Origin of the sequence: Pseudomonas sp. PS1(2021) (genome assembly GCF_020405165.1) — a bacterium.
GTDB classification, from domain to species: Bacteria; Pseudomonadota; Gammaproteobacteria; order Pseudomonadales; family Pseudomonadaceae; genus Pseudomonas; species Pseudomonas aeruginosa.
In genome coordinates this window covers 1065910-1119214 of record NZ_CP084484.1, presented here as the reverse complement: position 1 = coordinate 1119214, position 53305 = coordinate 1065910, and the positions used below count along the sequence as shown (strand labels likewise).

At 61.8% G+C, this 53305-nt stretch carries 64 protein-coding genes, 1 tRNA gene and 1 pseudogene (2 of these 66 running past the window's edge); 26 read left to right on the top strand and 40 right to left on the bottom strand.

From position 1 onward, the window contains the following. The 13 genes from LE197_RS05565 to LE197_RS05505 form a co-directional block, all read right to left on the bottom strand. On the bottom strand, nt 1-266 hold the start of the coding sequence (locus LE197_RS05565; protein WP_023083414.1) for a TerD family protein. Its footprint begins 328 nt before the window's first position; the window shows 266 of its 594 coding nt (coding positions 1-266); the start codon lies at nt 264-266; the stop codon falls past the left edge of the window. 2 nt (nt 267-268) lie between these two features. Then, nucleotides 269-997 carry an HAD family hydrolase gene (locus LE197_RS05560; RefSeq protein ID WP_023083413.1) on the bottom strand — a complete coding sequence of 243 codons (729 nt, stop codon included), beginning with the start codon at nt 995-997 and terminating at the stop codon, nt 269-271. Then, on the bottom strand, nt 997-1944 hold the full coding sequence (locus tag LE197_RS05555) for an HpcH/HpaI aldolase/citrate lyase family protein (RefSeq protein WP_023083412.1): 948 nt from the start codon (nt 1942-1944) through the stop codon (nt 997-999). Before LE197_RS05555 ends, LE197_RS05560 begins: the two co-directional genes overlap by 1 nt. Beyond that, the gene (locus LE197_RS05550) at nt 1944-3038 is read right to left on the bottom strand and encodes a cysteine protease StiP family protein (RefSeq protein WP_003090784.1); all 1095 of its coding nucleotides are present in this window, start codon (nt 3036-3038) and stop codon (nt 1944-1946) included. Before LE197_RS05550 ends, LE197_RS05555 begins: the two co-directional genes overlap by 1 nt. Further along, the gene (locus LE197_RS05545; protein WP_003090785.1) at nt 3031-3789 is read right to left on the bottom strand and encodes a hypothetical protein; all 759 of its coding nucleotides are present in this window, start codon (nt 3787-3789) and stop codon (nt 3031-3033) included. Before LE197_RS05545 ends, LE197_RS05550 begins: the two co-directional genes overlap by 8 nt. Beyond that, nucleotides 3779-4906, bottom strand: coding sequence for a phosphoribosyltransferase domain-containing protein (locus LE197_RS05540; RefSeq protein ID WP_023083411.1), 1128 nt, complete (start codon nt 4904-4906; stop codon nt 3779-3781). The genes LE197_RS05545 and LE197_RS05540 overlap by 11 nt, the downstream gene beginning before the upstream one ends. A 68-nt stretch (nt 4907-4974) precedes the next feature. Continuing rightward, entirely contained in the window at nt 4975-6114 is a 1140-nt protein-coding gene (locus LE197_RS05535) for a trypsin-like peptidase domain-containing protein (RefSeq protein WP_023083410.1), read from the bottom strand. Between the two features lie 75 nt (nt 6115-6189). After that, complete coding sequence (locus LE197_RS05530) at nt 6190-7188, bottom strand: ATP-grasp domain-containing protein (protein ID WP_031634352.1); 999 nt, start codon at nt 7186-7188, stop codon at nt 6190-6192. 477 nt (nt 7189-7665) lie between these two features. After that, entirely contained in the window at nt 7666-8772 is a 1107-nt protein-coding gene (locus tag LE197_RS05525) for an endonuclease/exonuclease/phosphatase family protein (RefSeq protein ID WP_023083408.1), read from the bottom strand. Between the two features lie 386 nt (nt 8773-9158). Beyond that, on the bottom strand, nt 9159-9566 hold the full coding sequence (locus tag LE197_RS05520) for a hypothetical protein (RefSeq protein ID WP_034082648.1): 408 nt from the start codon (nt 9564-9566) through the stop codon (nt 9159-9161). Continuing rightward, nucleotides 9559-11181 (bottom strand): tyrosine-type recombinase/integrase, encoded by a 1623-nt coding sequence (locus LE197_RS05515; protein ID WP_170869668.1) that lies wholly within the window; start codon nt 11179-11181, stop codon nt 9559-9561. The genes LE197_RS05520 and LE197_RS05515 overlap by 8 nt, the downstream gene beginning before the upstream one ends. 251 nt (nt 11182-11432) lie before the next feature. Then, complete coding sequence (locus tag LE197_RS05510; RefSeq protein WP_071534604.1) at nt 11433-13094, bottom strand: hypothetical protein; 1662 nt, start codon at nt 13092-13094, stop codon at nt 11433-11435. 2 nt (nt 13095-13096) lie between these two features. After that, nucleotides 13097-14236, bottom strand: coding sequence for a tyrosine-type recombinase/integrase (locus LE197_RS05505; protein WP_023083406.1), 1140 nt, complete (start codon nt 14234-14236; stop codon nt 13097-13099). Nucleotides 14237-14329: 93 nt separating this feature from the next. On the opposite strand from LE197_RS05505, the pseudogene LE197_RS05500 reads away from it, so the two are divergent. After that, nucleotides 14330-14812, top strand: a pseudogene (locus LE197_RS05500) (endonuclease); the annotation flags it as partial. Nucleotides 14813-14830: 18 nt separating this feature from the next. Continuing rightward, on the top strand, nt 14831-15349 hold the full coding sequence (locus LE197_RS05495) for a thermonuclease family protein (RefSeq protein ID WP_003114413.1): 519 nt from the start codon (nt 14831-14833) through the stop codon (nt 15347-15349). On the opposite strand, the gene LE197_RS05490 is transcribed toward LE197_RS05495, so the two are convergent. Both LE197_RS05490 and LE197_RS05485 read right to left on the bottom strand, forming a co-directional pair. After that, a complete protein-coding gene (locus tag LE197_RS05490; RefSeq protein ID WP_003090795.1) occupies nt 15324-15554 on the bottom strand; it encodes a hypothetical protein in 231 nt (76 codons plus the stop codon). The genes LE197_RS05495 and LE197_RS05490 overlap by 26 nt on opposite strands. Before the next feature lie 65 nt (nt 15555-15619). Continuing rightward, nucleotides 15620-15853 (bottom strand): DUF3509 domain-containing protein, encoded by a 234-nt coding sequence (locus LE197_RS05485; RefSeq protein WP_003090796.1) that lies wholly within the window; start codon nt 15851-15853, stop codon nt 15620-15622. A 222-nt stretch (nt 15854-16075) separates the two neighbouring features. Here LE197_RS05485 and LE197_RS05480 point away from each other — a divergent pair, with 222 nt between their 5' ends. Further along, complete coding sequence (locus LE197_RS05480; RefSeq protein ID WP_003090797.1) at nt 16076-16975, top strand: YihY/virulence factor BrkB family protein; 900 nt, start codon at nt 16076-16078, stop codon at nt 16973-16975. On the opposite strand, the gene LE197_RS05475 is transcribed toward LE197_RS05480, so the two are convergent. After that, nucleotides 16965-17282, bottom strand: a complete 318-nt coding sequence (locus LE197_RS05475; protein ID WP_003108875.1) for a hypothetical protein — start codon at nt 17280-17282, stop codon at nt 16965-16967. The two genes, LE197_RS05480 and LE197_RS05475, sit on opposite strands and share 11 nt — an antisense overlap. 155 nt (nt 17283-17437) lie before the next feature. Further along, nucleotides 17438-17881 (bottom strand): YqaA family protein, encoded by a 444-nt coding sequence (locus LE197_RS05470; RefSeq protein ID WP_003099113.1) that lies wholly within the window; start codon nt 17879-17881, stop codon nt 17438-17440. Nucleotides 17882-18016: 135 nt separating this feature from the next. Here LE197_RS05470 and LE197_RS05465 point away from each other — a divergent pair, with 135 nt between their 5' ends. Both LE197_RS05465 and LE197_RS05460 read left to right on the top strand, forming a co-directional pair. Continuing rightward, the gene (locus tag LE197_RS05465) at nt 18017-18391 is read left to right on the top strand and encodes a DUF5064 family protein (protein WP_023089254.1); all 375 of its coding nucleotides are present in this window, start codon (nt 18017-18019) and stop codon (nt 18389-18391) included. Nucleotides 18392-18501: 110 nt separating this feature from the next. Next, nucleotides 18502-18831, top strand: a complete 330-nt coding sequence (locus LE197_RS05460; protein ID WP_003090802.1) for a DUF883 family protein — start codon at nt 18502-18504, stop codon at nt 18829-18831. Nucleotides 18832-18896: 65 nt separating this feature from the next. Here LE197_RS05460 and LE197_RS05455 read toward each other — a convergent pair whose 3' ends face one another. Next, nucleotides 18897-19094: a hypothetical protein gene (locus LE197_RS05455; RefSeq protein ID WP_003090804.1), complete on the bottom strand. Its 198-nt coding sequence runs from the start codon at nt 19092-19094 to the stop codon at nt 18897-18899. A gap of 178 nt (nt 19095-19272) precedes the next feature. On the opposite strand from LE197_RS05455, the gene LE197_RS05450 reads away from it, so the two are divergent. Continuing rightward, a complete protein-coding gene (locus LE197_RS05450; RefSeq protein WP_003090806.1) occupies nt 19273-19503 on the top strand; it encodes a DUF2789 domain-containing protein in 231 nt (76 codons plus the stop codon). A 347-nt stretch (nt 19504-19850) separates the two neighbouring features. Then, entirely contained in the window at nt 19851-20321 is a 471-nt protein-coding gene (gene eco / locus LE197_RS05445) for a serine protease inhibitor ecotin (protein WP_003090808.1), read from the top strand. Between the two features lie 52 nt (nt 20322-20373). Here eco and LE197_RS05440 read toward each other — a convergent pair whose 3' ends face one another. Both LE197_RS05440 and LE197_RS05435 read right to left on the bottom strand, forming a co-directional pair. Beyond that, nucleotides 20374-20760 (bottom strand): hypothetical protein, encoded by a 387-nt coding sequence (locus LE197_RS05440; protein ID WP_003160516.1) that lies wholly within the window; start codon nt 20758-20760, stop codon nt 20374-20376. Between the two features lie 186 nt (nt 20761-20946). Then, nucleotides 20947-21390, bottom strand: a complete 444-nt coding sequence (locus tag LE197_RS05435; RefSeq protein WP_003090812.1) for a PACE efflux transporter — start codon at nt 21388-21390, stop codon at nt 20947-20949. Nucleotides 21391-21492: 102 nt separating this feature from the next. Here LE197_RS05435 and LE197_RS05430 point away from each other — a divergent pair, with 102 nt between their 5' ends. Further along, on the top strand, nt 21493-22380 hold the full coding sequence (locus LE197_RS05430; RefSeq protein WP_023089255.1) for a LysR family transcriptional regulator: 888 nt from the start codon (nt 21493-21495) through the stop codon (nt 22378-22380). 209 nt (nt 22381-22589) lie between these two features. On the opposite strand, the gene LE197_RS05425 is transcribed toward LE197_RS05430, so the two are convergent. After that, nucleotides 22590-22904, bottom strand: a complete 315-nt coding sequence (locus tag LE197_RS05425) for a hypothetical protein (protein WP_003090814.1) — start codon at nt 22902-22904, stop codon at nt 22590-22592. A 364-nt stretch (nt 22905-23268) separates the two neighbouring features. Here LE197_RS05425 and LE197_RS05420 point away from each other — a divergent pair, with 364 nt between their 5' ends. Further along, nucleotides 23269-24546: an OprD family porin gene (locus tag LE197_RS05420; protein WP_003099122.1), complete on the top strand. Its 1278-nt coding sequence runs from the start codon at nt 23269-23271 to the stop codon at nt 24544-24546. Between the two features lie 156 nt (nt 24547-24702). Continuing rightward, on the top strand, nt 24703-25074 hold the full coding sequence (locus LE197_RS05415; protein WP_003160518.1) for a hypothetical protein: 372 nt from the start codon (nt 24703-24705) through the stop codon (nt 25072-25074). A gap of 42 nt (nt 25075-25116) precedes the next feature. On the opposite strand, the gene LE197_RS05410 is transcribed toward LE197_RS05415, so the two are convergent. Together LE197_RS05410 and LE197_RS05405 are read right to left on the bottom strand one after the other, a co-directional pair. Further along, nucleotides 25117-25461: a cupin domain-containing protein gene (locus tag LE197_RS05410; protein WP_003090818.1), complete on the bottom strand. Its 345-nt coding sequence runs from the start codon at nt 25459-25461 to the stop codon at nt 25117-25119. 111 nt (nt 25462-25572) lie between these two features. Further along, nucleotides 25573-25782, bottom strand: a complete 210-nt coding sequence (locus tag LE197_RS05405; protein WP_003090820.1) for a hypothetical protein — start codon at nt 25780-25782, stop codon at nt 25573-25575. 269 nt (nt 25783-26051) lie between these two features. On the opposite strand from LE197_RS05405, the gene LE197_RS05400 reads away from it, so the two are divergent. Continuing rightward, the gene (locus LE197_RS05400) at nt 26052-26240 is read left to right on the top strand and encodes a hypothetical protein (RefSeq protein WP_009313943.1); all 189 of its coding nucleotides are present in this window, start codon (nt 26052-26054) and stop codon (nt 26238-26240) included. Between the two features lie 14 nt (nt 26241-26254). On the opposite strand, the gene LE197_RS05395 is transcribed toward LE197_RS05400, so the two are convergent. Next, complete coding sequence (locus tag LE197_RS05395) at nt 26255-26446, bottom strand: hypothetical protein (RefSeq protein WP_003099127.1); 192 nt, start codon at nt 26444-26446, stop codon at nt 26255-26257. Nucleotides 26447-26794: 348 nt separating this feature from the next. Here LE197_RS05395 and LE197_RS05390 point away from each other — a divergent pair, with 348 nt between their 5' ends. Next, nucleotides 26795-27490: an alpha/beta hydrolase gene (locus LE197_RS05390; RefSeq protein ID WP_003090823.1), complete on the top strand. Its 696-nt coding sequence runs from the start codon at nt 26795-26797 to the stop codon at nt 27488-27490. 47 nt (nt 27491-27537) lie between these two features. On the opposite strand, the gene LE197_RS05385 is transcribed toward LE197_RS05390, so the two are convergent. Both LE197_RS05385 and LE197_RS05380 read right to left on the bottom strand, forming a co-directional pair. Beyond that, nucleotides 27538-28437, bottom strand: coding sequence for a Dyp-type peroxidase (locus tag LE197_RS05385; protein WP_019371673.1), 900 nt, complete (start codon nt 28435-28437; stop codon nt 27538-27540). Between the two features lie 341 nt (nt 28438-28778). Beyond that, nucleotides 28779-29360 (bottom strand): TetR/AcrR family transcriptional regulator, encoded by a 582-nt coding sequence (locus LE197_RS05380; RefSeq protein WP_003090825.1) that lies wholly within the window; start codon nt 29358-29360, stop codon nt 28779-28781. Nucleotides 29361-29447: 87 nt separating this feature from the next. Here LE197_RS05380 and LE197_RS05375 point away from each other — a divergent pair, with 87 nt between their 5' ends. Both LE197_RS05375 and LE197_RS05370 read left to right on the top strand, forming a co-directional pair. Next, on the top strand, nt 29448-30416 hold the full coding sequence (locus tag LE197_RS05375; RefSeq protein WP_003099134.1) for an enoyl-CoA hydratase/isomerase family protein: 969 nt from the start codon (nt 29448-29450) through the stop codon (nt 30414-30416). Between the two features lie 5 nt (nt 30417-30421). Beyond that, entirely contained in the window at nt 30422-30904 is a 483-nt protein-coding gene (locus LE197_RS05370; protein ID WP_014602755.1) for a DUF6632 domain-containing protein, read from the top strand. 149 nt (nt 30905-31053) lie between these two features. Here LE197_RS05370 and LE197_RS05365 read toward each other — a convergent pair whose 3' ends face one another. From LE197_RS05365 to LE197_RS05355, 3 genes are all read right to left on the bottom strand, one after another. Continuing rightward, a complete protein-coding gene (locus LE197_RS05365) occupies nt 31054-31464 on the bottom strand; it encodes a nucleotide triphosphate diphosphatase NUDT15 (protein WP_003099138.1) in 411 nt (136 codons plus the stop codon). A 21-nt stretch (nt 31465-31485) separates the two neighbouring features. Next, a complete protein-coding gene (locus tag LE197_RS05360) occupies nt 31486-32265 on the bottom strand; it encodes a PhzF family phenazine biosynthesis protein (protein WP_003114424.1) in 780 nt (259 codons plus the stop codon). 86 nt (nt 32266-32351) lie between these two features. Continuing rightward, nucleotides 32352-32591 (bottom strand): hypothetical protein, encoded by a 240-nt coding sequence (locus LE197_RS05355; RefSeq protein ID WP_003114425.1) that lies wholly within the window; start codon nt 32589-32591, stop codon nt 32352-32354. 331 nt (nt 32592-32922) lie between these two features. Between LE197_RS05355 and LE197_RS05350 the strand changes: the two genes are divergently transcribed. Next, nucleotides 32923-33948, top strand: a complete 1026-nt coding sequence (locus LE197_RS05350; protein ID WP_031633625.1) for a diguanylate cyclase — start codon at nt 32923-32925, stop codon at nt 33946-33948. Between the two features lie 6 nt (nt 33949-33954). Here LE197_RS05350 and LE197_RS05345 read toward each other — a convergent pair whose 3' ends face one another. Then, nucleotides 33955-34176: a hypothetical protein gene (locus tag LE197_RS05345; protein ID WP_003114427.1), complete on the bottom strand. Its 222-nt coding sequence runs from the start codon at nt 34174-34176 to the stop codon at nt 33955-33957. Between the two features lie 263 nt (nt 34177-34439). Between LE197_RS05345 and LE197_RS05340 the strand changes: the two genes are divergently transcribed. Next, complete coding sequence (locus LE197_RS05340) at nt 34440-34610, top strand: hypothetical protein (protein ID WP_003099153.1); 171 nt, start codon at nt 34440-34442, stop codon at nt 34608-34610. Between the two features lie 92 nt (nt 34611-34702). Here LE197_RS05340 and LE197_RS05335 read toward each other — a convergent pair whose 3' ends face one another. The 4 genes from LE197_RS05335 to LE197_RS05320 form a co-directional block, all read right to left on the bottom strand. Next, nucleotides 34703-35224, bottom strand: coding sequence for a hypothetical protein (locus tag LE197_RS05335; RefSeq protein ID WP_003122551.1), 522 nt, complete (start codon nt 35222-35224; stop codon nt 34703-34705). Nucleotides 35225-35422: 198 nt separating this feature from the next. Further along, nucleotides 35423-36010: a type IV secretion system toxin Tse4 gene (tse4, locus tag LE197_RS05330; RefSeq protein WP_003099160.1), complete on the bottom strand. Its 588-nt coding sequence runs from the start codon at nt 36008-36010 to the stop codon at nt 35423-35425. Nucleotides 36011-36014: 4 nt separating this feature from the next. After that, nucleotides 36015-36452: a type VI secretion system immunity protein Tsi4 gene (tsi4, locus tag LE197_RS05325; protein ID WP_003099162.1), complete on the bottom strand. Its 438-nt coding sequence runs from the start codon at nt 36450-36452 to the stop codon at nt 36015-36017. 191 nt (nt 36453-36643) lie between these two features. Beyond that, a tRNA-Val gene (locus LE197_RS05320) sits at nt 36644-36720 on the bottom strand. 183 nt (nt 36721-36903) lie between these two features. Between LE197_RS05320 and LE197_RS05315 the strand changes: the two genes are divergently transcribed. Then, nucleotides 36904-38187 (top strand): NAD(P)/FAD-dependent oxidoreductase, encoded by a 1284-nt coding sequence (locus tag LE197_RS05315; protein WP_003114430.1) that lies wholly within the window; start codon nt 36904-36906, stop codon nt 38185-38187. A 50-nt stretch (nt 38188-38237) separates the two neighbouring features. On the opposite strand, the gene LE197_RS05310 is transcribed toward LE197_RS05315, so the two are convergent. The 3 genes from LE197_RS05310 to LE197_RS05300 all read right to left on the bottom strand — a co-directional run bounded on the left by LE197_RS05310 (nt 38238) and on the right by LE197_RS05300 (nt 40636). Next, nucleotides 38238-39194 carry a formate/nitrite transporter family protein gene (locus tag LE197_RS05310; RefSeq protein WP_003107204.1) on the bottom strand — a complete coding sequence of 319 codons (957 nt, stop codon included), beginning with the start codon at nt 39192-39194 and terminating at the stop codon, nt 38238-38240. 81 nt (nt 39195-39275) lie between these two features. Beyond that, nucleotides 39276-40205 carry a PA2778 family cysteine peptidase gene (locus LE197_RS05305; protein ID WP_003107207.1) on the bottom strand — a complete coding sequence of 310 codons (930 nt, stop codon included), beginning with the start codon at nt 40203-40205 and terminating at the stop codon, nt 39276-39278. Between the two features lie 32 nt (nt 40206-40237). Continuing rightward, entirely contained in the window at nt 40238-40636 is a 399-nt protein-coding gene (locus LE197_RS05300; protein WP_003090843.1) for a PA2779 family protein, read from the bottom strand. 470 nt (nt 40637-41106) lie between these two features. Here LE197_RS05300 and LE197_RS05295 point away from each other — a divergent pair, with 470 nt between their 5' ends. After that, entirely contained in the window at nt 41107-41388 is a 282-nt protein-coding gene (locus LE197_RS05295) for a hypothetical protein (protein WP_003107213.1), read from the top strand. A 53-nt stretch (nt 41389-41441) separates the two neighbouring features. Here the strand turns inward: LE197_RS05295 and LE197_RS37045 are convergent, their stop codons facing one another. After that, nucleotides 41442-42050 carry an NAD(P)H-dependent oxidoreductase gene (locus LE197_RS37045; protein ID WP_071534012.1) on the bottom strand — a complete coding sequence of 203 codons (609 nt, stop codon included), beginning with the start codon at nt 42048-42050 and terminating at the stop codon, nt 41442-41444. Nucleotides 42051-42204: 154 nt separating this feature from the next. Between LE197_RS37045 and bamI the strand changes: the two genes are divergently transcribed. The 6 genes from bamI (at nt 42205) to LE197_RS05260 (ending at nt 47583) form a co-directional block, all read left to right on the top strand. Next, nucleotides 42205-42864 (top strand): biofilm-associated metzincin protease inhibitor BamI, encoded by a 660-nt coding sequence (gene bamI, locus LE197_RS05285; RefSeq protein WP_003124476.1) that lies wholly within the window; start codon nt 42205-42207, stop codon nt 42862-42864. A gap of 77 nt (nt 42865-42941) precedes the next feature. After that, the gene (mep72, locus tag LE197_RS05280; RefSeq protein WP_196752261.1) at nt 42942-44741 is read left to right on the top strand and encodes a metalloendopeptidase Mep72; all 1800 of its coding nucleotides are present in this window, start codon (nt 42942-42944) and stop codon (nt 44739-44741) included. A 170-nt stretch (nt 44742-44911) separates the two neighbouring features. Further along, nucleotides 44912-45469: a DUF2975 domain-containing protein gene (locus LE197_RS05275; protein WP_003090849.1), complete on the top strand. Its 558-nt coding sequence runs from the start codon at nt 44912-44914 to the stop codon at nt 45467-45469. Between the two features lie 8 nt (nt 45470-45477). Then, on the top strand, nt 45478-45696 hold the full coding sequence (locus LE197_RS05270; protein ID WP_003104033.1) for a helix-turn-helix domain-containing protein: 219 nt from the start codon (nt 45478-45480) through the stop codon (nt 45694-45696). Nucleotides 45697-45810: 114 nt separating this feature from the next. After that, nucleotides 45811-46278, top strand: a complete 468-nt coding sequence (locus LE197_RS05265; protein WP_012613938.1) for a GAF domain-containing protein — start codon at nt 45811-45813, stop codon at nt 46276-46278. Between the two features lie 66 nt (nt 46279-46344). Beyond that, nucleotides 46345-47583 carry a M20/M25/M40 family metallo-hydrolase gene (locus tag LE197_RS05260; protein ID WP_016253305.1) on the top strand — a complete coding sequence of 413 codons (1239 nt, stop codon included), beginning with the start codon at nt 46345-46347 and terminating at the stop codon, nt 47581-47583. 21 nt (nt 47584-47604) lie between these two features. Here the strand turns inward: LE197_RS05260 and mcpN are convergent, their stop codons facing one another. Continuing rightward, nucleotides 47605-49200: a nitrate chemoreceptor McpN gene (mcpN, locus tag LE197_RS05255; RefSeq protein ID WP_003116585.1), complete on the bottom strand. Its 1596-nt coding sequence runs from the start codon at nt 49198-49200 to the stop codon at nt 47605-47607. A 243-nt stretch (nt 49201-49443) separates the two neighbouring features. On the opposite strand from mcpN, the gene LE197_RS05250 reads away from it, so the two are divergent. Together LE197_RS05250 and LE197_RS05245 are read left to right on the top strand one after the other, a co-directional pair. Beyond that, nucleotides 49444-50523: a hypothetical protein gene (locus LE197_RS05250; RefSeq protein WP_003124474.1), complete on the top strand. Its 1080-nt coding sequence runs from the start codon at nt 49444-49446 to the stop codon at nt 50521-50523. 434 nt (nt 50524-50957) lie between these two features. Continuing rightward, nucleotides 50958-51443, top strand: a complete 486-nt coding sequence (locus LE197_RS05245) for a hypothetical protein (RefSeq protein WP_016852707.1) — start codon at nt 50958-50960, stop codon at nt 51441-51443. A 77-nt stretch (nt 51444-51520) separates the two neighbouring features. Here the strand turns inward: LE197_RS05245 and LE197_RS05240 are convergent, their stop codons facing one another. Next, nucleotides 51521-53305 carry the 3' portion of a right-handed parallel beta-helix repeat-containing protein gene (locus LE197_RS05240; protein WP_003143753.1) on the bottom strand. 147 nt of this gene lie beyond the right edge of the window, so the window shows 1785 of its 1932 coding nt (coding positions 148-1932); its start codon lies beyond the right edge, outside the window; the stop codon is at nt 51521-51523.

Genomic DNA, 53305 nt, shown 5'->3' with positions numbered 1-53305 from the left:
GTGAGATTGTCGCCGGAGTGCTTGATGGAGCCGTCCTTCGAGCTAAGCTGACGGAACCAAACCAGATCCACCGGCTTCATGTTCCCGTCCAGCAGAATGCAGGAGGCGTCGAGGTCGATCTCGTCGTTGCCACTGCCGAGGAGCTTGGAGAGGAAACCTCCAGACTTTACCGGATCCCAACCCAGTCCGAGGCTGACCGAGGTCAGGCCGCTGCCGGCAGTTTTTTCCAGCGAAATGCTCTGATTTTTGCTCAGGGTGATTGCCATGCTTACGCTCCTTGTTGATCTTCAGAGTTCGAGTGGGAGTCACGCGGAGAAACACTCACCGAGCTCCCGGCCTTGCTATACCGCGAGCGGGAACGCCGCCACGCGGGGTGAAAATGACGCCAATGCGCATCTTGCGCTGCATCCAATAATTCATGATCGCCATGGGTATCCCCCCAGGCCCTCAACCGATACTGTGTCAGAGGGCCATATATGGCTTCCAATCGGCGTACCTTGTTCTCGCAGCGACAGTTGTTTCCGCTGATCCTGCCGGTCAAGTGACCATCGACCACTTCCAGTTCTGTACCGATGAGCTTGATGCCGAGACGTTCGGCGAAGGGCCGCAGAACTAGCGCCGGAGAAGCCGAGCAGAGTGTAACCTCCGCTCCGGACGCAATTTCGGCCGCGACTGATCTTACCCCTGATGGGCGCATGAGCTTGGGCCAAACCAACTGGCAAAAATCTTCAGCTTTCTGACATACCCATTTGGCTTCCACGCCAGCGAGAAATGTGCCTATCAACTGGGCCTTAAGCTCATCCCGGGACATGCCCCTGGAGAGATACCTCAGGGTGGGCAGCGCCAACCTGAGAATGCGTTGGGTGAACTCGCGAGTGCCGAAGGCAAACCGAAGGAACGGCACGAAGCTGTCGTGCCGGGTGAGAGTGCCATCGAAGTCAAACACCGAGAGCACCTTCGCTCCTTTCGGCCCAGCCTCCAGCATTTCGATGCTCATTAGTAAGCCTCGGCCAGGCGGACACTGTGCTCGCCATTGCCCATGTCGGCGGTTTTCACACCATGCCACTTGGCGCGTTCAAGGATGTTCACTGCCCACTTGTAATGAGTAGCCGGTTCGCACATTGCATCGTTGTGCTTGAAGACGGCGGGGGCTACATCGTTGACGATCAGCTTGGCACAGTTGAGGTCCTCCAGGCTCACGCGGAGAGTGTCCTGAATGATGCGGATCTGACTTGGATGAATTGCCGTCTTGCCTACCAGGCCATGTGCGATGTCGAGCTTCAACTCCTCCTGAAGAAGATGAGGCGTGGCCAACTGCTCGAATACAGGGGCCGTCAGGGCAAATCCCTGTGCTCCCATCACGCCGGCGAGCATGGGAATCACGTAGCTCATCGGTGTGTTGTAGAGCGTGGTGGCAGGGTTGCGGCGCAGGCCGAGGCAACCCATGAGGTCGTTCCCGCCAATCCGGAGTGCGATGATGCGTTGGTTCAGGTTGGCCTTCAGAGCCTGGCCGAGCTCCACCATGGCACCCGGGTCGTAAACATCGCTCGTTTCCAGGGTTGGCATGAGATAGAGGTCAGGGTTGCTAACAGCGGCTTCCCAAAAAGGAAGAGACTTCAGCGTCAGCTTGGGAACGACGAACCCGTTGACGTGCTTCATCAGCGGCCATCCGTTCAGCACTGCTGCCATCTCTGCATCGCGAGGACGGAGGAAGAGCAACGGCCCTTGTTCCGGGCGGCCGCCACGGGCCTGAATGCCCATGAGTAGGGCCTGCAGATTTGCGAGTGCACTTTCGACGTCGATCGCCGCCACTGCATCTTCCAGGCACACAACGAGTGAGCGAAGCTCAGGGATCTTCATCCCGAACACCACATCCAGGATGTCATCGCGGGTTGCCGGCATGTACAGAGTCGCCCCGAGGGCGAATGGAGAAATCGCCTTCATCAGTTCGTACTCCGGATGATGGTTACCGCACGATAAGGTCCAAGAGCCTCGCCGGTCTCCTCCACCGTTACCCCTGCGCGCTCGGTGAGATGCAGTAGGAGTTGCACGTCGCCGTCATTACGATCTCGCACCAGCACGTGATCGGGCACTCGGCGCAGGACTGCTCGGGTAGCCTCGGCAATACCTGGTTTCACGCGATTCAGGTTGCTGATGCCAAAGCGGGTAGCCAGGGAGGTAACCACGTTTTCGGCCGCGGCCTGGAGCTTCAGGCTCTGCTCGTGCGTCCAGGGCGATGCGGTTTGGACGCTACTCAGCGCTTGGCGCTCAGCCTCGATCTTGTCGATGAATTCACGAGTAACGTCGTGTTCACTCAAGTGGTCGTAGACCACGCAACCATGAAGCCCACCTTGAGTCGGCCAGATGGAGCGAGACACCAAGCCGGAAACGGTTGCGCCCAAGATTCCGGACGGGATAACCCAGTCCTCTGCGGAGGCGGCGAGCCATGCGCGGCCGCAGGGGTCGGCTAGCACAACGAGTCGGGGCTCTTCCGGGAAACGCTTGTCGGCACCTAGCGTCCGCTTGAGCTCGCCAGAGATTGCTCCCTTGCCGGTCCAGCCATCCACGAAGACAATGTTCTCAGCACCGTGCAACTGGATGATCGCTTCGAGGGCCACTGTATCGATCCCACGATCACGGATAATGCTTACGCCATAGTGGTGGGCGTCACGGCCCATCTCGACCAGTGCCCGACGGAGCAGGACGCCAAGGGGAAGGCCGGCGCGCACGAAGGAAACCAGTGCGATGCTGGAGCCGGTGCAGACGGCACTCAACGCCAAAGCCAGAGATTGAACATCTTCAGCCATGCGAGCACCGTTCAGCACTAGCGCGCGAGCGTACAAGGACTTGTGAACGTCGGTAGGCGCGTGTTCTTGGCTGATCATCTCCGAATAGTGCTTCTGATTGGTCTGAATCAGGCGCTCCTTCTCCTCGACATCGGTGACATTCATTTGCACCGACCGCAGAAGGAAATGGACGTCTTCCGGCGCGTAGCTTCCGCTGCCGACGGTATTCAGGGTGGCAAGGAGATTACTCAATGATCATCTCCTCCACGGCCTTGGCCAATTGGCTGCGAGCGGGTGTAGCCCACATGTGGCAAAGGCCCATGAATCCTAGGTCAGTAATGCTGTCGCCGAAGCCAAGGACTGGGCGATCTCCATTGATCTTGGCGTCACGGCGCAGCCATTCTTGAACTGCCAATCGCTTGGCCAGCCCCTTGGGCAGGAAAGCGAGGTTGTTGCCGTTGGCGTGAATGTGCATGCCTTCCAGCATGCCTCGGGCTTGAACCTCGGCCAGAACCTTGGAGAGGACAGCGTCATCAGATTCGTTCTGTTTGGTCACCACGTAGTGGCGCAGACCTTCTTCTTCCACAACCCAACCGCGGAGCGAATAGCCCATGTCCTTCCCGATCCGCAAGGTTGCTTCGCTCAACGCTGGCAGTCGATCCTGGAAGGCCCAAAGGGATTCTGCCATCTGGCCATGCCAGTCCTGATCCAGTGAGCCGTCAGAGTGGAGCATCACACCACCATGCGAGCAGATAGCCCCCTCGGTGAAGGGGAGCTTGACGCGGCTGTAGGCCTCAACGTCACGCGCAGTGACAGGCACTACATCGGCAGAAGCCAGCAGCCAACTGATGAAGGAGTGCTGGATCGGGTTCATGTACCCATTGGGTTGGCCGTGTACGTCCAGCGTCGCGGTAGTACGCGGCGTACCTTCGACCATCTTGCGAGAGGTCTGGAACAGGGTGTCGTCGAGGTCGACGAATACCAGGGGACGATTAGTGCCCATCGAAAATCACCTCGGCATTCAGGGCAGCAACCAGCTCTGCAGGAGCAGCCTGCTCGGGAGTCTCGGAGCAGATCAGGACTCGGTCAAACTGCCCCGGCTTCACGTTGTAGAGGAAGTTCGGGATGCCAAGACCGTAGTTATCTGAGAACGACAGGGCGTGCTCGATGGCGTGGCCCAGGGCGATTGGAGAGCGGGTGGTAGAACTGAAGTGCACGTCCACACCAGCACGTTCCAGTCGCTCAGCCAGCAGGAAGGGACGCCAAACGAACTCACTTGTACCCACCACGATGACTTTCTCGTTAGGGTGAACCCGGATGTCGGGGGCAAGCGTGTCGTCCACACGACGAACGCCCAAACGCCCCCAGTCCTTGTCAGCCGAAAGAGGCCACTCGCCGATGGAAACTGCTCCCACGTCGGGCATTTCGGGTAGCGGGGCAGCTGGGTTTTCATGGAACTGGTAGGAACCCTGCATCAGCGAAACTGCAGTGGCTGATTCCCCGATGGTTTTGCGCACAGCGCCAGCAGACCAGTCCGTGAGGACGCACGTGACGATACGTTCGATCTTGCTCAGTCCGGCCTCTACCAAGGCGCGGTGCAGATTGACGAAGGTCTTCCCAGTAGAAGCCTCATCGTCCACCAGCACCAGCGACCGCGCCTGAAGCATCGCTTCCCTGATTTCGGGATCGACGGGCATGTGGATCAGGTGTGCACTCGCATGGCTATGCTCTTCCTCGAATCGAGCGAAGAGGTCAGTACCAAGGGGGTGGCGAGTGCTGATGAGGTACACACTGTCAGAGCGGGTGGCACTGAAGGCGCGGTGCACACCGGCACCGAGGCCAACCGCCGTTTCGGCCATGCCAATGACCAGCACCGGACCGGGGAGATCAGGCGGGATTTCGGCGGCTAGGCTCTCGAAGCTGGCAGCCATAACCGAGGGGCGCACGGGTATATGGCGGCCCAGCACTTTCGACACGAAAAGGAATGCTCGCTTGGGATTCCGGCGCTCTGCGAAACCGAACAGGTCAGCTGGAGGGAGAACGGTGTCTTCGACTTTGACCTCGAGGAGCCCTCGCTTGAGTTGGGCGCGTACGGACGTTGGTACTATGATATTTTCCATGAATGCTTCCTTGTTTGGCACGAGGGCTGACCCTAACGCCTAGTCCCGAGATTCAAGCAATTGTTTCCCTATGGATTACGCGCCTCGATTTTCCATAGCGATTGCTGAGCTTCACGGGCCATTTGAGATGTCGAGAAAGTCTTTCCTGTTGGTGTACGAGCTGGCTCGATACCACAGGCATCAAGAAACGCCAGGGCAAGCCCGGCCTTGACCGCGAAGTTCATGTTCTGTGCGTCAGGGATCGTGGAAGTCACCATCCCTACTACTGATCCAGCTGCGTCAAAGAGGGGGCTACCACTTGATCCCGGCTGAATTGGTGCAGTGAATTGGAGCAGGCTGGAGTCATTGTGCAGGCCAAAGAGTGCTGAAACGCCACCTTGGGTGACGTGCACTCCCCCTCCGGCCAGACCAGCAAGTGGGAACCCGAGGGCCACCACAGGCTCGCCAAGGTCACACCCAACTCCATCCCGGAAAGCCACCGGCTTAAAGGCTGGCGCTCCCTGCACTCTAAGGAGTGCCAAATCATTGCGTTGATCTACAACCACTGCCTCGGCACGATGGCGTCCTTCGAACGAAGCGATGTGGATCTCTTTCATGTCCTCAATGACATGCGCGCAGGTGAGAATATGGGTGGAAGTCACAGCAAAGCCGGTGCCTGTCGCTCCGGATGCTGGTCGGCTCTGTTCTGAGGAACTGGAGCGGCGGTGCGGGTGAGCATCGTCGATCTTCAGGCCGATGCGACGTCCAAGAGCTGCTAGGCCATAGGCCGACCCCTCGGCCAGAGCACGGAATTTCCACTGGTGATTGCGGCAATAGAACTCACCGACAATGATCGCTGATTCACCATTGTCGGACAGGTTCAAGTTGAACTCGATCTGAGAGTCGATCTGCAAGCGGAGTAATCGCAGGTCGCTTACTGGGCCCATTGCCGAGAAGGTGTACACGACCAAGAGCACCCTGTCGGCACCGGTCGGGAGTTGGCCGAGATTCAAGTTGCAGCAGATTTTCTCTTGCCCACCGCTCCACTGCATCCAGGCCTGGGAAACCTGGAAAAGTGCTGCTTCCCCTTTTGGGTGACGCTTATCGTCCAGCGGAAGCAGAGCGACAGCGGCATAGTCCCCGAATGCCGAGGGATTGCCGCACTCCAGCGTCCAGGAACATTGCGCCGCTCCCAAAGCGGTGTTTGCGCCAGGCGCCATCACCATCATCCCTGCTTTGCTCCTTGAGTCCCGAACCTTACTAAATGCGACGAAATGGTATCAAACTTGAAGTCTGACTACATATCAAGTTGCTACTGGCACCGCAACGGTTATGGCTTTCACCCTGATGTTCGGTATCCAATCACTCACCGGCTCAGCCAGACCAAGCCTTCTAGTGGCGAAGATACCTGGCAGGTTCACTCCCGTATGTCGGGTGTAGCCGATGCCACCGGAGTACCGCGGATTGATCTCGAGCAGATGTGGGACACCGTCTAAATCATCCCGCGTTTGGACATTGACCAGGCCATCGCACTGGAAGTGAGCGGCAGCCTTCAGAGCGAGCTCCACCGCCGGCGAGGCATTCTCGAAGGTCTGGTGCAGCCCTTCTTTCCGGCGACCAACAAATGCCACGGGGCGGCCGGATTCGCAAACCATGTCGATCGAGCACTCGCTTCCTGTCATGTACGGCATCACCAGCATGGCGGAACGATCCGCTCCAGCCCGGTAGGCATTAAGGTATGTCTCGAACTGGACTTCCCGAGAAGCGGGGTTGGCGAAGCAACGAAACGAATCCACTTCAGACTTGAAGCGCCAGAACCCCTGACCATATATACCTACCGCTGGTTTGACACAGACGTCGCCGTGAACACGAAGGGACTCGTAGGCATCGATGAGTTCCTTCGCATTACGTGCCGTGATCGCCGGGACACACGCAAGGCCAGCACGCTCTGCTTCCGCCGTGAATTTGCTCTTGTCATCTACCAACTCGAACGTACCCATGCTCGAGCCGCCGGTAACCAAAACCAGGCCAGCGACCTCGAATCGATGGCGCTGAGCCTCAAAGACACTCCCCACGCGGCCGGCTAGGATGACTTTAATCCCATGCCTTAGGGCGGTCTCGATCACCCAGTCGATTCGTTCCTGGTTGTCCTTCGGTTCAAGGAAGCTTACATCGGCGCTTCCGGTGATTTCGGGCCTGTCTTGGCGATGTGAAGCAAAAATCCTCACTTCCGGCGGGAGGGCTTCACGCGCTCCCAGAATGATGTCCCGCTGGCTGGACTGTCCCTCAAGAAACCAAATCAAGATATGCATCCTCAGGGTGGCTGCGGCCGGGCAAAAAAGGCGATCAGCCATGTTTATGGTGGAAGGGGCGATAACGGGGGCTCGGCGTGTATCAACCGGCATCCAGCATTCTACTGGAGTGTATCGCCAAGATCTAAATATCACTCTGGCCGCATCTTGAGCGTCTTTCAGAACCTCGTGCACGCAAGGTTTGGTGTTCAGTAGAGTGCTGAAGTTATCGGAGAAACAGAGCCTGATCGCAACTCTCAACGGACTCGTTCCTGGACCCAGTTGAAAGAGAAACGGTATTGGTTACTAAAGGGAACTTGAATGCACCCATCCGGTTGCTGGTGGTCACTACAAGGTGCTCGCACAGGCACGGCCCAACTCCTAATCGGATAATGGGCAGCCGAAGCTGCCCTAGGTCACATTGATGCGTGCGACTGCCTCACTGCGATGAGGCTGTGACACCAACCTTTGGTCGGTGCATTAGATCTATCAGCGACAATTGCCGGCCAACCGGTACCCTGCGGCTTCTGCCTCCTGGACACTGCTGAACTCCACTCGGTTCTTTGGTGATACTTTGTCGTAGCTCGGGCAGCCCGGCCAGTGGAAAATGCGGGAGTTAGCATTTCCGCGGATATGGTCGGCATCGTCTATGTTGGAGGCGATGGCTGCAGTGCTCTTCTGAGCTTGAGACGGGAAAATCTGCTTCATTCCGCCCCCCGCAACTCGACTCCTTTCTGCCTCCGGTCGGACCGTTACAACCCCCTGGCGCAGCTTCGCATTTCCCAGGGTGACGAATACGGGAGCGTGATCACTCACGTGCTTCCGGCTTTTCTCATGGCTCCAGCCGATCATCCGGGGGTAGTCCATGATGCCCGCGTTATCCAGCTTCAGACGATGCGTCCTGGATACCCAGATGTTGTCGTAAAGATTGGCGTAGAGCCCTTCGCGTGCGGAAAGCGTGGTTGCGCCCTTTGTAATGAGGGGCGTTGCGTGCTGTGAGAGGCCGGAAAATGCGGGGTGAGAGGGAGGCATATTGAAGTCACCTACCAGCATGACCGGGGTTTCTGGGTAGATGCTTTCCAGCCACGCCCAGTAGCTCTCCAATTCCCTGACCTCCGGCTCACGGTCTTGGGGACCTTTCCCGTACAACACGTGAATGCTGGCCACAGCAAATAACGTACCATCTCGTTTCGATTTAAATCGGGCCGATAAGGGCTCCCTAATAAAGCGATCGCCTCGATCCATGTACACGACTGCCCCGTCTTCGTATACGACAACGCTCTCACGCATGAGGAAAGCATAGAGTTCTTTGTAGGAGCGGGAGCCCACCGCATGGCTGACCAACGTCGACCATTGCTCCCCGGTCCGTTTCTCAAGCTCCGCCTCCAACTTTGTCAGTCCTTCCTCATTCATCACTTCCTGAATGGCTACCAGATCTGCTTTCCCTGCCACCTCGGCGAGTGCTGGAAAGCTCTTCTCCCCACCCTGTCCCAACCTCATGGCGTTCCAAGACATCAGAGTCAGATCCGCTGCCGAGCTCAGAGAACTGACCAGAACAGTGCCCAAAAGCAATGCGCCATTGAAAAACCCTTTCACCCGTTTACTCCTTTTGTTTGGGCATCAAACGTAACTGAATTTTCAGCTACCGGCCGATTCTGTTGAAAAAAACCGTCATGATTCTGCCCCATGAAAGAGCATGAGCGACGTTGAAATCTGGTTCGCTCAAAACTTATTTTTTCGTAGAGGCACCGAAATCTAATGTATTTTTTAACCGTCCAAAGCTGCCATCTCAAAAACCAACTTTTCCAACAGAATCGGCGGAAGAGGTTCTTCGCAAACAACTGCATCCATGCCAAACAAAATCTCTAACAGCTGCTTACGAAGGGGCACTTCATTATGATTTTGACTAGGGAATTTTGATGCTAGAACTCTGGCATAACCGGACTAAGCCACTGCCATAGCTCGCCCTGAAATAGTCACACTCAACCTCTGGACTTCAACGCTTTGACATTTTTTGAGTCGACAATAGCTCGAAGCATCCTCAGTTCTGCTTCGAGACTTTCGTTGATAGACACGAGTTTAACCTTCATAGCTTTCAATCCATTAATTTCTATACGGAGCGCCTTGATTATATCGCGCATCTCTCGCTGAGCCTCCAGTCCTTTGACAATCTTTTCTCGATGCCCCTGACCGAGAGCAGTACGAATTTCTTCGGCAACACGGGGATAGCGATTATGGATTGTTGCACGACTCATACCTGCCTCTTCGGCAACCGAGGCAATAGACAACTTTCTACTAGATTCTACTATCCTCGTACGTCCGTGCTGGATTCGCTTTAAAGCATCTAGCAACTTTTTTTCGGTTCCCGATATTCGATCTTCTTTATGCATGACGAAGCCCCCCTTCAAGTAAAACACCGAGCTTAAGCTCCTCAATATCAGCTCCAAGCTCTTGAAGGACGACTTCACACCGTCGAATATCGCTGTCAATTCGTGCACCCGCACCTGGACCACAGTCATTAGCGATAGCTTTAAGCTCCAACATTTGACCATATATGCCTACCCAATGTGGCAGCCGCGATTCATCGATAAGACTTTTCGAGCAATCACCGCATCGAGTTTTATCCAATACACTGCCACCGGAGCAGCCCGTACTATCTGCAGTACACCATGCAATACCAGTACTTCTCAGATGCACAACCTCCGATACAAACTGAACCATTTCACGGCGGCTTTTGTACGTCCGAATCGCCTCATCAGAGGATCGAAAAATACGAATGGTCTCTGCCAAACCACCAGAAACCAATGCATCTTCTTCAAAAACACTTTCAAGCACCAGCATCTTTTCGTGACGCATTGCAACATAGATTTCATCAAACAGCTCTTTATCTCTAACTTGATCCTCTGCATATATCGCAGTCATATCCAGCGTCCAATGTTTGAAATGATCACGAAGATAACGAACATCACCGAGTTGACTGCGAGCCACATATCGAGCGAACGTCCTTCTAAATTGGTGTGGTGCGACCTCCCAGTCAATATTATGAGCCAGCATAAACCGCTTTAATCTTGCCCTAATGGTTTGTGCAGCAAAAACTTGGAGTTTATGTGCATGCCCTCCCCACCCAAGGAACAAAGAATCGAGATGCGCTTCATAATCATGCATCTCTATCAGATTACTTGCCGACTTAGCCAAACTGTATCTATCATTTAGCTCGGCACGAATCTCTGCGGTGACCTTCCCCGCAACATCTAGCGCTTCATGGGTAAGCTTTGTGACTAGCCAATCTACCTTACCCTCTTTGGTCTTTGTGGATACTCCAGACATCCAGTAAAACTTAGTACCATCTTCCCCATCACGTACGTAGTGAGCGCCTACTTTTAAGCTCATGAGCTCTGAAACTCTTATACCGCTCGTTAGAAGAATGACGATACTGCAGGCATCTAGCAGGAGATTTTTCTCAAGTCTCAACCCTAAAATGCCACCCCGGTATCCCGTAGCCGCAAGTTTTGCGTTTACAGTGCCAGAATAGGAATATTGGGCTTGCCATTCGGAAACCATTTCCGCAAGCGCTAATGTCTCGTCTGCGCGCTCTAGACGTGATACAGCCGCACGAAAAATTTCCGCGAGCTTGTTATCTGGAATTGGCAAGGTCTTTGATTGGGCCCAGTGAGCACGATTTGCGCCTGACAACTCAGTCGCGCTACTTTCAGGCCAAGGGTGCACCATGGGAGTAGTAGTAACTTTACTGAGCAGATGCAGTGTGTGCACCGAGCTCAATCGCGTACAAAGATAGGACTTAGAAAACTTATCACCAGATCTACTGCTACTATTTTTTAAATAATTAACATACTGCATACACAGAAATTCTGAAATTTCAGACAAGCACTCGACATAAGCACCAGCAAACTTCAAAAATAATGATACGTTTTTGAAAAAAGAAATTAACGAAGATCCGACTGGTCGCACCCGGCCCTCTATGCCGTTTAAATAGTATTCAAGCATAACTATTTTCAGAACTGAGCGCCAACGCTCTGGAATCTTACCGAACCGAATGCATTTATCGTGGTCAGCAGTCCCAGGTGGAAAAATCGCGTTTGGGAATCGCCAAACGTCATCCGCGAGGTAACTTAAGACTTTGTATGTCCCGTCCCCTAGCCGTGTAGCGGTGACTGCTATAGGCAGGTGCGTGTGACCTTCACGAGCCTTTCTCAGTGCTTCTTGTTGATAATAGCTAACACCCTTAGCCAAAATCATTATGCCAACCCCAAAATTTCAGGATCTTTCCAAAATGGATGAGGATTCTGCCTAGCTTTTTCCCTAGCAGCCACAACAGTGGACTTATCAAATTTAGGCAAGATTTTTTCGTCAATAATTTTAATTATATGCCTATATAACCTCACCCAATTTTTTGCACCGATTCGCCCGCGCTCACGAACCAACAACCAATAGAAGCTTAATAATCTATGCAGGTCATCCGCAGTCACTACGAAAGAGCTGCAGCGAAAGCAGTTTAAGAACTCCACACAATGACTCCCATTCTTGGGAGCCCTGTGCCCGTTAACGGTATCCTTGCAACGGGCCACAGCAGTATTTACCTCTTTTACCGGAATAATACCAAGATCGGCATGATCATTTTCGAGAAGTTCTTTATTACGAACCTCCCCCATCAACGCCCAATTTTTCTCAGCATCAGCCGGCGCTTCCAAATAACTATCCAGGAGGACTTTTGGAGTATTTCCAGCCAACATTGCAGTTAAAAAAGGATCATTACCTGAGAGCTCCCATATTTTATTGGCAAAGGTCTTCCTTAATCTAGACACATTAACAACCAGTCTATCACCATTATCAGAAATCAACTCATGACGAACTACCAGCGCCTCCAAAGCTCGATTAATAGTATTAATAGTTATAGGTGCAGGAGTTCTTTCATCAGGATTCTTTAAGGGGCGCTCACGAACGAATAGCCTATCTTTCCACTCCCCCCTACTCCTTATAGAGTCATTCCTTTCTGCGACCATTTTTATAATAGCGGAAATATCGGGCAGCACCACACTCAGGGTATCTACTTCATCATCCAGCGTTGACACAGCGCCACTACTAACTGACTGATAGTTCACTTTATGAGCGCGGCGCTTATAAGTAATCAAAATACTACGATCACGCCTAAGCGGATGAGGAAGCAAACAACCCATGGAAAGTTCGATTAAAGGCGTAAGATTCAATCCAGTACGAGCTACTATTGCAACCGCACAAAAGGCCAAGCCCTCCGCCAAAATAGGACCAGACGCCTCCTTTACTGCAATCACCTCTCTTTTCAAAGCATTAATAACTTGTGTAAACTCTTTCTTTGAAAAAGCTTTTTCACTACTTTTCCTCCTATTGGAGTGCGGGTAAGGATTAGGAGGAAATATATCACTTGAAAGTAACCCACACCTTACCAACTCGCCAAGCACTGACTTACAACAGGTGTAAATATTTTTCTGAGTTGTATATCCAGCACCAGAGGCCTCGAGATATCTAATAAAAGATGCAACAAACCCCCTATCAATATGTCGCAAACCTATCTCACCCTTCATAGCCATTGACATAAATGAGCAATAGCATAAAAAGCTTCTCGAAACGCGCTTTGCATAAGTAATAATACTCGCCACGGACTTAGTCTTACCTTGCGAAGCTATAGCAGACCCGAGCAACACTTCGATGACTTTATGGCAATAATAGGTAACCTCATCACACCCTACACCATAATATCGCCCGAAATCCAATTTCCGCACTGTCAACGGACTTTCCGGAAAGTTAATAACATAACTCTCCGGAACAAAATTAATGGTCTTTGACAGATGATCCGCAATGATGTGGTTAGATGAGCCTTTATCTATCACCAGAGCAGCAGAAGAAAAATCTTTGCGCGCCATATTCATATTCTTCCAACGCAGACAGAATCAATAAATTCTTGATACTCTCCCATAACATCATCTTCGATCATAGAAATTAAGTGCAAGTACCTCTGCGTAGTAGCCACACTGGAGTGGCCGAGCCTATCCCGCACATATAGCAACGGATCTATAACACTCTTACGCCTGCGCATGTCATGGAGTGTATGCGTCGCATAGGTATGGCGGAGCATATGAGGAGTGACTGTGAAAGGAAGCCCCAGATCTTTCCACATATGGTTTAGACTCTGGCCTTTAGGACTGTAAGGCACACCATACCTAGATAGAAACAACGGAATTGACTCTACACATGAGGTCTGCATACTCCGATTACGCTCATGAATTTTGTACTGCCAGAGCGCGGCCATAAGCGAGCGAGGGATGTCAATCTCCCGCGCCTTATTCCCCTTGAGCTCCATATCCTTTGGACTACAGAAAACTCTAAAGTGAGAACTGCCTTTAGATATTTGAGCGGGATCAAATATATAGGAGCTTGGAAATGTAAGGAGCTCTTCCTTCCTCAACCCACTGCTTAGGGCTAGTCGTGCAATAAGCTTTTGAGTAGAACAACTTACGGAATTTAAAAAAATTCTAACCTGCTCTTTAGTTAAAACTTTTATTGCTGTTCTCTTCCCCTTCACTAGTATATCGGGAGAAGCGACATACCCTCCAGTTACATCCACATGAGCCAAAAATACAGAATGGACTGCGACCCTTACTGTTTCAACATCATATGGAACCCTCTCTATCCAACCTTGGCGCCTTGCATAGTTATAGAAAGAGCAAACAACTCGCAGTCTAAGATTTATGGTGTTTTCGCTAAGCCCGCAACTACGCATCGACCAGTCACGGTATGCAGCCAGTGGGCTCGAGCCCAGCTCAAAAAAACCAACATCTCTCCAGTCTCGATTGGCAGCATTTAGAAAACCTAAATAGTCGTAAAGGGCTTGCCCGTATGAGGCCCATGTATGTTTACTTTCAACTCGCCCCCTGTGAAGGCAGCGGTAAATCAAGAAGGCGCTTACCTCGGGAATTGACCGTAGTTCTGCTGTTAGGATGATAGGAAATCCAGGGTAGCTAACCCCGTTTATTTTGAACCCCTCATCTGCGAAGACCAACTCCATCTCACCCGCCCCATAAAGCTTGCAATATGAGTCACGGTAGACGCCCCAGACTCCTACGACAAGGAAATGTGTAACTATTTAAAGGGCACATTTCACATCGTCCCGGCCTGGGTGATCGGTCACCAGCGACGCTGCTGGCAGAACGGCGGGCGGAGCAACTGCGCGAGGCACGACAGCACCTACCAGCGCGCCGAGGCCGACCTGCACAACCTGGTGCCGAGCATCGGCGAGGTCAACGGCGACCGCAGCAACTTCGGCTTCGGCTGGCTGCCGCAGAAACCCCAGCAATACGGCGCCTGCCCGATGGTGGTGGACTTCAAGGCGCGCAAGGCGATGCCACGCCCGCAGATTCGCGGGATGATCGCCCGCACCTACTTCTACATGAGCGACCGCTACGGCCTGCGCCTGTCGAAGCAGGATCGCCAGCTCTACAACGCCTGGCACAAGCAGTACCCGCCACAGACCTGGGAGCGCCAGCGCAACCACATGGTCGGCTGCGTGATGGGCTGGGGCAATCCCTATGTCGGCCCGGTGGACCTGGCGACCTGCAGCAACCTATCCTCGCGTCGACGCTGACCTCCGCCGGAGTAGCCCATGATCTTCCGCACCCTCGCCCTGTTGCCGCTCTGCGCCGCCCTGGCGTTCGCCGCCGACGCCGGGGAGCGCCGCTTCGACTGCACGGTGGTGGCGATACATGACGACGCCAGCCTGGGCTGCCGCCTGCCCGGCGCGAACAAGGCGCTGCGCATCCAGCTCAATGCCGTCGAGCTACCGGCCGCCGAGCCCTGGCGTCGGCGCGCCCGGGAAGCCCTGGAAGACATGCTGCTCGGCAAATCGGCGACCATCCGCGAGCAAGGCCGCGACGCGCGCTTCCGCATCCTCGGCGCGGCCTGGGTCACCCCGGCCGACTGCCCCACCTGCGGACATACCCTGGATGCCGGGCTGGCCCTGCTGACCATTGGCCTGGCCAGCTGGCGCGACGCGCCGGACAGCGGCCAGACGGCCGAGGCGCGCGGCCAGTACCGGTTCGCCGAGGAAGAAGCGCGGGCGCGCAAGGCTGGCCAGTGGCGACCGCGCGACGCCGCTCCTAGAGATGGATCTCCGCGAACTTGATGCCCAGCCCGCGCAGCTCCTTGACCGCGTCGTCGAGCCGGCGGAACGACATCACCTCGTCGCTCTCGTCGACCAGGAAATAGCTGCGCCCGCCGTCCTTCTTGAAGAACACGATCCATTCCCTGGCCAGGGTGGGATTGGCGATGATGTGGGTCGCCGAGATCTTCCCTGCCGCCTGCCTGTCCCGAACCTTCTCGCGCTTCATTGCCTTCCCGTCAGCTGTGTGGAAAGGCGGAATTATCGCATCATCGGTTCCCGCGGCGAAAAAACTCAGCGTGCCGCCATCGCCATTTCCATGCCCGGCACGGCCAGTTCCCGGCGGATGCTGCGGATCAGCCACTCGGTCTCCGGCGGCGCGCTGAGCTGCGGCGAGGGTATGGTGCGAGCCACGTAGCGGCCGTCGGCGGCCTGCAACTGCAACAACAGCGCGCCGTCATGGCGGCTCTTGCTGGACAACTGGAACTCGGGAAAGGCAGCGGCGATTTTCTTCAGGTCGACAGACATGGTGCGCTCCATTTCTGAGAAGTTGGACGGAGGCCCGCCGCGCGGCGGGCAGGCGCAGTCTGGCTAACGGATGCGACCGAATGATGACGCCGGCGACGAACCAATTCGCCCGCCGTGGCGTCCCAGAAAGGACGCGACGAATTTCACCCAACGGAAAATGCCTGGCGGCAAGCGGCCATCGGTGGTCGATCGTCATCGGCACGCACACAGCAAGGAGATGGAATGTTCCGTACGGCTTATCGGGAAATAGGCCTGTTCGGCCTGGTCAAGCGCACAGTGAACGAGTTCCTCGAGGACGACATGCCGACCTACGCCTCGGCCCTCGCCTATCAGATGCTGTTCTCGCTATTTCCGTTCCTGCTGGTGCTGATCACCCTCGTAGGCTACCTGCACCTGCCGGAGTTCTTCGCCTGGCTGCGCGAGCAGGCGGCGTTGCTGCTGCCGCCCGAGGCGATGGATCAGGTCAACCCGGTGATCGACCAGTTGCAGCAGCAGAAAGGCGGCCTGCTGTCGATCGGTATCGCGGTGGCGCTGTGGACCTCCTCGGCGGGCATCCGCTCGATGATGATCGCGCTCAACGCCGCCTACGACGTGAAGGAGAGCCGCCCGGTATGGAAGCGCTTCTCCCTGTCGATCCTCTACACCCTCGGCATCGCCCTGTTGTTGCTGGTGGCGGCCGGCCTGATGGTCACCGGGCCGCAGGTGATCGCCTGGATCGCCGGCCTGGTCGGTCTGGAACAGTACCTGGTGACGCTCTGGACCTGGCTGCGCTGGCCTCTTGCGGTGTTCCTGCTGATGCTCGCGGTGGCGCTGTTCTACTACTTGGTGCCGGATGTCGAGCAGCGTTTCCGCTTCATCACTCCCGGCTCGGTGCTCTCGGTGATCGCCTGGATCGCCGCGTCCCTCGCCTATGGCTTCTACGTGAAGAACTTCGCCAACTACAACGCCATGTACGGCAGCATCGGGGCGATCATCATCCTCCTGCTGTACTTCTACCTGTCGGCGGCAGTGGTGCTGTTCGGCGCCGAGCTGAACGCGGTGATCGAACACCATTCGGAAGACGGCAAGGACCCTGGCGAGCGCGAACTTCCGGACAACGACGACCCCGAACTCAAGGCTTGAGCAGGGCGTCGGCCTCGCTGACGCTGGCCTTGCCGGTGGCGCGCCGGTACAGACACAGCTCGCGGCCCTGGCGGCCCTGCATGTGCGGCTGCGGATAGCGGCCCTGCAGGAGCAGCGCCGAATAGCCCACCTCATCGTCGAAGGGCAGTACCTGCCCCACCGCGCGTACCTGGCGCAAGCCGCTGGCTTTCAGGCAGGCGGCACGCACCATGGCGTCGTGCGCCTGCCACGCCTCGGCCGTAGATGCCCAGGCCGGCGCCGAACCGAGCAGCAGGCAGACCAGCGATCCCGCTACCACCCTCGACATTGCGCACCTCGCATCGCCGGAAACAGGCAGGAAAAGAGAAGCCCCCGGGACCACAGCGGCAACTAAAGGCCCCGGGGGCGATGAGGCGGCAGTTACACCTCGCAGCAATGGACATTGCCCCGCGAAAAATAGTTCTACGCTCGCCGACGAAGCGCTCAGCCGGCCCAGCCCAGCACCAGAGCAGCCAGGGCCAGGTAGCGGAGCGTCTTGGCCAGGCCGACGATCAGCAGGAAACTCCAGCAGGGCTCACGCATGATGCCGGCCACCAGCGTCAGCGGATCGCCGATGACCGGCACCCAACTGAGCAGCAGGGTCCAGCGGCCGTAGCGGCGATAGTGTCGCTGCGCCCTGAGCAACTGCACCTCGCCCACGGGAAACCAACGGCGACCGCGGAAATGCTCGAGGTAGCGACCCAGCCACCAGTTGACCCAGGAACCCAGCACATTGCCGACGATGGCCAGCGCCAGCAGCCACGCGACCGACTGGCCGCCGCGCAGCAGCAAGGCGGCCAGCACGGTTTCCGACTGCAACGGCAGCAGGGTCGCCGAACCGAACGCCGAGAGGAACAGCCCGGCGTACGCGGCCCAGTCAGTCAACACCCGAACGCTCCCAGCGCCATTCGTATCCCCACTCCAATCCGGAAAAAACTGACCTGGGACAGCCGTCCCGAGGCCGGCGAAGCATACCCTGGCAGGCAAGGGCATTTCCCCGGTTATCCGAAAAGGAGGCAGGCCATGTTCATTCCCGGCCATCTGCATCTCGCCTCGGCCAGCGAAGTCGACCGCCAGGCATTCGATATCCACCTGCGCTACCGGGTCCTGGAGGCCGAGGCCCGCCCGGTGGCCGTACACTTCGACATGGAGGGCCGGATCGACGGCCAGCCTTTCAGCGAAAGCTTCGAACTGCCGCGCGACGCCGCCGTGCATTTCGCCAGCCGTGCCAGTCGCCTGGCCCGGCGCCACGGCCTGCGCTTGCGGCAGGGACCGATCGTGCGCCAGCGCCGCGATTACGACGCTATGTTCGACGACCTGCGCCGACGCCTGAAACTCAAGAGCGGCGAAGCGATCGACCTCGACCGCTACCTGCGCGGCGAGGCCGGGGCATCCTGAAACGGCTCTCCCGCATGCTACGGAAGCCCCCGACGCAGGCCATGCCGTGCAACTTTCAGCGAAGCGGGCGACTCCATACCTAGGTAACCATCCTCGTCAAGGAGACCGACATGACTCTGAAAACCCGCTCCGCTCGCGCCAAGCAGGCTATCCAGGACCAGGCCATGGCCGAACTGCAGGACCTGATCGCCGAGGTGGACCAGTTGATGAGCGGCACCGGCAGCCTGGCCGGCAAGGAGGGCGCGAACCTGCGTGAACAGATCAATTCCGTGCTGCATCGTGGTCGCGACGCCATCGAGCGCACCCGCCGCGGCGTGGTGCAACGCAGCCAGGCGGCCGCCGAAGCGACCGAGGAATACGTCGAGGACCATCCCTGGCAGACCATCGCCGTATCGGCCGGCGCCGGCTTCCTCCTCGGCCTGCTGGTGGGCCGCCGCTAGGGCGTTTCCGCAGGCAACAGAAAGCCCGCGCTCGGCGGGCTTTTCGGCAAGGCAAGGGCCTTGGCTCAGGCGGAGATCGCCGCCTCCAGCGGCCAACTCAGTTCCCAGGTTCCCTTCAAGGCTTCCGCCTCGTCACGGCTGGTGAAGGGGCCGGCCCACATGGCGCCGTCCACCATCAGGATCCAACAGGCCAGCAATCCCTTGCTGCGCAGCGATTCGGGAACGGACGTCCCCACCAGCACGGCGACTTCGATTCTGGACATAGGCTGACTCCGGTTATCATTAGCTTGCTAATAATAAGCGCCCGCCCCTTCGCCATGAAGCACGCCGCGCACAACAGTCTTTTTCATCTGCGACAAAATTACCCACCCCCGGCTCCCACGGCGGCCCTGCCGTCCCGCCGGCTATAGTGGAAAAACAGCGAATCCAGGAGGAACCGTCATGGACACCAGCCCGCACACCTTTTCCAACCTGTTCCGCCAGTTGGGGCTCCCCGCTGGGCGGGACGACATCGTCGCCTTTCTCGCCCGGCACCACCTCGAGGAGGGCACGGCGCTGCCCGATGCGCCATTCTGGAACCCTGCCCAGGCCAGCTTCCTGCGCGAGGCCCTGGCCGAGGACTCCGACTGGGCCGAACAGGTCGATGAACTGGCCTTGCAACTGACCCGCTGAAAAAACGCAAACTGATGCGCTGACGGCTCTATCGTGCGGAACTTGCTATGAGTTGGCGGGGAATTTCAAGTCACCGGCATCGATAGCCACTATCAGTCCAAAGCATTTTTCCCCAGCGGAGCGGCGTGAGATCGTAGCGGCGTCGGGAGAACCCCAAGTCCCCGACGCTCCTTTGAAGACCATCGCCCTCCCCCCGCAGATGGTCTTTTTTTTGCCCGCGATTCGGCCGTGCCCCGACCGGCTGGCCCAGGACATGGAACATTCCGTTACGTCCCCCACTGAACTTTTCCCCCGTGCCTCGGTGTCTTACCCTGCTCGCGTTACCACGTAAGGAGAACCTCAAGGACATGAAAGCACTACTGATCGCCGCCGGCGTTGCCGCTCTTTCCAGCACCGCCATGGCCGCCAAACTGGATGAAAAGGTTCCCTACCCGAAGGCAGATGCCGGCTTCACCCGCCAGGTCATCCACCTGCCGAAACAGGACGCGGAAGACGCATTCAAGGTCGAGATCATCGCCGGCAAGACCCTCGAGGCCGACTGCAACCAGCAGCGCCTGGGCGGCGAGCTGGAAGAACATACCCTGGAAGGCTGGGGCTACTCCTACTACCGCCTGGACAAGGTCAGCGGGCCGATGAGCACGATGATGGCCTGCCCCGGCCAGAAGAAGGAGCAGCGCTTCATCCCGGTGGTCGGCGAAGGCTTCCTGCTGCGCTACAACAGCAAGCTGCCGATCGTGGTCTATGCGCCGAAGGACGTGGAGGTCCGCTATCGGATCTGGTCGGCGTCCGAAAAGGTCGAGAAAGCGGTCAGCGAATAAACGCCGCGCATGAAAAAGCCGCCCACGGGCGGCTTTTTTCGTTGCGCCGGCTTCAGCCCGGCACCAGGCCGATGTTCAAGCCGGAGTCCACGGTGATCCGGTAATGCGTGGTCTGCCCGTTCTGCACATGCACCACCTGCTTGGGCGCCTCGCCGCGGCAGATCCCATCGCCCTGCACGGATACCACCCGCAGCCCCGCCGGAAGACGGAAACGCGCGCTCTCGCCGGCCTGGATCTCGGCGGCCAGGCGGCTATCGATGATCAAGCGGGTATTGCAGACGCTGCCGAGGAACTCGCGGTCCCGGGAAACCACCAGGAAGGCGTCGCCGTCGTCACGGAACTGGTAGTTGTACAAACGCTCCTTCGGTACCTGGTCCGTCTCGTCGAGCGAGGGCGTCGATGTCGAACAACCCGCCAGCAAGACGGCCCCCAGTAGCATCCCCAAAATCCGCATAGTGACCCCAATCCGTTCATCGAAATGCCGCACCCCATCCTCGCCGGGGCAGACCTTCATGGCTTGCGGTCGTACTTCCTCCCTGAACCGGCACCACAGCGCACGTCCGTCTAAGGTAGGCGATTTGCCCCGGCCAAGGCGAGCGCGAATGGCGCTGAAGAAAAAAAATCCTCAGACGGAGGCCGCCTCGCCGGCCGGCAACGCGGAAGTCGGGAGGCCGAACAGGCGATCGAAGGCCCAGTTGAAGAGGAAGGTGTAGCACGGGATCAGGACGATCAGCGCCAGGTCCAGCCAGAACGCCTCCAGCAGGGAAATCCCCATCCACCAGGCGATCAGCGGGATCAGGTAGACCACCAGGGTCAGCTGGAAGCCGATGGCGTGCGCCACCCGCCGCGCAATGCTGCGTCCGCGCACGGCCTGGCGCCGCTCCCAGAACTCGAACAGGCAGTTGTAGATGAAGTTCCAGGTCACCGCGACGGTGGTGATCACCACCGCCAGGGGGCCGGTGGTAGTGGGCGTGGAACCGGCGAGCAGGGCCAGCCCCAGGGTCGAGATACTCATCCCGATCAATTCGTAGGCGGTCACGTAGACCAGTTTGCGCTTGATGCCTTGCACGTGGACCTCTCGGGCGTGATAGCGGAAAGGCGGGCAAGGTTGGATCAATTTTCTTGACAGAAAAAGTCAGCAGCTTTCAGATCTGCTGATAGGAGAATTGCCATGAACTTTTCCAGCGATACCATCGAGCTGTTCCTCGCCGTCCTCGACCACGGCTCCTTTTCCGGCGCCGCCCGTGCCTTGGGTCGAGTGCCTTCGGCGGTGAGCATGGGCATCGCCAACCTGGAGGCGGAGCTGGGTTTCGCCCTTTTCGAGCGAACCCACCGCGAAGCCCGTCCTACGGCGCTGGCCAGGGCCCTGGCACCGCAAGCGCGGATGATCGCCGAGCAGCTCGCCCAGTTGCAGGTGCATGCGCTGGAACTCTCCCAGGGATTGGAAAGCCGCCTGTCGCTCGGCGTGGTTGCGGACATCGACAGCGGGCGGCTGTTCGGCGCCCTCCGCACCCTTTCCGAGCGCTACCCGCTGCTCGATGTCGAGGTGCTCAGCGCGGCGCAGGACGATGCCCTCGCCCTGCTCCATGGCGGCCGCATCAGCCTGTGCTTCGGATTCGCCGGCATCAGCGTGAACCCGCAGGAGCGCTTCCAGTATGTCGGCGCGGAATCGCTGGTCGCGACCATCTCGCCGCACCATCCCGCCCTGCAGAAGCCGGGGCAGGCGCTGTACCTGGAAGAGCTGGTGAACGTGCGGCAGATCCTGGTGGCCAGTTGCGACCTGCCGTTGGCCGACACCCGTCCGCTGATTGCCGGCGCCTGCTGGCGCACCGACAGCCTGGGCACGGCGCTGGAAATGGTCGAGGCGGGGATCGGCTGGGGCAATTTCCCGTTGTCCCGGGTCGCGCCGCTGCTGGCAACGGGAAGGCTGGTACGCCTGGACTTCAGGAATACCAAGAACGAGCTGAAACTGCCTGTCCACGCTATCTGGCTGAAAAACCAGCCATTGCGCAAGGCCGCCCAGGAACTGGTTGGCATGCTGGCCACCCGTCCCGATTGAAGCGTTATGCAATGCACTTCACAGAAAAAACGAGACCCGTCACGCGAATCGCCGCACACGCCGGCTCCCCGGCCTCCAGTACTTGATCTCGATCAAGCGCAGCGCCGGCCATAGGCAGATGATCGTTCTGCGGCCATCCTCCGTTTGCGGCCGTAGAGCTCCGGACACTTCATGCTAGGGGGCCGGAGCTCTTCCCTCTTCCTCGCGGCTCAGGAACAGGTCCTGGCCGCATCGATGAAGGCCCCGCGGGTGACCCAGGGCTGCTGATCATGGATTCGCACCAGGCTGCCACCCCTCGCCGGCTGCACCTCCAGCCACTGCCCAGCGTCCGCCAGGCGATAGCCGCGGCCTTCCTCCACCAGCGCCACGCCCGGCGCCTGGCGTTGCCACTTGGGCAAGACGCACATCGCGTAATCGTAGGGAGCCTTGCTGGTGCTGGCGGCCAGCGCCGGGGCGTTCGAAGCGGGAGGCGAGGCACAGGCGGACAGGGCCAGAGCGGCGAATACAGCGATAAGAATCTTCATGTCACGTCCCTCTTTGTCGATCCGTTCACGATTCGACGGTATCACCGCCCAAAGCGAGAACTGCAGCGACTTCGCGGCATGGTACTTATCGATAAGGTTGATATTGCAGGCGCATGACGAAGCGATCCGGCAATGCCCGATTCAGAGCCTATGGAAGGGGCTTTCCTTGCACTTTGGTTATTAGCAAATGACTCGAAGCTTTCTTGGATCGAACAATGTTCTGGTATTGTTGCGCCGCCAACGGGAGAAACAAGAAACCAGAACCGCCACGCACGGTAAATGGGACAAATGACTCCCGTGCACTTCGAACCTTGCGCTTCCTTCAATTTCAGCGCACATCAAGCCAACAACCAGGAACAATAAGATGTTGAAGAAAAGGATTTGCCTGCTGGCACTGGGCATCGCGACTGCAAGCCAGGCGATGGCCAATGACCAAGAAGCAGCAAAGGGGTTTGTCGAGGACAGCCACCTCGATCTGTTCTTCCGCAATGGCTACATCAGCCGTGACTACAAACATGGCCGGCAGGACAAGGCCGAATGGGGCCAGGCCGCCACTGCCACCTTCACCTCCGGCTTCACCCAGGGGACGGTGGGCGTCGGTGTCGACGCGTTCGGCCTGTACGCGGTACGCCTGGACGGCGGCAAGGGTCGTAGCGGCGCCGCCGGTATCGACTTCTTCAAGCAGGGCGACAGCGGCTCCGCGGCGGACGATCTGTCCAAGGGCGGCGCGGCGGTGAAGTTCCGCATCTCCAACACCGTGCTCAAGTACGGCGACCAGATGCCCAGCCTGCCGGTGCTCAGCTACGACAACTCGCGCCTGCTCCCGGAAAGCTACAGCGGCACCCTGATCACCTCCAAGGAGATCGAGGGCCTGGAGCTGAACGCCGGTCGCTTCACCGCGGAATCCCGCAAGAGCGCCGAAGGGCGCGACAGCGGCGGCCTGAAGAGCATCAACGTGTTCGGCGGCAAGTACGCCTTCACCGATCACTTCAACGCCTCGCTGTACGCTTCCGACGTCGAGGACGTACTGAAGAAGCAGTACATCAACCTGAACTACACCATCCCGCTGCAGGCCGACCAGTCGCTGAACTTCGACTTCAACGGCTATCGCACCAAGCTGGACAGCGACTTCGCCGACCAGAACTTCAACGGTAACCGCGACAACAAGATCTGGAGCCTGGCGGCGTCCTACACCATCGACGCCCACACCTTCATGATCGCCCACCAGCGCAACACCGGCGACACCGGCTACAACTACGGCTGGTACCAGAACGCCGGCGGCATCGGCGACGGCGGCACCACCATCTGGCTGGCCAACTCCTACTGGTCGGACTTCAACGCCGAGGACGAGCGTTCCTGGCAGGTCAGCTACGCCCTGGACTTCGCCAAGTACGGCGTGCCCGGCCTGACCTACCGCGTAGCCTACGTGCGCGGCGACAACATCAAGACCGCCGAGACCAGCAACGGCAAGGAGCGCGAGATCTTCAACCAGGTCCAGTACGTGGTGCAGAGCGGTCCGGCCAAGGACCTCACCCTGCGTCTGCGCAGCTCGTTCCTGCGTGTCTCCAACGACGCCCGCTCGTACAACGACGACGGCAACGAAATCCGTGCCTTCGTCGAGTACCCGTTCAGCGTGTTCTGATCGAACCTGCGAGCGCGACGAGAACCCCGGGCCAGTCCCGGGGTTTTCTTTTTTGCGTTTCGTGCGCCAGTTCAACCTTATCGGGTAGAGCCGTACAGCTTCGGAAAGCCAGTGATAGCATTCGCTCTCGCTTGCCATTGCTTATCGATATCGACAATGCCGTTCCGGAAACACCTTCTGCTCCCCCTCCTCGGTCTTGCCCTGCTGCTCGGCGGTTGCGGCCCTAGCGTCAGCTACTCCTACATTCCGCCGACCAGCGATGCCGGCCTGCACTGCGTGAGCCAGTGCAATGCCGAGAAGCGCCAGTGCAAGACCCTCGCCAAGCTGCAGCAGCGCCAGGACGAGGCGCTCTACCAGGCGCAGAGCACGGCCTACAACTACTGCATGCAGAACAGCGACAAGAAGAAGCGCAAGTCCTGCCCCTACCCGCAGCGCAACTTCGATTTCGGCGACGACTGCCAGGACGAGTACCGCAGTTGCTACCAGTCCTGCGGCGGCACCATCCGCCGCATCGTCCACCAGGACTGAGGCGCGACGTCCGGCAGGCATCCCGGACGTGCGGCAATACCGTCAGGCGAAGACGAAGTACTTGCGCACCGTCTCCACTACCTCCCAGGTACCACGCAGGCCCGGCTCGATGACGAACACGTCGCCCGCCCTCAGGTGCACCGGCTGCTCGCCTTCCGGGGTGATGATGCAGTAGCCGTCGAGGAAGTGGCAGAACTCCCAGCGTTCGTAGTTCACCTCCCACTTGCCCGGCGTGCAGATCCAGGTGCCCATCAGCTTGCTGCCGTCCGCCGAGGCGTATGCGTTGAGGTTGACGGTATGCGGATCGCCGTCGATCCGCTTCCACTTGGTGGCGTCCAGCACGGGTACGGGACAGGTATCGCGCAGTACGGTGATGAAATCTGACATGGTCGCTCCAGGAAGGCAGTGGATGAATGCCTCACCATAGGGCCACGCGCGGGGTGCCGGTTGTCTGGGTTCGACATCCGCCTAGCTGAAAGCGCTAGGCGGCCCGGGCACTCAGCGACGCCTGCCATTCAGCGCTGCCAGCAGGTCGCAGACCATGATCAGCAGCAGCATGGGTACGGCGAACGGAAAGAACGCCAGCGCCGCGTATTCGTAGGCCTGGCCCGTCCACCACAGGCAAAGGCTGGCGACCGCCACGAGCAGGAAGCTGGCGGCGACGATGAACTTGCACAAGCGCGAGGCGAACCTGAGCGTATCGTCCACGACGAATCTCCTTCGGCGACTCCCCCGCAGTCTGCCGAAACCGCTCTGTCCCGGCGGTGACGCAAGAATGACGATTCGGACAGAATTGTTACGCCTGCCGCAAAACTTCATTCCACTTTGTTAGCTGGCTAATCAAATTCCCCCTTGATATCGTCTTTTTCGCCAGATCCCCAAGGCCTGGCAAATGTCCCTTGTACAGGCCATTACCAACCCTCCCCCCGCTTGGTAATGGCCTTTTTTTCCCTTCTGCCGTAGTCCATGGAGATCGCATGCCACGCATTGCCCTGGTCCTGGGCGTGCTGCTGGTCAGCGCCTGCGCACAGCCTGTCACGCCGGACTCGATAGTCGAGGAATCGTTTTCCCGCAGCGCCAGCGAACGCCAGCTGGAAGAGCTGAACCGCCAGGGCCTTCCCTACGAGCAGTACCGGATGCGCCGCCAGCGCATTCTCGGCCGCTGATCCCGGCGCCGCGCCTAGCGCTTCTTCGGCACCACCGCCCGCACCGCCTCGCAGACGACCAGCCCGACCATCAGCGGGATCAGCAGCGGCAGGATCGACATCGAGAGGTTTTCCGCTCCCGAGCTGAGGAGAAACGGAAACTGGCTGAGGAAGGCGACCATCGCCAGGCTGAGCAGGATCAGCAGGCCGTAGAGGCATGACGCCAATTTCAGAGCTTTTTCCATGACCGGGTAGAAAGTGAAGGATTCGGAAGAAAATCTACCCGCCCCGCTCCCCCGGTATGGCGAGAAGCAAGATTTTTTCAGATTCGGGTGCCCCGAAAAGACGCGAACCCGACCGACCGATCACCCCTCCATGCCCGTCGCGACAACCCGATCGGTCGGGTCCGGACTTGCAACATACCGCCGTGCCGATATCACGTCGCCTACCGGAACAAGGAGTTGTTCTTTTCGACGAACGTCCTCGCCTCCCGCTATCGCCCGCCCATCGCGACCTCGTATGCTCGCCGGGCGATGTCTCATGCCAGCAACCCTCACCCACAAGGGAGCAACACGATGAGCAACCTGCCTGCGATCATCCTGGTCCACGGCTTCTGGGGCGGCGCCGCCCACTGGAGCAAGGTCATTCTCGAACTGAAACGCCTCGGCCACGACAACCTGCATGCCGTCGAACTACCGTTGACCTCGCTGGCGGACGATGCCGAGCGGACGCGCAAGATGATCGCGCAGCAACAGGGGCCGGTCCTGCTGGTCGGACACTCCTATGGCGGCGCGGTGATCACCGAGGCCGGCAACCAGCCGAATGTGGTCGGGCTGGTCTATATCGCCGCCTTCGCCCCCGACAGCGGCGAAAGTCCCGGTGGCATCACCCAGGAGCACTTGCCCCTGGCCGCAGCGAACCTGGCGCCGGACAGCGATGGCTATCTCTGGGTGAAGGCGGACAGGTTCCACGAAAGCTTCTGCCAGGATCTCGCTGCGGACGAAGGGCTGGTCATGGGCATCACCCAGAAGGCTCCGCTGGCCAGCACTTTCGGCGATGCCATCGGCAGCCCGGCCTGGAAGAGCAAGCCCTCCTGGTACCAGATTTCCAGCGCCGATCGCATGATTGCGCCGGAGAACCAGGAGCGGATGGCCGCGCGGATCGCACCGAGGAAGATCGTCACCCTCGATGCCAGCCACGCGTCACTGGCCTCGCGAGCGAAGGAAGTAGCGGCGCTGATCGACGAGGCCGCCGTGGCCACCGCCCACTAGCGCCGCGCAGGACGCGGCAGCAGGCCTGGCCTGCTGCCGCGGCGGGCTCAGAGGCCGAGGGCGGACAGGTCGAGGCGGCCGTCGGCCATGGGCGGACACCAGAAGTAGCTGCCGCTGATCGGCCGGGTGAAACGGAACAGGCCATCGAGCACCCCGTCTTCCACGCCGATCATCCGTAGCCACTGGACCTCGAAGGCCTCGAACGAGCGGCCGAAGGCGGCGAACAACAGCCCCGCGCGGTACTCGTCGGACCAGGGCGCGCCGCGCCGCAGGAGGAACGCGGCGGGCTCGAAGCTTTCCTGCTCGGTGCGCTTGACGTGGGCGTAGGCCGGCGCGTCTTCCAGTTCTTCGTCGTCGGACTTGCGGCGGCCGATGATGTTGTCCATCTCCTCGCCGGGGATCGCCTGCATCCGGTCGAAGTCATGCAGCCACTGCTGGACAGCAACGAAACTGCCGCCATCCAGGCCCGCACCGCGCCCGGAGACCAGCGCGGCTTCGAGCGCCGCATCGCCCTTGGGGTTCTCGGTGCCGTCCTTGTAGCCGGACAGGTCGCGGTCCTCGCCGTAGAGGAACGCATCCACCGCGCCGGTCCGCTGGAAGGCCGGCGCCAGCGACCGTTCCAGCGCGTGCGAGCGCAGCGTCACCTCGCCGCGATCCTCGCCGCGCAGCCAGCACCACAGCGCGGAGGGCGTGGACGGCAGGTCGATGCCGGGCGCGGCGAGCACCGGATAGTCCTTCATGCCCTCGACGGTCTTGCCGAGGCTGAGCATCAGCGAATGGCCGATACCCACCACCAGCTGGTAACCATCGGTGGCCGCGGCCAGGCTGGCCAAGGTCGCGGCCACCTGCTCGGGTTGGGAAATGCTGAAAAACAGGTAGCGACCCACCACCGGAATCGGGGTGAGAATGCCTGGCTGAGCCGCGCTCATGTTGCCTCCATCTATCATCAGGCCGTGCGCCGCTCGTGGCGATGCACCTTCGATCTCGTTCTGGTTCGAGCAATGCTCGGTTTCGGAGCGCAGCGGCGGGCGACGCCAAGCGAAGCGGCTCCGAAATACCCGCGCATCCTAAACCGGTGCAACGCCAGAGACCACTCGAAGACGAGGGAAAAGCGCGAAGTCGGACCTGCGTCGCTCAGAACTCCATCGGCATGAGACCGACCACCAGGCCGGCGACGGCAAGGGCAAACACCAGCAGGGCCTTGGCGAGTTCGAGATGATGGGCGTTCATGGGCTTACCTGTCGGAGGGAAAGCCTGACGCTAGACGCCGAACATTGCAGTTGTGCAATCAGTCCCGGTCCGCTTGCGGCGAAACCGCTCCGCTCGCCGAAAGCAGGCCCAGCGCATGCTCCAGCGCCGCATCCAGGACCTTGTCGCGCGCCACCTCGCTCGCCTGGGCACGCGCGAGAAGCACCGCGCCGACCGACAAGCAGGTGAGCACCCAGGCCCGGTTCTCGTCGCCCATCAGTTCGGCCAGCCGCCGTTGCCGCTGTTCCAGGGCGCGTTCGAAGGTTTCCCGCACCTCGGGCCCTGCCCGGCCCACCTCGGCGGCCAGCGCCGGAATCGGGCAGCCCATGTCGGCATGCTGCGCATGACCGCGACTGAGGTAGAGACGGGTGGCGCCGGCCAGTTGCTCCAGGCTGTCCAGCGGAAAGGCATCGTGCTGGGCGCTCAGCTCGCGCTGCAGGATCGCTTCGAGCAACTCCGCCTTGCTGGAGAATTGCGAGTAGAACGCCCCGGTGGTAAGACCAGCCGCCTTCATCAAGGTGTCCAGGCCGGTGCTGGCGAAGCCCTGGCGCTTCACCAGCGGAGCGGCCTTGCTCAACAGCAGGGCGCGGGTGGCCTGTTTCTGTTCCGGTTTGTAGCGCATGCCGACTATCCGTTGGTTGGGGAGACGATGTCGTCACATTGGATAATGATCTTTATATAACGCTCGTTATCCAATGAGGAAGCCGCAATGACTCTAGCACCGCGACACCTGCGCATAGAACAACGAGGACGCGTCCTGCAAGTCCTGCTCGACAATCCCCCGGCGAACTTCCTCACCACGGCGGTGATGCAGGAGCTGGCCGACCTGCTGGAAGACCTTGAGCAACGCCAGGACATCGGCGCCGTCATCCTTTCCGGAGCGGCGGACGGGGTCTTCCTGACCCACTTCGACGTCGACGAGATCGAGCGCGCCGTCGCCCCCATCACCTTTTCCATGCCGGCCTGGCTGACACGCCTGCTGCTGGAAAGCGAAAGCCTCCTGCGCCACTTGCCTGGGGCGAGGAAGCTGCTGCGGCGCACCCTGCTGGCAGGCGTCGCCGACATGAACCTGTTCCATGAGGTCACCGCGCACATGCGCCGCATGGACAAGGTGTTCATCGCCGCGATCAACGGCCTGGCCCTGGGTGGCGGCTGCGAGCTGGCGCTGGCCTGCGACCTGCGCCTGATGGCCGAGGACGACCAGGTGGAACGCTTCCTCGGCCAGCCGGAAGTACTCATCGGCCTGATACCGGGAGGCGGCGGCACCCAGATGCTGGCGCGCAGCCTGGGCGTAGCCAGGGCCCTGGAGCTGTGCCTGGAAGGGCAACTGCTGGAGCCGCGCCAGGCCCTTGCGCTGGGCCTGGTCAACGGGCTGGCGCCAGCGGAGGAGCTACTGGAAGCCGCCGACGCGCTGGCGCAACGCCTGTCCCGGCGCTCACCGCAAGCGGTGCGCCTGATCAAGCGTTCGATCTACCAGGCGGCTTCCCGCGACTGGACGGAGGGCATGGCCAGCGAAAAGGCCGGCTTCCTCTCCGCCGCCTCCCAGGGCAATACCCGCCGCGCCATGCGCGAATACATCGAACGGGTGCGCACCATCGTCCGGGAAGAGCGCCCTTTCCGCCGTGCGGATTTTGACGATCTGACCGAAGGCAACGCCATCGACATGGCCTACAGGTGATCTGCATGACTGCCTCCCCTTCCCCGGTTTCCGCCACGCCTTGGCTGACCCTGAGCATTCGCCTGATGGCCGGCGGCTTCCTGCTGTTCTTCGGCCTGGCCCTGGCCACGCTGCTCCTGCGGCTCGACCAGTCGCTGCTCGACTCCGACGCCGGGCGCCTGCTGCTCCGCCTGGTTCGCTGGGGCGACCAGCAAGGCGGCGGACAGCACTATGAGCTGATGATCTCGACGATCTACCTGGTCTGGGGCGCATTCCTCTGGCGCGCCGCCAGCCAGCCCTTCCGCCACCGGCTGTTCATCGACTTCACCGTGGCGGCCAATGCCGCGCACTTCGGCCTGATGTTCCTGCAGGGACTGTTGATGCCCGGCGAACACATCCACCTGGCCGGCGATGTCCTGCTGGGCTGGGCCTCGCTGCTGCCGCTGATGCTGTTCTGGATACCGCAACGCAAGCGGGCAACCCCTTCGCTCGCCGTCGAGCGGAGGTGACGACAGTGGAACGGTCCCCAAAGGGGCCTAGCAGTTCGAACAGGCTCCTCTTGATGCCGTTGCGGACTGGCCTATGCTCACGGTGTGTGCGAACCCCAAGGGTATTTCCCGACCAGCTCCCCCGCGGTCGGGATTTTTTTGCCTGTCGCTCAGCGCTTCGGGTCGAAGGGCGAATAGCCCCGCCGGCGCAGGCTCGCCAGGGGCGCGAACAGCGGCTCCGGCAGATCGGCCCAATCGAACCAGGCCCAGCCGTCGCACTTGTCCGGCTCCATGAGGCGCGCCTCGGCATCCTCCGCGCAACCGGCCAGGATGAACGCGGTGAGGTAGTGGCGCCCCTCGAAGACGTCATTGCTGAACGGGCCGTGGCGCAGTTCGCTCAGCGCCAGGCCGGTCTCTTCCAGGGCTTCGCGCAGGGCGCAGTCCTCCACCGCCTCGCCGAACTCGAGATGGCCGCCGGGCGCCGACCAGCAGCCAGCGCCATGACTGCCCTTGCGGCGCCCCAGCAACACCTTGCCGTCCCGCAAGATCAGGACGCCCACGCCTACCTGCGGTGCCGGCATCGTCGTACTCCTGCTTCGGGATCAGAGATGGAGCGTACCGCTCATGTACAACGCCGCCTTGCCGGAGATGACCACCCGCTCGCCGCGCACGTCGCATTCCAGGCGCCCCTTGCGCGCCCCGCCCTGCTCGGCGCTCAGCCGGGTCTTGCCCAGGCGCTGCGCCCAGTACGGCGCCAGGGAGGTATGCGCGGAACCGGTCACCGGGTCTTCGTTGACGCCGACGTTGGGCCCGAACCAGCGCGAGACGAAATCGAAGCGCTGGCTGCGCGCGGTCACCGCCACCCCGCGGCACGGCAAGCCCTTCAGCCGGGCGAAGTCAGGCGCCAGGGCGGCGATCGTCTTTTCGTCGTCGACCACCACGAGGTAATCGTCGGTCTTCAGCACTTCCGCCTCGGCAATACCCAGCGCCTCCAGCAGTCCGTCCGGTGTCGCGCAAGGCTCCGGACGCTTGGCCGGGAAGTCCATCGCCAGCGAGTCGCCCTCGCGCCGCACGCTCAGCTCACCGCTACGGGTAGCGAAACGCAGTACCGGGGAAGCGTCGTCGAGCTTGTGGATCAGTACCCAGGCCGTCGCCAGGGTCGCATGGCCGCACAGGTCCACCTCGACCTGCGGCGTGAACCAGCGCAATCGATAGTCGCCGTCGCGGCCGACGACAAAGGCGGTTTCCGAAAGATTGTTCTCTTCCGCGATGGCCTGCAGGCGCTCGTCGTCCAGCCAGGCATCGAGGGGGCAGACCGCCGCCGGATTGCCCTGGAAGGGACTGTCGGCGAATGCGTCTACCTGGAAGATCGTCAGTTCCATGTTCCGGACTCCTGTGTCGATGGGCTGCGCACCTTAGCAGCCGGACCGAGACCAGGACAATGCCGCGCCCCGCGCAGGCGCCTCGCTCAGATCTGACGGATATCCAGCAGCGCCCAGACCTGGTAACCCTGGCGCTTGGCTTCCTTCTCCGCTTCCAGTTGCGCGGTGACCTTGCTGATGGAGCGCGAGCGATGTTCGAAACGCAGCGGCAATCCCGCCCCGCCCTTGCGCACGCTCAGTTCGACGATGGTGTAGCGGACCGGCTGGCTGGCCTCGGTCCGGACCTTTTTCGGTCGCGTTTCGGCAAGGCCCAGCGCCTTGCGCATCTGTTCTTCAGAGTAGATTTCCTGCACGCATTCACCCAGATTGAATAAAACCCGCAAATCCTATTGGTTCGCGACCCCACTTGCCAGGATAGTCGGCGAAGCGGGTCACACATCGACGCGAAAATCGCGCCTACCAGATCCGGCAGCTTCATCGAAACCGCCGCCGACATAAGCTGTGGGCGCTGTACATCCCTGGATCCTTTCCCGGCCTGCTCCACGCGGCCGGGATTTTTTTTGCCCTCTTCACCCTTGCGCCGACTGCGGACGCCAGGCTGGCCTTCAGCCTGTCCGGCAGCTATACCGAAAGTCTCCACCGTGATCAGGATCCAGTATGCTCGCCTGCCCCCTCCCTCCCGACGAAGCCCTGCGCCAGCAGGCCCTGGACGACATGGCGCTGGTCGACACCCCCGCCGAACACTACCTGGACGCCCTGGTGGAACTGGCGCGGGAAACCTTCGGGGTGAAGACCGTGCTGATCAGTCTGATCGACCACGACCGCCAATGGTTCAAGGCCCGTATCGGCCTGGATGCCGAACAGACGCCGCGCGACCTGTCCTTCTGCGGCCACGCCATCCTGGCCAGCGAACCGCTGATGGTGACGGACGCCTCCAGGGATCCGCGTTTTCACGACAATCCGCTGGTCACCGGGCCGCCCTTCATCCGCTTCTACGCCGGCGAGCCCCTGCACGCCAGCAATGGCCAGGCCATCGGCACACTCTGCCTGATCGACCCGAGCCCGCGGCTTCTGGATCTCCGGGAAGGACGCCAGCTCAATCGACTGTCGATCCTGGCCGAAGGATATCTCCAGCTACGCAGCCTCACCGAGCACACCCGCCTCCTGCGCCAGGAGATCGACCGGGAGCAGCGCAAGTCACTGCTCGACCCCCTCACCCAATTGTGGAACCGGGCCGGCTTCCACGCGCTGCACCAGCATGAACTGGAGTTGGCGCGGGCCAGCGACCAGCGCATCGGCATCATCTACAGCGATATCGACCATTTCAAACGTATCAACGACACCCTGGGGCACCGGGCCGGCGACAGCGTCCTCCGCGAGGCGGCTTCGCGACTGCGCGCGGCGCTGCGGCCGGAAGATCTCCTGGCGCGTTTCGGCGGCGAGGAGTTCGTGGCGATGGTCCGGGTCTGCGAGACCACGGAACTGACCATGATCGCCAATCGCATCCGCGAACTGATGGAAGCGACCCCGATCGACTGTGCCGGCACGTCCGTGCCGGTGACCATCAGTGCCGGCTGTACCCTGGCCGGCAGCGGCGAAGAACCGGAACGGGCACTCGCCCGGGCGGATGCCGCGCTGTACGACGCCAAGCGTGCCGGACGCAACCGGGTGGTCAGCGTCTGACCAGGGCTAGTCCTCCAGCCCTGCGCAATCGGCGCAGATAGAGAAACCCTCGCTATCGACTGGCACCTGGACCGCGTCGCAATATTCGCAGGAACGTCGCCTGCCGGTTCCGCAGGCATCGGGCTCGTCGAGCGCGCCGAACGTATCTTCGTCACGCTCGTCCTCGAGGTAATCGTTATCCAGCAGGTGATCGTGTTCGGGTTCGTGAATATCGTCTTCGTCGCTCATCTTCGACTGCCTGCCGGCTGCGTGAGGCGGTCTTATAAAGGCAGCGACAGCGCCCGTCAACGGCTCAACCCAGGTACAGACGCAGTTGCAGCCGGATTCGCTCCGGCTCGCCGTCGATCGGCGCAGGGCGACTGTCGAATCGCTGGGCGCCCTGGACCATGTAGAACGCTTAGGCATGCAAATCGGCTCCTCCCCCTGCCTCATTGCACTAGAATCGCCCGGCGCAGCGCCTGCGCCCTCAAGCCTCTTTCGTAGAAAACACCATGAGCAAACTGCAACATATCGGCCTGTTCCTGTTCGTTCTTCTTTCCGCCGGCCTGGCGCTCGGCTACCGAGTCGACTGCCCGGACGGCAGCCATGTCGAGACCTACCTGCTTCGCGGCCTGGGCGCGCGCCTCCTCGGCAACGATCTCTGCGAGCAGGCAGCGCCCTGACGCCGGGCGTTCCCGGATCCGACGGCGCCCGCCTATCGAGCCGGCAAGCCTCCGCCAACGCCAAGCCTTGCCGAAGCGATGGGCCACCAGCGCTAACCGGCCAGTTGCAACCAGAGCGAAAACACGCCCAGCGCACACCAGAAGCCGGCGAACAGGAACGGCACGCGTCGCGAGAACAGCAAGGTTTTCTCGAAGCTGCCGCGGTTGACCTCGCGTTCGCTGAACAATGGCGAATCATCGTAGGCCAGGCCGATCTCCGGATCGCTGTGCAACAGGCAGGACTGCTTGAACTGCCAGTGGCAGATGATCTCCGAGGATGCCTGGATGCCCGGCCAGGCATGCAGGGAATTGACGATCCCGAGCAGTGCCAGGAGCGCCGGCACCACCAGGGTGAACAGCTCGCCCCAGGCCGGGTTCAGGTTGGCCATCGACGAGGCATAGGCGATGACGAGGAACGACTGCGCCGTCAGGTAGGCGTTGGTCCGACTGGATAGCTGGCCCGTCTCGTAGTGGATTTCCCGCCGGTAGAAGTCCAGCCGCTCCTTGGGTGAACAGAAGATCCGGACATCGGATTCTTGCGACAACGGCCCTCCGGGCATGATCAACCTGGACACAAGCACGACACCTCGAACGAGTGGATGGGCTTGTTTGGAAAGAACCGATCCACGCCGGTTCGGAATCTCCGACGACCGTTCCCCGCGCCGGTAACGATTTCCGCCACCGCCCCGCTGGCCATGGAACTCAACGGAGCCCTGGCCGCCGCACGCCTGCGCAAGGTAAAAAGGGCGATCCTCCCGGATCGCCCTCCTGCATCAGAACAACGCCCCCAGGTAAGCCGCCGCGCCGCCGCCGAACTGTGCACCGACGTTGACCCCGGCCATCAACAGGGCGCCACGGGACGATTGCAGTAATTGCCGCGACATGCTGGCGCCCAGCGCGGCGGTCAATGGCGAGGCGCTCGCCAGCGCCACCGCCGCCAGCAGCTTGGGATCGAGGCCGAAGAGAATCGCCGTGCCCGAACCGCCGGCGATGACTCCCGCGCCGAGTTCGACGTACATGCAGGGCCCGGTGAAGTCGCCGCGGGACAGGTCGCGCCCCACCAGGCCGTCCGCGACCAAGACGGTTCCGGTGCTCGGCAACGCCTCCAGCGCACCGGCCCCGCCAACGCTCTTGCCCTTGACATTGAGGTTGACCTTGCCGAAGCGCGGCAGGCGCATGCCCAGTCCGATCCCGCCGCCCACCCCGCCATAGCGGAAGGACACGTTCTCACCCTCCGGCGAGAGCAACGTGATGGAGCCGCCGCTACCCGCCAGGAAGGCCACGGTCATGCCTCCGCCACTGGCCGTCACGTAGCGCCAGCGACTCTCGTTGAGGGGCAAGGGAATGGGAAGTTGCGACATGACTTCAATGTCCTTTTGAGGTCGGTTGGGAAGAACGCAGGCCCAGCAATCCCCTGAACCCGACAATACCGAAGAGTGCGCCGAAGCCGCAGAGGAAAGCGCTGGTTCCCCAGAGCGCGCCGGCATCGTCGACTATCGCGCTGGCCGCCGGCCGCCCAGCCTCGTAGAGGACGCGAACCGGCTCGCCCACCTGGTAGCCGAAGATGAAGCCGCCCTGGGGATAGGAAATCCGCTCGCCGGAAACGCTGGTGAAATCGATCTGCGGATGCGAACCGCCGGCATTCAAGGCGCTGACCGTCCCCTGGGCTTCCTGCGCAGTACGCAGGAAATGGTACCGCTCGACGGTCTTGAAACCGCCGGCGAGCAGGAGACCGAGTCCGAGCAGGGAAAAAAGGGAAGCGTGAAGAAGTCCGCCGATACGCGAACCGGAAGAGGTCGTCATGAGCCTTGTCGCCTGAATCATCCGTGAAGGCGCTAGGGTCGGAAAAGACCGCCCCCGCTGTCAATAGCGGCTATGCGATGAAGCGCGAGCCCAGGCGAGCACGGGCCGAGCGGCCTTTTTCGGGGCGCAAACGAAAAAAGGCGACCCTTTCGGATCGCCTTTCTTGCCCCGCCAGCAGCGCGGGATTTGTTTGGTAGGCACGATTGGATTCGAACCAACGACCCCCACCATGTCAAGGTGGTGCTCTAACCAACTGAGCTACGTGCCTGCTGATGGCGCGCATTCTACAGACCCCAAAAACACCGTCAAGCTTTTTTTTCGCTAACTCTCTGAAAAAGTGGAATTTTTATTTTCAGGGGGTCCGTTGAAAATTTTGCACGGAGGCTAGCCGGCCGATTTCGACTCGGGTAGCATCCGGGCATCCGTAAAAAATAAAAAACAGAGGTGCAAGATGCCGCACACCCCCTACCCCTCCTCCTATTACGCCGCGTCGGCCAATCCCGCGCCGCCCCGCCCGGAACTCCAGGGCGAGGTCGAAACCGACGTCTGCGTGATCGGTGCCGGCTATACCGGCCTCTCCACCGCCCTGTTCCTGTTGGAGAATGGTTTCAAGGTCACCGTACTGGAAGCCGCCAAGGTCGGCTTCGGCGCTTCCGGGCGCAACGGCGGCCAGATCGTCAACAGCTACAGCCGCGACATCGACGTGATCGAGCGCACCGTCGGCAAGCGCGAAGCGCAGTTGCTCGGCGAGATGGCCTTCGAAGGCGGGCGCATCATCCGCGAGCGCGTGGCCCGCTACGGTATCCAATGCGACCTGAAGGACGGCGGGGTGTTCGCCGCCTTCACCGAGAAGCAGATGGATCACCTGCGCGCGCAGAAACAGTTGTGGGAACGCTACGGCCACAACCAGTTGGAGATCATGGACGCCAAGCGCATCCGCGAGGTGGTGGCGACCGACAACTATATAGGTGGCATGCTTGACATGAGCGGCGGCCACATCCATCCGCTGAACCTCGCCCTCGGCGAAGCGGCGGCGGTGGAGTCGCTCGGCGGCAGAATCTACGAGCAGAGCCCGGCGACCCGCATCGAGCGCGGCGCCAGCCCGGTGGTGCATACCCCGCAAGGCAAGGTGAAGGCGAAGTTCATCGTGGTCGCCGGTAACGCCTACCTCAACGGCCTGGTCCCGGAACTGGCGGCCAAGTCGATGCCCTGCGGCACCCAGGTGATCACCACCGAGCCGCTGAACGAGGAACTGGCCCACAGCCTGCTGCCGCAGGACTACTGCGTGGAAGACTGCAATTACCTGCTCGACTACTATCGCCTCTCCGGCGACAAGCGCCTGATCTATGGTGGCGGCGTGATCTATGGCGCTCGCGATCCGGCGGACATCGAGGCGATCATCCGGCCGAAGATGCTCAAGACCTTCCCGCAACTGAAGGACGTGAAGATCGACTTCGCCTGGACCGGCAACTTCCTGCTGACCCTCTCGCGCCTGCCCCAGGTCGGCCGCATCGGCGACAACATCTACTATTCCCAGGGTTGCAGCGGCCACGGCGTGACCTACACCCACGTCGCCGGCAAGGTCCTGGCCGAAGCCCTGCGCGGCCAGGCCGAGCGCTTCGACGCTTTCGCCGGCCTGCCGCACTACCCCTTCCCCGGCGGCAAGCTGTTCCGCGTACCGTTCACCGCCATCGGCGCCTGGTACTACAGCCTGCGCGACAAGCTCGGGGTCTAGTCCGCGTCGACAGAACGGCACCCCGGGGTGCCGTTTTTTCCATCCGCTCCTCAACCTTCGCTACGGATCTGCGCATGACTGATCAGGGCGAAGATCAGGCTACCGCCGACGATGTTGCCGCCCAGGGTAGGCAGGGCGAACTTCAGCAGGAACTCGGTCCAGCCGATTTCCCCGGCGAACGCCAGGTAGCCTACCTCCGCCGAGCCCACCACGATGTGGGTGAAGCTGCCCAGCGCCATCAGGTAGGTGACCATCGCGATGATCCAGATCTTCGCGCCCTCCGCCGCCGGGATCAGCCAGACCATGGTGGCGATCATCCAGCCGGAAACGATGCCCTTGGCGAACATTTGCGCCAGGTCGTTGTGCATCACCTCGCGGCCGATCTCAAGGAACGCCGCGTCGGCCGCTTCATTGAATATCGGCAGATGCAGCACCGCCCAGGCGAACAGCAGCGTACCGACGATATTGCCGAACAGCACCACGCTCCAGAGACGCAACAGTTGCCAGGCCTTTTCCAGGGTCGGCTCGGTCATCACCGGCAACACGGCGGTCAGGGTGTTTTCGGTGAACAGTTGCTGGCGGGCGAGGATCACTGCCAGGAAGCCCATGGGATAGCCGAAGCTGCTGACGATGATCGCCCACTCCTGCTCGGGCAAGGCAGCGCGGAACAGGCCCATGCCCATCAACGAGAGGCCGATGGTCAGCCCCGCGGCCACCGCCGACCACCAGAGTGCCGCCAGCGTGCGCTGCAACTCGTGTTCGCCCTGGACGCGAATCACCTCGTGCAGGACAGCGGCGCGCGGTGGCTGCTTGTCGTCAATCTCCCGCCGCTCGTTGGCGGTCAGCGCCGTGGCCGAACGTCCGTCGGCCGGTTTCTCTTTCCGCTCCTCGCCGCGCGCACGCGGCTTGCGCGTGCCCTCCGCCGCATGCCCCTGGCGCTTGCCCGCCGCACCGCCCTTGGCCGGTTGCCGGGGGGTGGGGGGCGAAGTCCGCTTGTCGTTGGCCATGTTCTGCACCTGAGTGGGGTCCTCCCAGGTATAGAGCCGTCTCGCTGGAACGGGGTTCCGACAACCTTCGGCTCGGCCGCCTCAGCGGGGCGGGGCGCCAACGGGACAGGCCGGCAGCTCGGCGCACCGAGCCACGGGTGCGACGGCCTGCGGCAAGGCAGCAGCGAAGCGGGCTTCCCCAGGCTGCAATGCCCGCGCGCAGGCCTGCGCCTGGCGCGCCGGCGCCGCGCAACCGCGTTCCGCCAGCAACTGGGACAGGTTGAACCAACCCGCGGCGAAATCCACGCGACGCTCGACGCTGGTGAGCATGGCCTGTTCGGCAGCGGCGGAATCGCCTGCGGCGTAGCGACTGTTGCCCAGGGCAAACCAGGCGAAGGCGTCCTCAGGCCAGCGTCGCACGGCTTCTTCGTAGGCGCGCCGGGCAACCTTGGGGTGGCCGGTTTCCTCGCTGTCACTGGCGGCCTTGAGCCACGGGACCGCTGCTGCCGTGGCCGGCAGGCGGTCACCCGGCAGGGTCAGCACCGCCCAGCGCCCCGAACGCTTCCAGGTCGACTCGAAGCTGGTGAAGTCGGTAACCCAGCGCCGGGTGATGCCCGAGCGCAGCACCAGTTCGCGGCGCTCCCGATCGAAACCGACCACCACCGCGAAGTGCCAGCGCGGCCACCAGGAGAAAGCCTGGTTCTGTAACACCAGCACCGGGTTGCCCGCCGCGACCTCCTCGAGCACGCTCTCCAGTCCGCCTTGCAGCGGATAGACCAGCATGCCGTGGCGGCGCGCCGCGGCGACCATCTCCAATTGCAGGCTGCCCTCGCGACCGGGAATGAACACCTCGTCCTTCAATTGCCCCGGCGTCAACGCCAGGCCGCGCTGGCCAAGCATCGTGGCCAGCGCGGCGGGACCGCACTGGTAGGCTTCCTGGGGGAAGAACGGCACTTCGCGCAGCTCCACCCGTGCGGGCAGCGCCGCGCTTTCCGGCGGCAGTCTCGGCGGCTGCGCGCAGCCGCCGAGCATTGCGGAGACCAGCAGTGCCCCTGCCAGCCGCCTCACCGATTGATGCATTTGATGAAGCTGAAGATATCCGTGGCGCAAAGCATGTCGGTGATGATGAAGATCACCAGGAACAACACGATGATGCCGATGATGCCGCCCGCCGGCGCCTGGTCCAGCTGCTGGTTGAACTGCGCCAGCTCGGCGTTGGTCAGGCTGTTGATGCGACTCGCCACCTGGTCGCGGGGCACGCCCATGGCCTCCAGCTTCTTCTGGACGCCCTGGTCGTCGAGCATCTTCAGCAGTTGCTGGCGATCGAGGTTGTGCTGTTGTTGCTGCATGACTTCCGCAGTACCGATCATCGCTGCCTGGGCGAGCGGAACCTCGGCGAAGGTGAGCAGGTGCAGCGCTGCCAGGACGGCAGCGACACGGCGGATGCTTGTTGTTGTTCTCATGGGAATGACCTCTGCGTGAAACCCGGCTATTAGTCCTGGAAGGCGAGGCTTGGTTCCGCAACGCCCACCTTTCCTGAGTATCGTCCCGATCGCCGTTTTCCGCCGCCTCGGCGCCGATGCCCGCCCCTCTGGCGAGACGACGACCCGCCGCCCCCAGGCGACGAAACGGCGTCCGCCTTTATGCAATTCGCATATACTCCGGCTCGCCGCGAGAAAACCGGAGCATGCGCGATCTCGGCGACATCGACGCATATCCCCGCCGCAGCCTCGTACACGGCGTCGAAACCGCGCGCCGCCCCGGACGACAGAGCCTCCGGCACGGCGAAAACTAAGGATTCCTGAGCTTCCATCTTGTCCAGATTTGCCCAACCTTGAGCGAGCGGGCCAACGGGACGGGAGTTGTATGGATGCTAGGTACCCGGCTAAAAGCCGCAAGAATCAGAGCGGGATACTCGCAGAAACAGTTGGGCATGCTGGTGGGAATGGACGAGTTTTCCGCCAGCGCACGGATGAACCAATACGAACGCGAACGGCACTCCCCCAACATGCGGACTTCCGAACAGCTGGCCATGGTCCTCCAGGTCCCCATGGCCTACCTCTATTGCCCCGAGGACGAGCTGGCCGAGCTCATCCTCAAGGTGTCCAGCCTGACACCCGAGTTCAAGAAAGAGCTGACGCGTTTCATCGAACAGTTGCTCGCGGCCCAGGGATCAACCAGCCGCCAGCCTGTACGCACAAGGAGTGAACTGTGAACAAAAGCTTGGATTCAGACTCGATAACCACCGCCATAATGGCCCTGCGTCGCCTACGCGACACGCACCCGGAGCAGTACCGGGAGCTGCTGCCGTTGTGCGCCTCGGGGCTGGTGGAGACCCTGGTCGGACAGAGCGACGGGGACGACCGCAGGAAGGCCGAGACGCAGAGCGAGACCATCGCCCGCTGGACCTGGCTGCAGTTGCTCGGCTGGGCCCAGAACAACAGCCTCAGCCAGCAGCAGATCGAAAGCCTCTACAGCATCGTCGAAGGCATCCGCAGTTGCCGGCCGCTGATGCAGGAGCGCGCCCGTCTCCTGCAACTGGCGCGAGGCTGAGGCCCCGGCGCGGCTAGAGGCCGTACCGGGTTGCCTGGAGATGAGCGAACATGCCACCGTCGGCCGGGATGTCGACACCCCATAGCCAGCGCCAGGCGTCAGCGAAGCCAGCTGGACGAACCAGGGCTTTGAGGTGGCATCGGCGAACTTCTTGAACTGCCAGGCCGGTCCGCCCATATAGGTGGGGCTGCCGTAGACGATGGCATCGGCTTCGACGAGCCGAGCAACTTCGTCCAGTTCTTCAAGCGCGAGGACGGCCAGGTGCGCCGAAGCCTTCCGCCGCGAACAGCATGGCGGCCGAACGCCAGCCTTGCCGCAGCGCACAGAGCGCACGTGACCTGGCGCCCGCAGCGCTCCGGCCTGATTCGCAGTTTCGTCACGCCGGCGCGCGGCCTGGCGCAAATGTGAACGGTTGCCGCCACGCTGGGAGAGGCTTCTTCCTAGACTCCGCGCCACGTTCACTCAGAGGAGAAACAACGTGGCCAAGACATGGATCTACGCAGCCTCGGCCGCCGCCATCGGCGGTGCGCTGATCGGCGGCTGGCTGCTCGACCCGGCTCCGCCCGAGGCATCGCCGCAGGCCCGCCAGTCCCCCGCCGCCCAGGCAGCCGCCGCCCCGACAGCGGCGCTCGCGGCGCCGGCGGCGGACGCTACCCGCATGCTCGCCCCGACCCCCGTCACGACGCCCGCGCCACGCGAGCGGGTGACGCTCTGGCAAGGCGAACTGCGCAGCCGCGAAGGCGCCCAGGGTATTCCCGAATACCTGGCGCAGGTCGAACCCGCCCTGCTCGACACGCTGGCGCTCGGCCAGGTGCTGGAAATGAGCCTGCCGGGTCGCGAGCGGCCCTTGCAGGCACGCCTCGCCAGCACCCATAACAGCGCCGGCCTGCCGGTCTGGCGCGGCGGCCTGGTGGACGGCGACGAGGCGGAAAGCCTGACCGTGGTGCGCGGCAGCCTGGAAACCCACATCAATGTCGCCACCCTCGACGGCAGCTACTCGATCATCGTCGACAACCGCAGCGGCAAGACCCGGGTGATCGACGAGAACGACATCGCCGCGCGTAGCGACCCGCACGGCGATCATGTCGACGCGCCGCTCGCCGAGCTGCCACCGATGCCGCCGCCCGCCCAGGGCTGAGCCCACCTTCCCAGCATGTTTCCCCAGCGGTGCCCTCGGGGCGCCATGGCTTCCTATTGTCCGAACACAGGCAACCCATGAAGAAATCCCTGCTCTGCTCCACCCTAGCCCTGGCGGTAGCCTCTGCCGCCCAGGCCGCGCCGAAGACCGTCGACATCATGGTCCTCTACACCCCCGCGGCGACCCAGACCGCAAATGGCCGCGACATCGATGCGCGGATCGCCAGCTGCATCGAGTTCGCCAACACCGCCTACGAGAAGAGCGGCGTCAACCTGCGCCTGCGTCTGGTGCACAAGCAGCGCCTGGACTGGGCCGACTACCCGACGGTGACCGGCGCCAACCTCGATCGCTTCATGCGCGACCCGCAGGTGCAGCGCCTGCGCGAGCAGTACGGCGCCGACCTGGTCAGCCTGGTCAACCGCTCGCAGAACAGCGGCAACGGCTACATCACCTGCGGCATCGGCTACATGGGCTCGGGCGATAAGAACAGCGGGCGCTTCCACGGCAACGCCAAGGACATTGCCTACAACCTCACCGGGGTCGACTGCGGGCTCAACACCTTCGCCCATGAAGCCGGCCACAACATGGGCCTGCGCCACTCCTACGAGCAGGACCTGGAGTCCAGCTACTACGATCCGCGCTACGCCCACAGCGGCACCTACGAATGGAGCCGAGGCTACGGCGTGCAGGGGCGCTTCGCCACCGTGATGGCCTACCCGCATGCCTTCGGCACCAACAAGCAGGCACCGTTCTTCGCCAACCCGCGCCTGGTCAACGCCGAATGCGCCAACCAGCCCTGCGGCCGCGAAGAACACGCCGACGCCGTACGCGCGCTGAACAGCATGGCCACGCAGATCGCCGACTTTCGCCCGACCAAGGTACCCGGCACGCTCAACCCGGGCTCCGGCGGCGACACGCCGACCCCGCCGGACCTGCCATGGTGCACGAAAGCCAAGCTCGGCGGCCTGCTCGGCGATGGCGAGTTCGCCAGCATGGAAGGCTGGCGCGCATGGTCCGGCAACGCCCAGCTGAGCCTGGTGAACGTCGCCAAGGGCTGCCGCGACAATGCCTTGCTGGTCGACGTGCGTGGCTTCGATCTGCTGGTCCGCCCCATTGCCCCCCTGCGCGCCGGCAGCGGCTACCGGCTGAGCGGCAAGGTCATGCTCAAGGCCGCCAATACCCGTGAAACCGTGCGCATGGCGCTGCTCAGCGAACGCGCCGATGGCGCCCTGGCCTACAACCCGGCGCAGAGCGTCGAACTGTCGGTCAGCGGCAACGAGTTCAGTCGCCTGGAGAAGACCTTCGACTACCGTCCCGCCGCCGACCAGCGCAACCTCTACGTGGCGGTCTGGAGCGACAGCGGCGCCAGCCTGCTGGTCGACGAGATGAACCTGCAGGAAGCCCAGGCCGCGCCGCCGAGCGTACCGCCGGCGCCGAAACGCATCGCCTACGACTTCGAGAGCGGCATCGGCGGCTGGAGCGGCGTGCATGCCAGCGCCCGCGCCACGCGCGTCGCCAGCGCCGGGCGGCTGGCCCTGGAAGCCTACCAGCGGCGCTACGCCGGCACCGGCGCGAGCACCAGCCTGCTGGGCAACCTGGAAGCAGGCCGGACCTACGCGTTCAGCGCGGACGTACGGGTCGGCGACGGTCGCGGCTCGCAGGCCATGACCTATGCCTACCTCTACCTGGAAAGCCAGGGTCGGCCCGGCGAATACCTGCCCCTGGGCTACAAGGTGGTCGAGAATGGCCGCTGGGCCAGCCTGCGCGGCCAGGTGCAATTGCCGAAGGGGCCGATCAAGCGTGCTGAACTGATGATCCTCAGCGGTAACCAGCAGGAGTCGATGTTCATCGACAACGTCCAGTTGCTGCAGAAGTAGGACGCTTCCCCTCCATGCCCCCGGCGGGCACGGGGGGGTTTTGCGGAGCGCTCCAGGCTGGATGCAGCGATCATGAAATTATCGTTTTACGATAATTTATTATTAAACTATGATCACTCCAATTTCCCTCGTTTCCGAGGGGCCTGCCCACCTTCCCAGGAGTACCCCCGATGACAAGCGACCGCCTGGCCGGCTACAGCCGCCTGATGGCTACCCTGACCCTGCTGTTGATCGCCGGCATGCTGCTGCTCAACGCCGCGTGCTGGATCTTCCCCGACCTCGCCAGCGAGCACGGCCTCGGCTTCGCCCTCACCGCCACCGGTGTCGCCGGCGACCTCGGCGTTGTGGCGCGGGACATGCCGCTCTGGCAGGCCCTCGGCGGCATCCTCCTGTCGAGCCTGCCGCTGCTGGTCCTGGCCAGTGGACTGCAGGCGCTGCGAAGGCTGTTCCAGCACTACGGGCGCGGCGAGTATTTCTGCGAAGACGCCGCGGCGCTGCTCGGCAAGGTCGGCCTGTGCCTGGCTTGCTGGGTGCTGGCGAACTTCCTGCTGGAACCGCTGCTGACGGTCTGGGTCACCTTCCTCCAACCCCAGGGGCAACGCATCGTCAGTCTCAGCTTCGGTTCGGCGGAACTGGTCAGCCTGTTCGCCGCCGCCTCGGTGATGGTGATCGCGCGCATCCAGCGCAAGGCCGCCCTGCTCGCCGAGGAAAACCGCCAGTTCGTCTGAGGTCCGCCATGCCCATCGAAATCAGGCTGGACGTCATGCTCGCCCTGCGCAAGGCCAGGTCCAAGGACCTGGCCCAGGCCATCGGTATCACCGAACAAAACCTGTCGCTGCTCAAGCAGGGCAAGGTAAAGGGCATTCGCCTCGCTACCCTGGAGGCCATCTGCGCCTACCTGGCGTGCCAGCCGGGAAACCTGCTGGAGTACCTGCCCGGTCCGACCGAGGAGTGACAGCCGGGCGCTTATGCGCTCGAGCGAGGGGGAGCGCACCAAAGGGTATTTAGGCCAAGCCCCCTTTCGCCGCTACAGTCGCGGTTCATCCACCAGACATGGGCGAGGCCGGGCATGGCGAAATCCTCCGAACGATTCGAATCCCTGCGCCGGGATATCGACGCACTGGCCCGCCGGCTCGACGTGCCGTCGGTGCTGATCATGCGTTCCCTGCCCCGGCACATGCGCGTCGAAGCCTCCGCCGGACGCCTGGAGGACACCTACCCGATCGGCGCCGAAGGCCGCAAGAGCGTCCATGAAGACGGCGCCAAACCCCTCTACTGCGAACGCGTGGTCGACCGCGACGCCCCGTTGCACGTGCGCGACTCGCGCCAGGAGTCGGAATGGGCCGGCAACGAGGATGAAGTCGAGTTCGGCCTGAGCAACTACCTTGGCTATCCGGTTCATGCGCCCGACGGCACCCCGTACGGCACCGTCTGCGTACTCGACAGCCGACCGCGCGACTATTCGGCCGAGGAACGGGCCCTGCTGGAAGAATTGCGGCGCAAGGTCGAGGCGCTGCTGGCGGAAACCGTCTCATGACCTAAGGTCAATCGGATACCGCGGCGCACAACCGCGCCGCCTCCGCCCACCAGACGAGGACCTTCCGTGCACGCCAGCCGCCTGCCCCGCCTCTTGCCGCTCGCCCTCGCCTTCCTGCTTTCGCCCCCCGCCTTCGCTGCCGACACGCCAGCCGCCGAGCTGCTGCGCCAGGCCGAAGCCGAACGCCCGGCCTACCTCGACACGCTCCGGCAACTGGTCGCGGTGGACAGCGGTACCGGCCAGGCCGAAGGCCTCGGCCAGTTGTCCGCGCTGCTCGCCGAACGCCTGCAGGCGCTCGGCGCGCAAGTCCGCAGCGCACCGGCGACGCCCTCGGCCGGCGCCAACCTGGTGGCCACCCTCGATGGCACCGGCAGCAAGCGCTTCCTGCTGATGATTCACTACGACACCGTGTTCGCCGCCGGCAGCGCGGCGAAGCGTCCGTTCCGCGAGGACGCGGAGCGCGCCTACGGACCCGGCGTGGCCGACGCCAAGGGCGGCGTGGCGATGGTGCTGCATGCCCTGGCGCTGCTCAGGCAGCAAGGCTTCAGGGACTACGGACGGATCACCGTGCTGTTCAATCCCGACGAAGAGACCGGCTCCGCCGGCTCGAAGCAACTGATCGCCGAGCTGGCCCGGCAGCAGGACTACGTCTTCTCCTACGAGCCGCCGGACCGGGACGCAGTGACGGTAGCCACCAATGGCATCGACGGCCTGCTGCTCGAGGTGAAGGGTCGCTCGTCCCATGCCGGCTCGGCACCCGAGCAAGGCCGCAACGCCATTCTCGAACTGTCGCACCAGTTGCTGCGTCTCAAGGACCTCGGCGATCCGGCGAAAGGCACCACGCTGAACTGGACCCTCGCCAGGGGCGGCGAGAAGCGCAACATCATTCCCGCCGAGGCTTCGGCGGAAGCCGACATGCGCTACTCGGACCCGGCCGAGAGCGAGCGGGTACTGGCCGACGCCCGGAAGCTGACCGGCGAACGCCTGGTCGCCGATACCGAAGTCAGTCTGCGTCTCGACAAGGGTCGTCCGCCTCTGGTGAAGAACCCCGCCTCGCAGCGCCTGGCGGAAACCGCGCAGACGCTCTACGGTCGAGTCGGCAAGCGCATCGAGCCGATCGCCATGCGCTTCGGCACGGACGCCGGCTACGCCTACGTGCCCGGCAGCGACAAACCGGCGGTGCTGGAAACCCTCGGCGTGGTCGGCGCCGGCCTGCACAGCGAGGCGGAATACCTCGAACTATCCAGCATCGCCCCCCGCCTGTACCTGACGGTGGCGCTGATCCGCGAGCTGTCCGCCGACTAGCGCCGACGCCCGCAGCCAGCCTCAGGTACGGAAGCGACCGAGCACCACGCGCAAGCCAGCCATGTGCTCCTTGACCCTCTGGTTGGCCGAAAGTACTGCGGCGGTCCCTTCGTGGGCCTGCTCGGAGAGTCCGGAGACGTTGGTGATGTTGCGGTCGATGTCCTGGGCCACCTGGCTCTGTTCCTCAGCGGCGGTCGCGATCTGCTGGTTGAGGCCGTCCAGTTCTTCCACCGTGGCGACGATGCGCCCCAGCGCCTGGGCCGCGCTGTCGGCCTCGACGAGGTTGCTCTGGGCATGGCTGGCGCTACCGCGCATGGCGGCGACCGCATCGTTGGCGCCGTCCTGCAACTGCTCGATCAACCCCTGGATCTCCTGGGTCGACTGCTGGGTACGGTTGGCCAGCGAACGCACTTCGTCCGCCACCACGGCGAAGCCGCGCCCGGCCTCCCCGGCCCGCGCCGCCTCGATGGCGGCATTGAGCGCCAGCAGGTTGGTCTGCTCGGCGATGCTGCTGATCACCGTAAGCACCTGGCCGACACTGCCGGCATGCTGGTGCAGGGTGTTCAGCGCCAGGGCGGTCTGTTCCAGTTCCTCCGCCAACGCACCGGTCTGGCTGCTGGCGTGCTCCACCAGACGCCGTCCCTCGTGGGCCAGGGCCGCGGCGTCACGCGTGGAGTGCGCCGCATGGTTGGCGTGGCGGGCGACCTCGGCCACGGTGGCGCTCATCTCGTTCATCGCGGTGGCCACCTGGTCCAGGTCCTGGTGCTGGCGCGCCACCTGGTCGCCGGCGCCGAGCGCCTGCTCCAGGGCCTCGGCCACGTCCTTGTCGGTCTCTGCCGCGCTGCGCTTGACGTTCGCCAGCAAACCGCTGACGTCCTGGCGCATCCGCTCGTAGCCAGCGACGATGCGGCCGATCTCGTTGTCCGCATGGCCCGCCGCCAGGGCATGGGTGAAGTTCGCCGCGCCGACCTCGGTCAGCGCCACTTCCAACCCACGCAACTGCCGCATCAGCGGCGCCAGGCCGAACTGCCGGCCGAGCACCACCAGCACCAGGATCGCCAACAGGCAACCGAAGGCGATCCACATCTGGGTGTGCTGGACACTGTCGGCGCGCGCGCTCATCAGCGAGACCAGGTTGTTCAGCTCGCCCAACAGCTCGGTGGAATACTGCGAGAAGCCGCGCAGATCGACCTGGCTGGCAGGCTGTGCCACCTGGTCGAGCATGGCCCGGTAGCGGCCCCAGATCTGCGCCACCTTCTGCCGCTGGGCGGCGATCTCCGGCGCGCCCATCCGGCTCACGTTGCGCTCGGCATTGCCCGTATCCAGGTCGGCGGCCGAGCGTTCGTACTGGGCGATGGTCGCGGCCAGGGCCTTTGGGTCGCCGGCGCCGAGTCGCAATTGCAGCGCCTCGCGGGCCATCTTCTGGCTGAGCATGCGCTGCGCGCCGGCCACGTTGATGGTTTCCGGCGAGATCGACATGCTCAGGTACAACGCCACCGAGGCGCAGGCGGCCAGGCCGAACATCAGTGCATAGGACAGCAGGAACTGGGCGTTCAGGGTCTTCAACCCGAGCCCCCGTAGAATCCGATCGAACACCCTGGCGACGCTTTCGTTCATTGGTTTTTCCCCACTGGACTACAGAAACCGATAACCACCCCATCGGCCCGTCGCGCCTGGGCTTGAATCGGCACTTCGCCGACTCCATCCCCGAGCGCCTCCCTCTCCAGGGCGTGGCCCCCGGCGGACAAGGCCTGAAGACAGTTTGCCGCTGCGGCATCGGGACGCGCCCTGTAAACTCTGGCAGGTACCCGGCACGCCGCGCCGGAGACGTCATGGAACCCAACCCGCAAGGACGCCCGCGTGATCCCCGTCGCCCCTCTTCCCCTGATCGTCCCGCTCATCTACCTGTCGTCGTTCGTCGCCGGCATCTGGCTGCTGATCTGGCTATCGCTCCTGGCCTTCAGCCCGCGCGCGCGCCAGCGCTTGCGCCGCCGCTGGCCGAGCCGCGGCCTGCTGATGCTGCTCCTGCTGATCCCGTTGGGACTGCGCGCCTGGCTGGAGATCGGTCTCTGGCAGTACGAGCGCGAACGTGCACGCGAGGAAGCCGCGCACAGCGCCGTGCTCGAGCGCCCTACCCGCCTCGGAGGCATCGAGATGCCTGCCGGCACCCGGCTGAAGCTGGAACTCAAGCACCAGCCGGAAAGCTTCCGAGAAGCCGAATTCCCCACCCCGGTGACGATCCGCGGCGTCGCCACCCGCCACCTGCAACGCTGGCTGCAGAGCGAGCAGGACAACCCGCAGGACCCATGGAAAACCACCGGCGTCCATCCCACTTCGCTGCGCCTGCGTGGCGAGGGAGTCGCCGAGATCGAAGGCTGGCGTTGCGACGCCAGCCAGGAAATCGCCTTCGCCAGCGAGCGCGACGGGCGTCCCGCCGCCTTCGAAGGCTGTAGCCTGGCGATCGGCAACCGCGCCGACGACATCGACTTCCCCGCCGGTGCGCGATTGTTCGCCAGCGATGGCATGGTCTACACCGACGGCTACCGCGACGCCGAGCGCTGGCGGGTAATGCCGGAAACCGGGCAACGGGTGTCGGTGCGCGGCATCGCGCTGAGCGGCGGCGCCCTGGCCTTCGACCGCGACCGCCGCCTGTACGGCCTCGGCGGTACGGTCCTCGCCGAGGCCTTGCAACTGGGCGCCTGGCACTACCCGGCAGGCACCGAGGTCAGCCTTTCACCCCGCGCCGCCTGGCGCGCGCAACATCCGCACGCCTGGCTGTTCAGTCCTACCCGCGAAGCCGCTTCGCATGCCTCCGGCGAGCGCCTGGAACACGGCGTCTCGCTGTTGCAGACGCTGGACGGCCAGGAACTTGAGCGCCTCGACAACCGCGCGGCAGGGGTCATCGACTTCATCGAACTGGAGATCGGCGACGAACGCTGAACCTGCGCCGCGCGGTTATCTGAGGCTCAGCCAGCAGCGCGGCGGGAAGGGCAATCAGGAAATGGACGAGGCGCATGGACCCTCCGTGGCCATCACTGCGGTATGGCTAGGCATTTTCCCGATCCTGCGGGAAAAGCGATGCCGCTTCGCTTGCCGCACAGCGAAACAGGGCTAGCCTTATCAATGTGACTTTCTCCTATGGTGGTCACCAAAGCCCCGGGGGCCGCTCATCCCTCCGGGGCTTTCCCCCCGCCTGCTGCCTCTCCCCTCCTTGATACAGCAGCCCATCGCAGTTCAACGAGGAAACCCGATGAAACTCAGCATTGTCGCCCTGGGCCTGTTGTCCATGGCAGGGGTGCTCATCTGCACCTATCTGATCCTGAAATCGCTCAGCGCCATCTGATATCGCTCGTGCACGAAGCTGTGGATCGCCCATGGGCAGATCCAGCAGTCCGCGCGTAGGATGGGCAGGCCCGCTTCCTGCCCATTTTCCGCCAGGAAAAGAGAGGAATTCCTTTCCGAGATTTCCACAGAGGTCATGGATGAAAAAAAGCCCCCTGCTGATACTGAGCGTACTCCTCGCCGCGTGCGGCCCCGACAAGCTGATTTCCGACCTGCCGTCGCCGAACGGGCAATACCACGTCGAGGTTCGGAAATGCCCGGAGAAAGGTTCGATCACCTGGGGCGAAGAAATACAGGTCTCCCTCCTCGAAACCGGGAAATCGGAAAAGTGCCATGCAGTCGTGCGGTCGCTGGCGCAATTCGACCTGCGCGCATCGGCGGACCAATTGCAACTGGAGTGGCTGTCCGATACGGAACTCAGGGCCTGGCACCCTAGCTTCGAGCCCGGGAACCAACCGAACGGCTCGCGCCTGAAGCGCGATGCGCCGGTGAAGATGGTCTTTGCGCCGAAGCGCTGAGCCGCTCGAAAAGCTGTCCTAGCATACCGACCATACGCCACGACAGTCGGAGGCAAGCCAAATAAAAGGTTTACGCGTCATTTCAGGACCCAGGTGCTTCCATTGCTCCATAGCTCGGCATACTGCCCATTGATCAAGGTCAGGCTGCTTCCTGTGTTGGTGTAGCTACCGTAGGTACTGCCCGTGATTCCTCCAGCCAGTGCCGTGACGTTGATGCTACCGCTCGAACCATTCCTGATCCTGAAGACACAGCCCGAGGCAAGAGCGGCCTCCGGCAGTACGAATCCTCCGCTCCCCGTCAACTCGACCATTTGTCCGACATAATCCGTTCCTGCGATTGCTGAGGACGAGGACAAGGACACCATCGGCAGCTCGCTCCACCCTACGCCTCCTTGTACTTTCGTACGTAACGGCAAAACAGCAGGATAGCCATGTCGGTTGACGTAGACATTCCTCACCTTGGCGATTGTAGGAGCCGCCGCTATTCCCATGGTCCACACGGGTCGAATGAGCTGTTGGTTATCGTCGAAGACGGTCAGCCCATCCACTTCGAAATTGCCCTTTGGTTCAATCACTTCCATGGAGTCAGAAGAGTCCTGCCAGACTCCGCATCGATTTATGTTTCCCGTGGCCACGCCGAAGTTCACATTTCTTATCGTGACATCCCTGATGAGTACCGGCGCGTTTCTGGCGCTCCAGTTGCGGAAACGCATAGCGCTGCCAAAAGGCTCGTCGACAACGATGCCAACCAGTTGGATCAGACCCGACATAGTGTTTTTCGGAGAGAGGCCCCCTCCATATATGAAACCCACTCCGCCATTCTTCGCCCCGTATTGAGTAGCCGAACCGTCTCGTCGGGACTGGAATCCGGACACCCTGACGGAGACAGGGGAGTCCGTATTCGGGATGGTGAACTGGACTCCGTTCCCAGCATTGCCCTCGCTCGAACAACCGATCAGGTTGATATCTTCGATGAAGTAACCGCTTCCTTCATTGGGCTCTATGTCGAAGGCCGCCCAGGGTCCATTGGCTGATGCACCAAGTCCATTGGTATTCGTGTTAGTCGCTCGGCAATTCAGCAGCGTCGCGCGCCTGGCATTGATGACCGAAAAGCCATTGCGTCCATTGAAGTTGCAAAGGACTCGGTCGATGCGTACGTCTTCGCTTGGTCGCCCCGCATCGCCGGTAACGGCCAATCCATCACCGGAGAACGCGTTGATTGTCAGGTCCTGGACCAGGACTTTTTTCGAGCCATAGATGAAAAGTCCATATCGACCTTCGCCGCTGCGTGCCTCGTTCTTCTGTCCATTGATCTGCATTCCATTGCCGAAGATGAACACATTGCTCTGTCCGGCCATGCTGATGAACGGCTGGACATCCATCGTCACCGTACCGGGCTCCTGGAGAATGACAGTCCGGCTGGTTCCGGCGATGATCTGGTCCGAACCGATAACCAATGGACCGGAGCGAACGGTCGCCGGGGGAAACATGGCCGTGTAACCGATGTGGGCCGCAGAGCCTTCGTTCGAACGGGTTTGTTGCAGAAGCTTTTGCGCTGGCGCGGTAGCGAGTTCCCCCGGCAGCCAGCCGAACCATTCGAGGCGAATACCATAGCCTTCGATTTTGCGGACAAAGCAGCCAAAGGCGGACGGCTCAGTTTCCCCCGAGCCATCCAGATAGCCAGCCAACCCCGTCTGGGCAGTGTACGCAGGAACAGTGGGGCTGATGATAGTCCCGCCGTTGTGGCGATTCCGCGCAACCGCCCCATCCCAGTAGAACCTGCCACCACCAGTGGTAATACCGGGTCTGTGGCCTTGAACGATGTACTCATGGGTGTAGCTTTGCGGAACATCTGGAAAATC

What these genes read in the sequence shown, in the direction of transcription:
- LE197_RS05545 (WP_003090785.1), bottom strand. Translation starts at nt 3,789, where the DNA reads ATGGGCACTAATCGTCCCCTGGTATTCGTCGACCTCGACGACACCCTG.
- LE197_RS05265 (WP_012613938.1), top strand. Translation starts at nt 45,811, where the DNA reads ATGGCGAAATCCTCCGAACGATTCGAATCCCTGCGCCGGGATATCGAC.
- LE197_RS05555 (WP_023083412.1), bottom strand. Translation starts at nt 1,944, where the DNA reads ATGAAGGCGATTTCTCCATTCGCCCTCGGGGCGACTCTGTACATGCCG.
- LE197_RS05495 (WP_003114413.1), top strand. Translation starts at nt 14,831, where the DNA reads ATGATCTTCCGCACCCTCGCCCTGTTGCCGCTCTGCGCCGCCCTGGCG.
- LE197_RS05440 (WP_003160516.1), bottom strand. Translation starts at nt 20,760, where the DNA reads ATGCTACTGGGGGCCGTCTTGCTGGCGGGTTGTTCGACATCGACGCCC.
- LE197_RS05300 (WP_003090843.1), bottom strand. Translation starts at nt 40,636, where the DNA reads ATGAGAACAACAACAAGCATCCGCCGTGTCGCTGCCGTCCTGGCAGCG.
- LE197_RS05460 (WP_003090802.1), top strand. Translation starts at nt 18,502, where the DNA reads ATGACTCTGAAAACCCGCTCCGCTCGCGCCAAGCAGGCTATCCAGGAC.
- LE197_RS05535 (WP_023083410.1), bottom strand. Translation starts at nt 6,114, where the DNA reads ATGATGGTGATGGCGCCTGGCGCAAACACCGCTTTGGGAGCGGCGCAA.
- LE197_RS05505 (WP_023083406.1), bottom strand. Translation starts at nt 14,236, where the DNA reads ATGGAGTTGGTCTTCGCAGATGAGGGGTTCAAAATAAACGGGGTTAGC.
- LE197_RS05310 (WP_003107204.1), bottom strand. Translation starts at nt 39,194, where the DNA reads ATGGCCAACGACAAGCGGACTTCGCCCCCCACCCCCCGGCAACCGGCC.
- LE197_RS05510 (WP_071534604.1), bottom strand. Translation starts at nt 13,094, where the DNA reads ATGGCGCGCAAAGATTTTTCTTCTGCTGCTCTGGTGATAGATAAAGGC.
- LE197_RS05415 (WP_003160518.1), top strand. Translation starts at nt 24,703, where the DNA reads ATGCCGTTCCGGAAACACCTTCTGCTCCCCCTCCTCGGTCTTGCCCTG.
- LE197_RS05345 (WP_003114427.1), bottom strand. Translation starts at nt 34,176, where the DNA reads ATGAGCGACGAAGACGATATTCACGAACCCGAACACGATCACCTGCTG.
- LE197_RS05350 (WP_031633625.1), top strand. Translation starts at nt 32,923, where the DNA reads ATGCTCGCCTGCCCCCTCCCTCCCGACGAAGCCCTGCGCCAGCAGGCC.
- LE197_RS05275 (WP_003090849.1), top strand. Translation starts at nt 44,912, where the DNA reads ATGACAAGCGACCGCCTGGCCGGCTACAGCCGCCTGATGGCTACCCTG.
- LE197_RS05305 (WP_003107207.1), bottom strand. Translation starts at nt 40,205, where the DNA reads ATGCTCGGCGGCTGCGCGCAGCCGCCGAGACTGCCGCCGGAAAGCGCG.
- LE197_RS05450 (WP_003090806.1), top strand. Translation starts at nt 19,273, where the DNA reads ATGGACACCAGCCCGCACACCTTTTCCAACCTGTTCCGCCAGTTGGGG.
- LE197_RS05355 (WP_003114425.1), bottom strand. Translation starts at nt 32,591, where the DNA reads ATGCGCAAGGCGCTGGGCCTTGCCGAAACGCGACCGAAAAAGGTCCGG.
- LE197_RS05540 (WP_023083411.1), bottom strand. Translation starts at nt 4,906, where the DNA reads ATGGAAAATATCATAGTACCAACGTCCGTACGCGCCCAACTCAAGCGA.
- LE197_RS05430 (WP_023089255.1), top strand. Translation starts at nt 21,493, where the DNA reads ATGAACTTTTCCAGCGATACCATCGAGCTGTTCCTCGCCGTCCTCGAC.
- LE197_RS05270 (WP_003104033.1), top strand. Translation starts at nt 45,478, where the DNA reads ATGCCCATCGAAATCAGGCTGGACGTCATGCTCGCCCTGCGCAAGGCC.
- LE197_RS05455 (WP_003090804.1), bottom strand. Translation starts at nt 19,094, where the DNA reads ATGTCCAGAATCGAAGTCGCCGTGCTGGTGGGGACGTCCGTTCCCGAA.
- LE197_RS05410 (WP_003090818.1), bottom strand. Translation starts at nt 25,461, where the DNA reads ATGTCAGATTTCATCACCGTACTGCGCGATACCTGTCCCGTACCCGTG.
- LE197_RS05385 (WP_019371673.1), bottom strand. Translation starts at nt 28,437, where the DNA reads ATGATAGATGGAGGCAACATGAGCGCGGCTCAGCCAGGCATTCTCACC.
- mcpN (WP_003116585.1), bottom strand. Translation starts at nt 49,200, where the DNA reads ATGAACGAAAGCGTCGCCAGGGTGTTCGATCGGATTCTACGGGGGCTC.
- LE197_RS05400 (WP_009313943.1), top strand. Translation starts at nt 26,052, where the DNA reads ATGCCACGCATTGCCCTGGTCCTGGGCGTGCTGCTGGTCAGCGCCTGC.
- LE197_RS05420 (WP_003099122.1), top strand. Translation starts at nt 23,269, where the DNA reads ATGTTGAAGAAAAGGATTTGCCTGCTGGCACTGGGCATCGCGACTGCA.
- LE197_RS05490 (WP_003090795.1), bottom strand. Translation starts at nt 15,554, where the DNA reads ATGAAGCGCGAGAAGGTTCGGGACAGGCAGGCGGCAGGGAAGATCTCG.
- mep72 (WP_196752261.1), top strand. Translation starts at nt 42,942, where the DNA reads ATGAAGAAATCCCTGCTCTGCTCCACCCTAGCCCTGGCGGTAGCCTCT.
- LE197_RS05425 (WP_003090814.1), bottom strand. Translation starts at nt 22,904, where the DNA reads ATGAAGATTCTTATCGCTGTATTCGCCGCTCTGGCCCTGTCCGCCTGT.
- LE197_RS05375 (WP_003099134.1), top strand. Translation starts at nt 29,448, where the DNA reads ATGACTCTAGCACCGCGACACCTGCGCATAGAACAACGAGGACGCGTC.
- LE197_RS05370 (WP_014602755.1), top strand. Translation starts at nt 30,422, where the DNA reads ATGACTGCCTCCCCTTCCCCGGTTTCCGCCACGCCTTGGCTGACCCTG.
- LE197_RS05245 (WP_016852707.1), top strand. Translation starts at nt 50,958, where the DNA reads ATGGGCAGATCCAGCAGTCCGCGCGTAGGATGGGCAGGCCCGCTTCCT.
- LE197_RS05560 (WP_023083413.1), bottom strand. Translation starts at nt 997, where the DNA reads ATGAGCATCGAAATGCTGGAGGCTGGGCCGAAAGGAGCGAAGGTGCTC.
- LE197_RS05515 (WP_170869668.1), bottom strand. Translation starts at nt 11,181, where the DNA reads ATGCTTGAATACTATTTAAACGGCATAGAGGGCCGGGTGCGACCAGTC.
- LE197_RS05465 (WP_023089254.1), top strand. Translation starts at nt 18,017, where the DNA reads ATGTTCATTCCCGGCCATCTGCATCTCGCCTCGGCCAGCGAAGTCGAC.
- eco (WP_003090808.1), top strand. Translation starts at nt 19,851, where the DNA reads ATGAAAGCACTACTGATCGCCGCCGGCGTTGCCGCTCTTTCCAGCACC.
- LE197_RS05340 (WP_003099153.1), top strand. Translation starts at nt 34,440, where the DNA reads ATGAGCAAACTGCAACATATCGGCCTGTTCCTGTTCGTTCTTCTTTCC.
- LE197_RS05485 (WP_003090796.1), bottom strand. Translation starts at nt 15,853, where the DNA reads ATGTCTGTCGACCTGAAGAAAATCGCCGCTGCCTTTCCCGAGTTCCAG.
- LE197_RS05475 (WP_003108875.1), bottom strand. Translation starts at nt 17,282, where the DNA reads ATGTCGAGGGTGGTAGCGGGATCGCTGGTCTGCCTGCTGCTCGGTTCG.
- LE197_RS05520 (WP_034082648.1), bottom strand. Translation starts at nt 9,566, where the DNA reads ATGCATAAAGAAGATCGAATATCGGGAACCGAAAAAAAGTTGCTAGAT.
- LE197_RS05380 (WP_003090825.1), bottom strand. Translation starts at nt 29,360, where the DNA reads ATGCGCTACAAACCGGAACAGAAACAGGCCACCCGCGCCCTGCTGTTG.
- LE197_RS05360 (WP_003114424.1), bottom strand. Translation starts at nt 32,265, where the DNA reads ATGGAACTGACGATCTTCCAGGTAGACGCATTCGCCGACAGTCCCTTC.
- tsi4 (WP_003099162.1), bottom strand. Translation starts at nt 36,452, where the DNA reads ATGACGACCTCTTCCGGTTCGCGTATCGGCGGACTTCTTCACGCTTCC.
- LE197_RS05295 (WP_003107213.1), top strand. Translation starts at nt 41,107, where the DNA reads ATGCTGGTGGGAATGGACGAGTTTTCCGCCAGCGCACGGATGAACCAA.
- LE197_RS05315 (WP_003114430.1), top strand. Translation starts at nt 36,904, where the DNA reads ATGCCGCACACCCCCTACCCCTCCTCCTATTACGCCGCGTCGGCCAAT.
- LE197_RS05365 (WP_003099138.1), bottom strand. Translation starts at nt 31,464, where the DNA reads ATGCCGGCACCGCAGGTAGGCGTGGGCGTCCTGATCTTGCGGGACGGC.
- tse4 (WP_003099160.1), bottom strand. Translation starts at nt 36,010, where the DNA reads ATGTCGCAACTTCCCATTCCCTTGCCCCTCAACGAGAGTCGCTGGCGC.
- LE197_RS05390 (WP_003090823.1), top strand. Translation starts at nt 26,795, where the DNA reads ATGAGCAACCTGCCTGCGATCATCCTGGTCCACGGCTTCTGGGGCGGC.
- LE197_RS05480 (WP_003090797.1), top strand. Translation starts at nt 16,076, where the DNA reads ATGTTCCGTACGGCTTATCGGGAAATAGGCCTGTTCGGCCTGGTCAAG.